General features: G+C 37.3%; 49 protein-coding genes, 5 tRNA genes and 6 rRNA genes (2 of these 60 only partly in view). 38 read left to right on the top strand and 22 right to left on the bottom strand.

Going from position 1 to position 57,671, the window contains the following annotated elements:
• Positions 1 to 584 carry the end of an FAD-dependent oxidoreductase gene (locus LNQ34_RS05970; protein ID WP_229998949.1) on the top strand. The gene continues 757 nt to the left of window position 1, outside the view, so 584 of the gene's 1,341 nt are visible here — the last part of the coding sequence; its start codon lies beyond the left edge, outside the window; the stop codon is at positions 582 to 584.
• 127 nt (positions 585 to 711) lie between these two features.
• Here LNQ34_RS05970 and LNQ34_RS05965 read toward each other — a convergent pair whose 3' ends face one another.
• The gene (locus tag LNQ34_RS05965) at positions 712 to 2,229 is read right to left on the bottom strand and encodes a helicase HerA-like domain-containing protein (protein ID WP_202702550.1); all 1,518 of its coding nucleotides are present in this window, start codon (positions 2,227 to 2,229) and stop codon (positions 712 to 714) included.
• A gap of 379 nt (positions 2,230 to 2,608) precedes the next feature.
• On the opposite strand from LNQ34_RS05965, the gene LNQ34_RS05960 reads away from it, so the two are divergent.
• The 8 genes from LNQ34_RS05960 to LNQ34_RS05925 all read left to right on the top strand — a co-directional run bounded on the left by LNQ34_RS05960 (position 2,609) and on the right by LNQ34_RS05925 (position 9,093).
• Positions 2,609 to 3,433 (top strand): MotA/TolQ/ExbB proton channel family protein, encoded by an 825-nt coding sequence (locus LNQ34_RS05960; protein ID WP_017496148.1) that lies wholly within the window; start codon positions 2,609 to 2,611, stop codon positions 3,431 to 3,433.
• Between the two features lie 52 nt (positions 3,434 to 3,485).
• Positions 3,486 to 4,112, top strand: coding sequence for an ExbD/TolR family protein (locus tag LNQ34_RS05955; RefSeq protein ID WP_017496147.1), 627 nt, complete (start codon positions 3,486 to 3,488; stop codon positions 4,110 to 4,112).
• A gap of 19 nt (positions 4,113 to 4,131) precedes the next feature.
• Positions 4,132 to 4,686, top strand: a complete 555-nt coding sequence (locus LNQ34_RS05950) for an ExbD/TolR family protein (protein WP_070906549.1) — start codon at positions 4,132 to 4,134, stop codon at positions 4,684 to 4,686.
• 38 nt (positions 4,687 to 4,724) lie between these two features.
• The gene (locus LNQ34_RS05945) at positions 4,725 to 5,525 is read left to right on the top strand and encodes an energy transducer TonB (protein WP_202702549.1); all 801 of its coding nucleotides are present in this window, start codon (positions 4,725 to 4,727) and stop codon (positions 5,523 to 5,525) included.
• Positions 5,525 to 5,755 (top strand): hypothetical protein, encoded by a 231-nt coding sequence (locus LNQ34_RS05940; protein ID WP_017496144.1) that lies wholly within the window; start codon positions 5,525 to 5,527, stop codon positions 5,753 to 5,755. Before LNQ34_RS05945 ends, LNQ34_RS05940 begins: the two co-directional genes overlap by 1 nt.
• 2 nt (positions 5,756 to 5,757) lie before the next feature.
• Positions 5,758 to 6,675, top strand: coding sequence for a PstS family phosphate ABC transporter substrate-binding protein (locus LNQ34_RS05935; RefSeq protein WP_229998948.1), 918 nt, complete (start codon positions 5,758 to 5,760; stop codon positions 6,673 to 6,675).
• Positions 6,676 to 6,692: 17 nt separating this feature from the next.
• Positions 6,693 to 8,360, top strand: coding sequence for a tetratricopeptide repeat protein (locus tag LNQ34_RS05930; RefSeq protein WP_202702547.1), 1,668 nt, complete (start codon positions 6,693 to 6,695; stop codon positions 8,358 to 8,360).
• Between the two features lie 100 nt (positions 8,361 to 8,460).
• Positions 8,461 to 9,093 carry a 7-carboxy-7-deazaguanine synthase QueE gene (locus tag LNQ34_RS05925; RefSeq protein WP_202702546.1) on the top strand — a complete coding sequence of 211 codons (633 nt, stop codon included), beginning with the start codon at positions 8,461 to 8,463 and terminating at the stop codon, positions 9,091 to 9,093.
• A gap of 86 nt (positions 9,094 to 9,179) precedes the next feature.
• On the opposite strand, the gene LNQ34_RS05920 is transcribed toward LNQ34_RS05925, so the two are convergent.
• Both LNQ34_RS05920 and LNQ34_RS05915 read right to left on the bottom strand, forming a co-directional pair.
• A complete protein-coding gene (locus LNQ34_RS05920; protein ID WP_202702545.1) occupies positions 9,180 to 9,725 on the bottom strand; it encodes a YfiT family bacillithiol transferase in 546 nt (181 codons plus the stop codon).
• Between the two features lie 11 nt (positions 9,726 to 9,736).
• Positions 9,737 to 10,444 (bottom strand): class I SAM-dependent methyltransferase, encoded by a 708-nt coding sequence (locus LNQ34_RS05915; RefSeq protein WP_229998947.1) that lies wholly within the window; start codon positions 10,442 to 10,444, stop codon positions 9,737 to 9,739.
• 74 nt (positions 10,445 to 10,518) lie between these two features.
• Between LNQ34_RS05915 and LNQ34_RS05910 the strand changes: the two genes are divergently transcribed.
• The 7 genes from LNQ34_RS05910 to rrf (LNQ34_RS05880) all read left to right on the top strand — a co-directional run bounded on the left by LNQ34_RS05910 (position 10,519) and on the right by rrf (LNQ34_RS05880) (position 18,563).
• Positions 10,519 to 11,013, top strand: coding sequence for a YkgJ family cysteine cluster protein (locus LNQ34_RS05910; RefSeq protein WP_202702543.1), 495 nt, complete (start codon positions 10,519 to 10,521; stop codon positions 11,011 to 11,013).
• A 118-nt stretch (positions 11,014 to 11,131) separates the two neighbouring features.
• On the top strand, positions 11,132 to 12,367 hold the full coding sequence (locus LNQ34_RS05905) for an ABC transporter permease (protein ID WP_229998946.1): 1,236 nt from the start codon (positions 11,132 to 11,134) through the stop codon (positions 12,365 to 12,367).
• A gap of 903 nt (positions 12,368 to 13,270) precedes the next feature.
• A 16S ribosomal RNA gene (locus LNQ34_RS05900) occupies positions 13,271 to 14,784 on the top strand.
• 126 nt (positions 14,785 to 14,910) lie between these two features.
• A tRNA-Ile gene (locus LNQ34_RS05895) sits at positions 14,911 to 14,984 on the top strand.
• A 147-nt stretch (positions 14,985 to 15,131) separates the two neighbouring features.
• Positions 15,132 to 15,205: transfer RNA gene (locus LNQ34_RS05890), tRNA-Ala, on the top strand.
• A gap of 188 nt (positions 15,206 to 15,393) precedes the next feature.
• Positions 15,394 to 18,274 (top strand): 23S ribosomal RNA (locus tag LNQ34_RS05885).
• A gap of 179 nt (positions 18,275 to 18,453) precedes the next feature.
• Positions 18,454 to 18,563: ribosomal RNA gene (gene rrf / locus LNQ34_RS05880) — 5S ribosomal RNA — on the top strand.
• Between the two features lie 355 nt (positions 18,564 to 18,918).
• On the opposite strand, the gene LNQ34_RS05875 is transcribed toward rrf (LNQ34_RS05880), so the two are convergent.
• Entirely contained in the window at positions 18,919 to 19,155 is a 237-nt protein-coding gene (locus LNQ34_RS05875) for a hypothetical protein (protein WP_229998945.1), read from the bottom strand.
• 1,068 nt (positions 19,156 to 20,223) lie between these two features.
• Here LNQ34_RS05875 and LNQ34_RS05870 point away from each other — a divergent pair.
• From LNQ34_RS05870 to rrf (LNQ34_RS05850), 5 genes are all read left to right on the top strand, one after another.
• A 16S ribosomal RNA gene (locus LNQ34_RS05870) occupies positions 20,224 to 21,737 on the top strand.
• 126 nt (positions 21,738 to 21,863) lie between these two features.
• Positions 21,864 to 21,937: transfer RNA gene (locus LNQ34_RS05865), tRNA-Ile, on the top strand.
• 147 nt (positions 21,938 to 22,084) lie between these two features.
• Positions 22,085 to 22,158: transfer RNA gene (locus LNQ34_RS05860), tRNA-Ala, on the top strand.
• Positions 22,159 to 22,372: 214 nt separating this feature from the next.
• Positions 22,373 to 25,253: ribosomal RNA gene (locus LNQ34_RS05855) — 23S ribosomal RNA — on the top strand.
• Between the two features lie 198 nt (positions 25,254 to 25,451).
• Positions 25,452 to 25,561 (top strand): 5S ribosomal RNA (rrf, locus tag LNQ34_RS05850).
• Together the 16S, 23S and 5S rRNA genes with 4 tRNA genes alongside form the textbook arrangement of a ribosomal RNA operon.
• Before the next feature lie 884 nt (positions 25,562 to 26,445).
• On the opposite strand, the gene LNQ34_RS05845 is transcribed toward rrf (LNQ34_RS05850), so the two are convergent.
• Positions 26,446 to 26,907 (bottom strand): Lrp/AsnC family transcriptional regulator, encoded by a 462-nt coding sequence (locus LNQ34_RS05845; protein ID WP_202704487.1) that lies wholly within the window; start codon positions 26,905 to 26,907, stop codon positions 26,446 to 26,448.
• 121 nt (positions 26,908 to 27,028) lie between these two features.
• Between LNQ34_RS05845 and LNQ34_RS05840 the strand changes: the two genes are divergently transcribed.
• Positions 27,029 to 28,258, top strand: a complete 1,230-nt coding sequence (locus LNQ34_RS05840; RefSeq protein WP_229998944.1) for an aminotransferase class V-fold PLP-dependent enzyme — start codon at positions 27,029 to 27,031, stop codon at positions 28,256 to 28,258.
• A gap of 250 nt (positions 28,259 to 28,508) precedes the next feature.
• Here the strand turns inward: LNQ34_RS05840 and LNQ34_RS05835 are convergent, their stop codons facing one another.
• The 4 genes from LNQ34_RS05835 to LNQ34_RS05820 form a co-directional block, all read right to left on the bottom strand.
• Positions 28,509 to 29,186, bottom strand: a complete 678-nt coding sequence (locus LNQ34_RS05835; RefSeq protein WP_229998943.1) for a hypothetical protein — start codon at positions 29,184 to 29,186, stop codon at positions 28,509 to 28,511.
• A 39-nt stretch (positions 29,187 to 29,225) separates the two neighbouring features.
• A complete protein-coding gene (locus tag LNQ34_RS05830) occupies positions 29,226 to 30,251 on the bottom strand; it encodes an ATP-binding protein (protein WP_229998942.1) in 1,026 nt (341 codons plus the stop codon).
• 244 nt (positions 30,252 to 30,495) lie between these two features.
• Positions 30,496 to 30,570 (bottom strand) — tRNA-Val (locus LNQ34_RS05825).
• 178 nt (positions 30,571 to 30,748) lie between these two features.
• A complete protein-coding gene (locus tag LNQ34_RS05820) occupies positions 30,749 to 31,975 on the bottom strand; it encodes a bifunctional folylpolyglutamate synthase/dihydrofolate synthase (protein WP_229998941.1) in 1,227 nt (408 codons plus the stop codon).
• 131 nt (positions 31,976 to 32,106) lie between these two features.
• On the opposite strand from LNQ34_RS05820, the gene LNQ34_RS05815 reads away from it, so the two are divergent.
• Together LNQ34_RS05815 and LNQ34_RS05810 are read left to right on the top strand one after the other, a co-directional pair.
• Positions 32,107 to 32,799, top strand: a complete 693-nt coding sequence (locus LNQ34_RS05815) for a MotA/TolQ/ExbB proton channel family protein (protein WP_017498783.1) — start codon at positions 32,107 to 32,109, stop codon at positions 32,797 to 32,799.
• A 3-nt stretch (positions 32,800 to 32,802) separates the two neighbouring features.
• Positions 32,803 to 33,198 carry an ExbD/TolR family protein gene (locus LNQ34_RS05810; protein ID WP_026110223.1) on the top strand — a complete coding sequence of 132 codons (396 nt, stop codon included), beginning with the start codon at positions 32,803 to 32,805 and terminating at the stop codon, positions 33,196 to 33,198.
• A 136-nt stretch (positions 33,199 to 33,334) separates the two neighbouring features.
• Here LNQ34_RS05810 and LNQ34_RS05805 read toward each other — a convergent pair whose 3' ends face one another.
• From LNQ34_RS05805 to LNQ34_RS05795, 3 genes are all read right to left on the bottom strand, one after another.
• A complete protein-coding gene (locus LNQ34_RS05805; RefSeq protein WP_229998940.1) occupies positions 33,335 to 34,231 on the bottom strand; it encodes an energy transducer TonB in 897 nt (298 codons plus the stop codon).
• 238 nt (positions 34,232 to 34,469) lie between these two features.
• Positions 34,470 to 35,696, bottom strand: a complete 1,227-nt coding sequence (locus tag LNQ34_RS05800) for a Glu/Leu/Phe/Val dehydrogenase dimerization domain-containing protein (RefSeq protein WP_229998939.1) — start codon at positions 35,694 to 35,696, stop codon at positions 34,470 to 34,472.
• A 143-nt stretch (positions 35,697 to 35,839) separates the two neighbouring features.
• The gene (locus LNQ34_RS05795) at positions 35,840 to 36,415 is read right to left on the bottom strand and encodes a chalcone isomerase family protein (RefSeq protein WP_202703411.1); all 576 of its coding nucleotides are present in this window, start codon (positions 36,413 to 36,415) and stop codon (positions 35,840 to 35,842) included.
• 492 nt (positions 36,416 to 36,907) lie between these two features.
• Here LNQ34_RS05795 and LNQ34_RS05790 point away from each other — a divergent pair, with 492 nt between their 5' ends.
• The 13 genes from LNQ34_RS05790 to LNQ34_RS05730 all read left to right on the top strand — a co-directional run bounded on the left by LNQ34_RS05790 (position 36,908) and on the right by LNQ34_RS05730 (position 46,013).
• On the top strand, positions 36,908 to 38,050 hold the full coding sequence (locus LNQ34_RS05790) for an acyl-CoA dehydrogenase (RefSeq protein ID WP_026110222.1): 1,143 nt from the start codon (positions 36,908 to 36,910) through the stop codon (positions 38,048 to 38,050).
• Between the two features lie 106 nt (positions 38,051 to 38,156).
• Positions 38,157 to 38,834 carry a Crp/Fnr family transcriptional regulator gene (locus LNQ34_RS05785; protein WP_070907939.1) on the top strand — a complete coding sequence of 226 codons (678 nt, stop codon included), beginning with the start codon at positions 38,157 to 38,159 and terminating at the stop codon, positions 38,832 to 38,834.
• Between the two features lie 93 nt (positions 38,835 to 38,927).
• Positions 38,928 to 39,524, top strand: coding sequence for a peroxiredoxin-like family protein (locus tag LNQ34_RS05780; protein WP_202703409.1), 597 nt, complete (start codon positions 38,928 to 38,930; stop codon positions 39,522 to 39,524).
• 6 nt (positions 39,525 to 39,530) lie between these two features.
• Positions 39,531 to 39,989, top strand: a complete 459-nt coding sequence (locus LNQ34_RS05775; protein WP_229998938.1) for a YHS domain-containing (seleno)protein — start codon at positions 39,531 to 39,533, stop codon at positions 39,987 to 39,989.
• Between the two features lie 4 nt (positions 39,990 to 39,993).
• Positions 39,994 to 40,383, top strand: a complete 390-nt coding sequence (locus LNQ34_RS05770) for a DoxX family membrane protein (RefSeq protein WP_070907936.1) — start codon at positions 39,994 to 39,996, stop codon at positions 40,381 to 40,383.
• A gap of 2 nt (positions 40,384 to 40,385) precedes the next feature.
• On the top strand, positions 40,386 to 40,874 hold the full coding sequence (locus tag LNQ34_RS05765; protein ID WP_202703407.1) for a DinB family protein: 489 nt from the start codon (positions 40,386 to 40,388) through the stop codon (positions 40,872 to 40,874).
• Positions 40,862 to 41,572, top strand: a complete 711-nt coding sequence (locus tag LNQ34_RS05760) for an NRDE family protein (protein WP_229998937.1) — start codon at positions 40,862 to 40,864, stop codon at positions 41,570 to 41,572. The genes LNQ34_RS05765 and LNQ34_RS05760 overlap by 13 nt, the downstream gene beginning before the upstream one ends.
• 10 nt (positions 41,573 to 41,582) lie before the next feature.
• Entirely contained in the window at positions 41,583 to 42,617 is a 1,035-nt protein-coding gene (locus LNQ34_RS05755) for a D-alanine--D-alanine ligase (RefSeq protein ID WP_229998936.1), read from the top strand.
• Positions 42,618 to 42,620: 3 nt separating this feature from the next.
• Entirely contained in the window at positions 42,621 to 43,277 is a 657-nt protein-coding gene (locus tag LNQ34_RS05750; protein ID WP_202703404.1) for a hypothetical protein, read from the top strand.
• A gap of 28 nt (positions 43,278 to 43,305) precedes the next feature.
• Positions 43,306 to 44,283: a M20/M25/M40 family metallo-hydrolase gene (locus tag LNQ34_RS05745; RefSeq protein ID WP_202703403.1), complete on the top strand. Its 978-nt coding sequence runs from the start codon at positions 43,306 to 43,308 to the stop codon at positions 44,281 to 44,283.
• A gap of 36 nt (positions 44,284 to 44,319) precedes the next feature.
• Positions 44,320 to 44,997: an SDR family NAD(P)-dependent oxidoreductase gene (locus LNQ34_RS05740; RefSeq protein WP_229998935.1), complete on the top strand. Its 678-nt coding sequence runs from the start codon at positions 44,320 to 44,322 to the stop codon at positions 44,995 to 44,997.
• Between the two features lie 27 nt (positions 44,998 to 45,024).
• On the top strand, positions 45,025 to 45,381 hold the full coding sequence (locus LNQ34_RS05735) for a four helix bundle protein (protein WP_229998934.1): 357 nt from the start codon (positions 45,025 to 45,027) through the stop codon (positions 45,379 to 45,381).
• Between the two features lie 35 nt (positions 45,382 to 45,416).
• Positions 45,417 to 46,013, top strand: coding sequence for a SprT-like domain-containing protein (locus tag LNQ34_RS05730; protein WP_202703400.1), 597 nt, complete (start codon positions 45,417 to 45,419; stop codon positions 46,011 to 46,013).
• 118 nt (positions 46,014 to 46,131) lie between these two features.
• Here LNQ34_RS05730 and LNQ34_RS05725 read toward each other — a convergent pair whose 3' ends face one another.
• The 6 genes from LNQ34_RS05725 to gcvP form a co-directional block, all read right to left on the bottom strand.
• On the bottom strand, positions 46,132 to 46,893 hold the full coding sequence (locus LNQ34_RS05725; RefSeq protein ID WP_202703399.1) for an ABC transporter ATP-binding protein: 762 nt from the start codon (positions 46,891 to 46,893) through the stop codon (positions 46,132 to 46,134).
• Positions 46,890 to 47,639: an MlaE family ABC transporter permease gene (locus LNQ34_RS05720; protein WP_202703398.1), complete on the bottom strand. Its 750-nt coding sequence runs from the start codon at positions 47,637 to 47,639 to the stop codon at positions 46,890 to 46,892. Before LNQ34_RS05720 ends, LNQ34_RS05725 begins: the two co-directional genes overlap by 4 nt.
• 80 nt (positions 47,640 to 47,719) lie before the next feature.
• The gene (locus LNQ34_RS05715; protein WP_229998933.1) at positions 47,720 to 48,568 is read right to left on the bottom strand and encodes a glycosyltransferase family 2 protein; all 849 of its coding nucleotides are present in this window, start codon (positions 48,566 to 48,568) and stop codon (positions 47,720 to 47,722) included.
• Between the two features lie 88 nt (positions 48,569 to 48,656).
• On the bottom strand, positions 48,657 to 49,184 hold the full coding sequence (locus tag LNQ34_RS05710; RefSeq protein ID WP_202703396.1) for a methyltransferase: 528 nt from the start codon (positions 49,182 to 49,184) through the stop codon (positions 48,657 to 48,659).
• A 211-nt stretch (positions 49,185 to 49,395) separates the two neighbouring features.
• On the bottom strand, positions 49,396 to 50,454 hold the full coding sequence (locus LNQ34_RS05705; RefSeq protein WP_089077652.1) for a 3-oxoacyl-ACP synthase III family protein: 1,059 nt from the start codon (positions 50,452 to 50,454) through the stop codon (positions 49,396 to 49,398).
• 327 nt (positions 50,455 to 50,781) lie between these two features.
• Positions 50,782 to 53,631 carry an aminomethyl-transferring glycine dehydrogenase gene (gcvP, locus tag LNQ34_RS05700; RefSeq protein ID WP_229998932.1) on the bottom strand — a complete coding sequence of 950 codons (2,850 nt, stop codon included), beginning with the start codon at positions 53,629 to 53,631 and terminating at the stop codon, positions 50,782 to 50,784.
• A 135-nt stretch (positions 53,632 to 53,766) separates the two neighbouring features.
• Here gcvP and LNQ34_RS05695 point away from each other — a divergent pair, with 135 nt between their 5' ends.
• Positions 53,767 to 54,579 (top strand): hypothetical protein, encoded by an 813-nt coding sequence (locus LNQ34_RS05695; RefSeq protein ID WP_229998931.1) that lies wholly within the window; start codon positions 53,767 to 53,769, stop codon positions 54,577 to 54,579.
• On the opposite strand, the gene LNQ34_RS05690 is transcribed toward LNQ34_RS05695, so the two are convergent.
• The 4 genes from LNQ34_RS05690 to LNQ34_RS05675 all read right to left on the bottom strand — a co-directional run.
• Positions 54,566 to 55,030: an SRPBCC family protein gene (locus tag LNQ34_RS05690; protein WP_202703393.1), complete on the bottom strand. Its 465-nt coding sequence runs from the start codon at positions 55,028 to 55,030 to the stop codon at positions 54,566 to 54,568. The genes LNQ34_RS05695 and LNQ34_RS05690 overlap by 14 nt on opposite strands.
• 313 nt (positions 55,031 to 55,343) lie before the next feature.
• Positions 55,344 to 56,252, bottom strand: a complete 909-nt coding sequence (locus LNQ34_RS05685; protein WP_229998930.1) for a TIGR01777 family oxidoreductase — start codon at positions 56,250 to 56,252, stop codon at positions 55,344 to 55,346.
• Positions 56,253 to 56,317: 65 nt separating this feature from the next.
• Positions 56,318 to 57,136 carry a thiol-disulfide oxidoreductase DCC family protein gene (locus LNQ34_RS05680; protein WP_229998929.1) on the bottom strand — a complete coding sequence of 273 codons (819 nt, stop codon included), beginning with the start codon at positions 57,134 to 57,136 and terminating at the stop codon, positions 56,318 to 56,320.
• Between the two features lie 27 nt (positions 57,137 to 57,163).
• Positions 57,164 to 57,671, bottom strand: the 3' portion of a protein-coding gene (locus LNQ34_RS05675) for a YqjF family protein (protein ID WP_202703390.1). 230 nt of this gene lie beyond the right edge of the window; 508 of the gene's 738 nt are visible here — the last part of the coding sequence; the start codon falls outside the window, past its right edge — the gene reads right to left on this strand; the stop codon is at positions 57,164 to 57,166.

Genomic DNA, 57,671 nt, shown 5'->3' with positions numbered 1-57,671 from the left:
ACTTCTTTTTGAAGAATTTCCCCGACTCGATCGAAGTAATCCCGAAGCTGGCCGAAGATTTCTTTAAAAATCCAACCAGTACTTTGGTAACCATGAAATGTTTTCCGTGGACATACGAAGATAAAATCGCTTTAATCGGAGATGCTTGTCATGCAATTGTTCCCTTTTACGGACAAGGTATGAATGCGGGTTTTGAAGATATCACCGTTTTAAGTGAAATGATCGCAAAGTATGGAGACGACTGGAAGAAAATCTTCTCGGAGTATCAAATTTCACGTAAACCGAATGCCGATGCTATTGCCGAATTGTCTTATCGAAATTTCATGGAGATGAGTACCAAAACGGCCGATGAAAAATTCTTATTGCAAAAGAAAATCGAAAAAGCATTCTCAGACAAACATCCTGATAAATGGATTCCACTTTACAGTCGTGTAACTTTTAGTGATCGCCCGTATTCCGAAGCCCTGGCAATTGGCGATTTTCAAAATGTAATTATGGAACAAGTTTTACGAATAGAAAATATTGAAAACATCTGGAACAGTCCGGAAGTAGAAAATAAGATTCTGGAATTATTGCAAAAATAGATCGATTACAATAGCAATATCAAAAAACAATATCAAAAAGCAATGTCAAAAGTCAATTTAAAATTAGTATTGACATTGCAATTGATTTTTGATATTGACATTGGCATTGCCATTGATTTTTGATAAGTTATTTCTTGAATATTTTTGATAAAACTCCAAAAACACCTCTTATAAAGGTAGCGCTGGTAACCACTTTTAAAACCGATTTGCCAACTACACTTGCTGTACTTGGTTCAGATTTAGATGATTTTGTCGGTGTTTCTTCTTCCTGTTCTGCAGCTGCCTGAGTGGCGTCTTCAATTTTCTTATTCAGAATTTCATAAGCGCTCTCCCGATCAATTTCTTCAAGGTATTTTTTTACGAGTTTCGATTTAGTATTGATTCCTTCAATTTCATCAGCAGTTAAAACATCCATTCGACTCATAGGCGCACGCATCATAGTCGCTACAAGTGGAGTAGGGACTCCCTTTTCATTTAATGCCGTTACCAAAGCCTCTCCAATTCCTAAACTGGTTAGTAACTCATCTGTCTTATAATAAGGAGAAGTTGGATAATTGTCTGCTGTTTTTTTAATCGCCTGACGGTCATTGGCAGTAAAAGCCCTTAGCGCATGCTGAATTTTCAAACCCAATTGTGCCAATACACCACTCGGGACATCCATTGGATTCTGAGTTACAAAATAAATCCCAACTCCTTTAGAACGTATTAGTTTTACAATCGTTTCAATTTGTTCCAGAAGAGCCTTGCTGGCTTCATTAAAAATCAAATGTGCTTCATCAATAAAAATAACCAGCTCAGGTTGCACAACATCTCCTTTTTCCGGCATTTGCTGATAAATCTCAGCCAATAAACTCAGCATAAAAGTCGAGAACAATTTAGGTTTGTCCTGAATATCCGTCAAACGAATAATGTTTACGTAACCCTTACCGTTTTCATCAATTCGCATTAAATCATCAATTTCAAACGAAAGTTCACCAAAGAACAAGTCACCGCCTTGCTGCTCTAATTCTATGATTTTTCTCAGAATCGTTCCTGTGGTTGCGGTTGAAATTTTACCATAATTGGCAGATATTTCATCTTTGCCTTCCTCGGTAATATAATTGAGGACCTTTTTTATATCCTTTAAATCTAAAAGCGGCATTTTATTATCATCGCAATATTTAAAGATAACGGCAACCACACCTGCCTGGGTATCATTCAGGTCTAATATTCGGGAAAACAATACCGGTCCGAACTCCGAAACAGTAGCTCTTAAGCGAACTCCGTTCTGTTTAGAAAGTGACATTAATTCAACAGGAAAAGAAGCTATATTATAAGGTATGTTTATTTTAGCATGACGTTCCGTTATAAAACCTTCTTCTTTACCCTCTTTAGCAATTCCACTAAAGTCACCTTTAATATCCATCATCAAAACAGGAACTCCCACATTTGAAAGCTGCTCAGAGAAAACCTGTATCGTTTTGGTTTTTCCGGTTCCCGTTGCCCCTGCGATCAGCCCGTGGCGGTTTAATGTTTTTAAAGGGATTTTGACATGAGCTTCTCCAAGTGGTTCTCCGTCCAGAATGGCACTTCCGAGAACAATACTGTCGCCCTTTGTAGAATAGCCATTGTTGATATCCTGAATGAAATTGTCTTTTTTATTCATGTTTTTATTTGTAATTTAGATGATTATAAGAGGTTTGCTAGGTTTATTAACATTTTAGGCTGTTTTTCTTTAGTAGGAAAAAACTTTTTTGGGTTAAAAAAAATATAAAAAACAATTTCGCAACTTTTTAAGAAGATATCAATGGAATGTTTGAATATTTACTAAAACGTTGTAATTTTCCCATTATTAGCCCTTATTTTTGTTTTATCTAAAAAATGATATCGGCAATTTAATGAGATATTTTTTAAATTGACGTTAAATTTCCTTCAATTAAATTAAAAAAAGTTTTTTTATTTAAACTAAACGTATAAATTTGCTCCTCTACAAGTTAAATATAACTAAAAAATAAAATTATTTAAAACTATTAAAATTAAAAAAAATGGCAAACGTTAAAGTTAAAAAAGAAAGCACTTCAAACGGAGGAGGAATGATCACTGGAATCATTATTGTAGCGTGTATTTTAGTTGGGGTGTTTATTTGGAAAGTAATCATGGGAGATGCAGCTAACTTTGAAGGTGGAAATCCAGAAACTGGTCACCCTATCAATACATTAGGACAGGTTTATAAAGGAGGTTTTATCGTACCAGTATTATTAGGTATGTTTTTAATGGTTGTTGTTTTTTCTATTGAAAGATTTATTGTTATCGGTAAAGCTGCTGGTAAAGCTAACTTAGATACATTTATGAAAAATGTACAAGGAAGTATTAAAGAAGGAAACATCGAGGCTGCTATCGCTTCATGTGACAAACAACAAGGTTCAGTTGCAAATGCAATTAAATCTGCTTTGATTAAATATCAAGATGTTAAAAAAGAAGGTTTCAACAGTGAAGAAGCTTCAGAAGTAATCCACAAAGAAATCGAAGAGGCAACTTCATTAGAAATGCCAATGTTAGAAAAAAACATGACTATTATCTCTACTTTAGTATCATTAGGAACTTTAGGAGGATTATTAGGAACAGTATCTGGTATGATTAAAGCGTTTGGTGCGTTAGCTTCTGCTGGAACTCCAGACCAGGCTGCTCTTGCAACAGGTATTTCTGAGGCACTTATCAACACTGCAACAGGTATCTCTACTTCAATCTTAGCGATCGTTTCTTACAACTTCTTTACTGCTAAAATTGATGATTTAACTTACTCTATCGATGAGGCTGGTACTACAATCGTAAATACTTACAGAAGATTCAGAGGAAGTTTGAAACAATAATTAATTTTTGATATTATATAATTAATTATTTATCAAAATAAAATAAAAGAGAATGGCTAAAATAAAAATGAAAAAAAAGTCAACATCGACAGATATGACTGCCATGTGTGATGTTGCGTTCCTTTTGCTTACGTTCTTTATTTTGACCGCTACTGCTAAGGTGCCAGAAGCACTTCCTGTAGACATGCCTTCTTCTACTGTTCAAAGTAAATTACCAGATTCTGATTTGGCAATTATTACGATAGGTAAAGGAGCAGACGGAAAAAGCAAAGTGTTTTTTGATATCAAAGGAAGAGAGATTCGTAAAAGAACTCTTGAAGGAATGGGAGCTAAATTTGGTGTGACTTTCTCAGAAGATGATAAAACTAAATTTGCCTTAATGGATGACTTCGGTGTACCAGTAGCAAATTTGAAACAAATTATCGCTATGAAAGCTGCGGATAGAGTGAAAGCTGATCAACCTGGAATTCCAATTGATTCTTTAGACAATCAATTAAAAGAATGGCTTTTGGTTTCAAGAAGAGCCGCAATTGACCTTGATGATAAAGAATTGCAGATTGCGATCAAAGGTGACGCTAAAGAGCAGTATCCACAAATCAAAAAGATTATGGATATTTTACAAGATCAAAAAATCAATTCCTTTAACTTAGTTACAGGTATGAGAGGAAAAGACTTTTAATTAAAAAAGATACACTAAAATGGCTGAATTAAATACCGGCGACGGTGGTGGCGGAAAAGGTGGTAAAGTAAGAAGTAAAAAGCAAAACTCGAAAGTCGATTTAACGGCGATGGTAGATTTGGCATTCTTATTGATCACATTCTTTATGTTAACCACATCGTTGTCAAAACCTCAATCGATGGATTTGTCTTTACCAGATAAAGATCCAGACGATAAGACACCTCCAGTTAAAGTTGATGAGAATCGTACAATGACTGTTATGATGGGGGAAAACAATAAAATGGTATATTATATGGGATTATTGGCAACACCTAAGGTTGGGCCTAAAGATATTGCATATGGTAAGGATGGTATTCGTAAGGAGTTATTGAAGCAAAAGAAAGAAGTATTAGCTTATTCTGCTGCTTTAGGAAAACCTAAGAATGGAATTATAGTTATCATTAAGCCAACTAAAAAAGCAACTTACCGCAATTTAGTTGATATGTTGGATGAGATGGCTATCACTGGAGTAGATACTTATGCTATCGTTCCTGAGTTTTCACCTGAGGAAACAAAATTGATTGATAAACAATAAGGGTTGTCTTTTTTTGAACCTCCTAATAATCAAGAAAAATGAAATTAGATATAATTAAAAATCAGTGGCTTGATATCGTATTCGAAGGGCGTAATAAGATATATGGTGCATATGAGTTAAGAAAATCGAACGGTAAGACGACTGTAAAGTCTCTTATTATTGGATCGGTTATTTTTAGCTTTGCTGTAGCAGCTCCTCTTATTGCAAGCTTACTTCCAGATTCTAGTGAAGAAGATGTGAATAATGATATCAAGATAGCGACAGTAAAATTACCTCCTAAAAAAGAGGAAGTAAAGCCAAACCAACCGCCACCACCACCACCACCACCAAAAGTGGATCAGGTGAAGTTCGTGAAACCGGTCGTTGCTAAGGCAAATGAAGTTACTGAAGATCCTCCGAAAATTGAGGAACTTAAAGATAAAAAAGTTGGTAACGAAACCATCAAAGGAGATCCGGATGCAGTTTTAACTGTTGATGAGCCAGTTGGTAAAGGACCAGTTACAGAGATCATTGCAGAAGATAACAACGTTTATAATACTGCAGGTATCGAAGTAAAACCAGATTTCCCAGGAGGAATTGAGAAATTCTACAAATTCGTAGGAAACAATTACAAGACTCCGGAAGAAGAAGGTTTAAAAGGTAAAGTTTATGTTACTTTTGTAGTTGAAAAAGACGGTTCATTAACCGACATTAAAGTTTTAAGGGATATCGGTTACGGTACAGGAGCAGAAGCAATTCGTGTTCTTAAAAAGTGTCCAAAATGGACTCCCGGCGAGCAAAATGGTAAAAAAGTTAGGGTACTTTACTCTCTGCCTATTACTATTCAATCTGCAGAATAATGTTAAAAGGTATACTTAATAATATTCAGAAGAAATCGCTCAAAGAGCGATTTCTTCTTGTTTTAGGAATACTGTTCTTTTTAATATATCTTGTACTCGGTTTAATGATCATGTTTTGGGAGAAACTTCCGCTAAATATGGAGCAAAAGTATAGATATGCTTTTGGAGGATTATTGATAGTGTATTCGGCCATTCGTTTTTTGAGATTAATTAATTCAAACGCAGAATAATTATGTTAAAGTATAGTAAGATTGCAGGCTTGGTTGTTTTTGTTTTTTTGTTTGCCATGTGCAACCAAAAAAGTAAAAACGATAAGGAAACAATTTTAAAAGGAGCAATCGACATTACTGTCGATGAAACTGTAAAACCTATTGTGGACGATCAGGTTGCTGTCTTTGAAGGAACTTACTACGATGCAAAGATTACGGTAAAACCTAAGTCAGAAGCTGAGCTTATAAATGATTTGCTCAATCAGAAAGCTGCAGTAGTGGTGACAACAAGAGATTTGACTAAAGAAGAATTGGCTAAATTCGAAAAAAGTAAAATAAAACCCAGAGTTACCCCTTTTGCGACAGATGCAATAGCTTTTATTTCGAACAAAGGCAATAATGATACATTAATAGCGTTGAAAACGGTAATCGATTTTATGCAGGGCAAACCTGATGCAAGAATTAAAGGACTGGTGTTTGATAATCCAAATTCAAGTACCGTACGTTATATGAAAGAATTGGCTAAAGTTAAAGATGTTCCTGTAAAAGGAGTGTTTTCTTTTAAAACGAACGATGAAGTTATTAAATTTGTATCTGAGAATGATGGTATGATTGGGGTAGTTGGTGTAAACTGGCTTTCTCAACCGTCACCAAAAATGGCAGAAGTGCTTAAGAGAATAAATGTGATGAGTGTTAAGGGATTAAACAGTAATCAATATTACAGCCCAACTCAGAATGATCTTGCAGAAGTGAAATACCCTTTGGCACGTGATTTGTTTATCATAAATTGCCAGGGTTATTCTGGCTTAGGAATGGGATTTGCATCCTTTATTGCCGGCGATATTGGACAGAGGATAGTTTTGAAATCAGGGTTGTTACCGGTTAGAACTCCTGGAAGAAAGCTTAAAATAAGGAATCAAATAGTAAAAGATAAAGAATAAATTAATTACAATTAGAGATGAATAAATTTAAAATTTTTAGTCTTGCCTTAGTTGCTTCAGCTACTGTAGTAAAAGCGCAAGATATCAAAGAAGCTAAAAAAGCAATCGATGCTGAGCAATTTCAAAAAGCAAAGTCATTGCTAAAATCAATCATCAAAGCAAAGCCTTCTGATGGAGAAGCTAATTTTGTTTTAGGTAATGTGTATTTAAATCAGGCAATCATTGATTCTGCTAAAATTTATTATGCAAATGGTTTACAGGCATCAGATAAGAAAAACTTAAATTATATTGGATTAGGTCAGTTAGATCTTGATGCGAAGAATGCTGCTGCAGCTCAGGCAAATTTTGCTTTAGCTACAAAAGATATGAAACGTAAAGATGTAGAGGAATTTATTTACATTGGTAGAGCTTACATGAATTCTTCTACACCTGATTATACAAATGCTATAGCTGTTTTGAAGCGTGCGTTGGTAATTGATCCTCAAAATGCAACGGCACTTTTAGCTATTGGTGATGCATACTACGGAGCAAACAATCAAAACGATGCTTACAAGGCATACCGTGATGCGTTTACAGCTGATCCAACACTTTTAAGAGCAAAAATGCAACTAGGAGTTTTATTAAAAGGGGCTAAATCTTATGATGAAGCAATTAAATCTTTTAATGAAGTTATTGCTTTGAGTGCTAATTATGGTCCGGTTTACAGAGAGTTAGCGGAGACTTATTATAAATGGGGAAGAAATAAACCATCTACTTCTAAAGTTAACATGCAAAATGCAATTACAAACTACGAGAAGTACTTAAATCTTACGGATTACTCTTTAGACTCTAAAATGCGTCACGCAGATTTCTTGATCTTGGTTAAAGATTACAAAAGTTTAGAGACTGTTGCAAACAAAATGATTGCTGAGGATAAGGTAAATCCTAGAATTTTCAGATATTTAGGTTATGCTGCTTTTGAGAATGGAAATGTTGATGTAGCAATCAAATCTATTGAAGATTATATCAAAGTGCCTTCTAACAAAGTAATTGGTAGAGATTATTTGTATTTAGGTTTGTCTAAGATTAAAAAAGGAACCGCAGCTGACGGAACTGTTGATCAGACTTCTTTTGATGCTGGTGTAGCTGATATCAAAAAAGCGATCGAACTAGAGCCTTTGGTGGTTGAGGAATTATCTGATTTAGGAAAAGCTTTGTTCGGGAAAAAACAATTTGCTCAGGCTGCTACTGTTTTAGAGCTTGGAACAACGAACAAAGAGTCTAAAAACTACTTAGATGATAATATTTACTACGGTATTTCTCTTTATTATGCTAACGCAAATAAAACAAATGGAGCTGCAGATGCTGTAGCTTTAGGAAAAGCGGATGTTGCTTTTGACAGAATCTTAGAAGCTTCTCCAACTTATAATGAGGCTTACTTGTACAAAGGTAGAATCAACAACTTGTTAGAAAAAGATGATTTAATCATTAAAAACTACGAAGAGTACGTAACAAGAATTACGGCAAAAGGTGCTGAAGAATTGGCTAAGCCGGCTACAGTTAAAAAAGTTGTAGAAGCTTACAATAGTATCGGTGCTAGTTATGCAAATACTGATAAAGCAAAAGCAATTGAGTATTTCAATAAGAGTTTAGCTTTAGATCCTGCAAATGCTTACGCTGCACAATCTGTAAAAGCTTTGAAATAATATAAATTTACAGTCAAATATAAAGCCGGTAGTTTCTTTAAACTATCGGTTTTTTTTGTTCCGTATTTAATTGACTATCTTTGCACTTTAAAATCGAATAATGTTATCAAAAGAAATACAATTAGAAGTAAATAAAGGAGCGATGTTGCCTTTGATGGAAGAATTTTATACCATTCAGGGAGAAGGTTTTCATACCGGGACTGCTGCTTACTTTATACGAATTGGAGGCTGCGATGTGGGTTGTCACTGGTGTGATGTGAAGGAAAGTTGGAATGCTGAGTTACATCCGCCAACTAGTATTGATTTAATTGTAAATAATGCATCAAGTCTGGCTGATACTGTTGTGATTACAGGTGGTGAGCCTTTAACTTGGGATATGAGTTTATTGACTCAACAGTTGAAGGATAAAAACATGAAAGTTCATATCGAGACCTCGGGAGCTTATCCGTTATCGGGTACTTGGGACTGGATTTGTCTTTCGCCTAAAAAAAATAAGCTGCCTACTCAAACGGTGTATGACAACGCACATGAGTTGAAAGTAATTATCTATAACAAACACGATTTTATTTTTGCAGAAGAACAAGCCGAGCTGGTAAATGACAACGCAATTTTGTTCCTTCAGCCAGAATGGAGCAAAAAAGAAGAAATGACGCCTCTGATTGTGGACTATGTGATGAACAACCCAAAATGGAGAGTTTCGCTTCAAACGCATAAATATTTAAATATTCCTTAAGGGGTATAAACAAAAAATCTCTTCAATTGAAGAGATTTTTTGTTTCTGGTAAATAGTATACACTGTGTAAAAAAGAAACATCAGATTTAGATCCAATTTTTAGTGTTCTTTAAATTTGTTATATGGGCCAGATGATGGCTGCTGTGCCAGGCATACATTCCAATGATTTGTTTGATTAGATATTCAGAGTTGTTTTCGGGATGAATAAATGATTTGTTTAAATCTTGTGGACTTAGATTTTTCATGATATAAGCCAGTCTGTAATGTAATCCTTCCAGTAATTGTAAGGTTGGTTGGATGGGCATGGTTAGATTGTCCTGTAATTCCGACCATAGTTTTTCATCATAAGCTTTTATTACAGGATTATTTTCAGTCAAAGCCCATTTTATTCTGATATAACAGTTCATGTGACTTTCGGCGCAATGATGAATTACTTGACGTACAGTCCACCCGTCCGGACGATAAGGAGTGTCTAGTTGTTCGTCGGTTAAATGAATTGTTTCTTTTTTTAATCTTTCAGGAAAAGATGCAATGATGGCGATACTATCAGAAATGTACTCCGAGGTATAATCTGTTGGGGTTTTAAACTTTCCGATTGGATATTTTAGTATTTCTAAATCTGTTTCGTTCATGTTTTGGTGTTTTATAAAGAAAGTTTAGCTAAATAATCGTAGTGGTCGCCTTCCAGGATAAGTTCACATTTTAATCCATTTGCAGTAGCAGCATTTTGAAGAGTATTGTAATCAAGGTATAACCAGTCGAAGGGTTCTTCTTTCTCGCCTTTATAAGAAATGTTGAACACAAGCTCTCCGTAATAATTATTATGAGATGGGATCCATTTTCCGCCATCTTCATCTTCGTCAAACATGTAGATAATGTCTGAGCTGTCGAGTAAAATTTGTCCGCCCGGGTTGAGAAGTGTTTTTAGTTTAGAAAGATACTTGTTGCAATTGTCTAGTTTGCCAAAAATTCCGACTCCATTCATTAGTAAAATGATCGTATCGAATTTTTCCCCTTCAAAATCCAGAATATTTTTGACTATAGCATTTTTGACTCCGCGAAGCTTACAGGTTTCGATTGCATTTTTTGAAATGTCAATTGAAACAAGCTCCAGATTTCTGTCATTTTGTAAAGATAAGCTATGGCTTCCGGCTCCGCAGCCTACGTCCAGAGTTTTTCCGAAGGCTAATTGCAGTGCTTTTTGTTCGAGTTTAGGCATTTCATTGTACGAACGGAATAAATAATCCACGCTCATTTCATCTTCTTCAGAAATCGAAGTTTCAGTGATAATATTCTCAGGTGAATTATGGGTTTGGAAATCGTACATGGCTTTCCCGAAAAGATCTTTCATTGTATTTTAGTTCAAAGTTTAAGGTTACAAGTTTAAAGTTGTTTAATTTTGCAGTTCAACTTTAAATCTTAAACTTGAAGCAAATTTTAAATAACTTAAATAAGTTAGCCAAAGATAAGCATATCGAAAACAAAAAGTATTTCGATAAGCTTAAAAAGAAACAGCCAAAGAATTTGGATTATGTGATGCAGGATTTGCATGACACCGAATTTAAAAAAACAGACTGCTTACAATGCGCGAATTGCTGCAAAACTACGGGCCCTTTGTTTACTTTGGCTGATATCGAAAGGATTTCGAAATCATTCCGACAAAAGCCGCAGCAATTTATCGAACAATATCTCAGAATTGATGAGGACAAAGATTATGTTTTAAAAAGTGTTCCTTGTACTTTTTTGGATAATGAAAATTATTGTATGATTTATGATGTTCGTCCGAAAGCATGCAGAGAATTTCCACATACAGATCGTAAAAAGTTTCATCAGATAGCGGACTTAACATTGAAGAATGTTGCTATTTGTCCTGCAGCATATAATATAGTGGAGGAAATGAAGAAAAAGCTTCCTTTGTAACCTTCTAAACATTTGATAATTGTTCTTAGAAGCAATTCATTTTTGCTTTTTAAAATGTACTTTTGATTCGAATGAACCGGAAACGGATGTAATTAATAATTTCAAGACAACATAAAATTTGAGTTTAGAATATTTCATAGCTAAAAGGCTAATTACTGCAAAAGATTTTAAGAGCAGTATTTCGGCGCCTATTATTAAAATTGCTATTTCGGCCATTGCTATTGGTATGATAATGATGATCGTTTCTGTTGCGACAGGGATTGGTCTTCAGAAAAAAATAAGGGATAAAGTTTCAGCTTTTAACGGGCAGATTATAATTTCAAACTACGATAATAACAATTCTGATGTTACTTTAATTCCTATTTCTAAAAAACAGGAGTTTTATCCTGAATTTAAATCAGTTCCTGAGGTGAGTCATATTCAGGCAATCGCTAGTAAAGCTGGAATTATCAGGACAGAGAATTCTTTTGAAGGTATAATCTTCAAAGGAGTCGGAGCGGATTACGACTGGAAAAATATAGAAGAGTATTTGGTGGAAGGAAGGTTACCTGATTTTTCAGCTGCTTTAAACGAAGATGTTCTGATTTCAAAATTCCTTGCAGATCGGCTTCATCTTAAAGTAGGTGATAATTTTAATACTTTTTTTATCAAAGAAGAACAAGGGAAAATGCCTAATAGCCGCCGATTCAGGATAGCGGGTGTTTTTAGTTCCGGTTTTCAGGATTTTGACGCCACCTATATATTGGGGGATATTAGACATATTCAAAGAATTAATAAATGGAGTCCCAATCAGGTTGGTGCTTTTGAGGTATTCATCAATGACTTTGATGCTATTAAAACAACGGGAGAAAAAATCTACGATCAAACATCGTCTAATCTGGATACCAAAACAATAATAGAGAAGTATAGTTATATATTTGATTGGTTGCAGCTTTTCGATTTTAATATCATAGTAATATTAGGGGTAATGATATTGGTGGCTACCATTAACATGGTTGTGGCGCTATTGGTTTTGATTTTGGAGCGTACTCAGATGATTGGGATTTTAAAAGCACTGGGAGCCAATAACTGGATGGTTCGTAAAGTGTTTTTATATAACGCGTTCTATTTGATTGTGCGGGGATTGTTTTGGGGGAATTTAATTGGTATTGCTTTGTTGTTAATTCAACAGCAGTTTGGAGTGATTCGCTTAAATCCTGAAAATTACTATGTAAATCAGGCTCCGGTCTATTTTAATATTTGGCATATTATTTTATTGAATTTGCTTACGGTCGGGGTTTGTTTTGTAGTGCTATTGATTCCTTCCTATATAATCACAAAGATTTCTCCGGTTAAAGCTATTCGTTTCGAGTAATTGTATTGTTCTGGAGTGTGTATACAACCCGACAGGTTTTCAAAACCTGTCGGGTTTGTTTTTTTACTACCTATATATAAAGAGTGATTCTGTCCAGCTGAGCGAAAATGCAAGAAAAGTAGTTTCTGTCCGGCTGAGCGAATTCGAAGCTTGGTATTTGAGATTCTATACTATATATAAAGAGTGATTTTGTCCAGCTGAGCGAAGTCGAAGCCTTTATCCGTTACTATCGGGGCTAGGGCATGGGTTTTCAAAGGAAAGATCGGTCATAAAACAAAAACTTCGCGCCTTTGCGTCATTGCGAGATTAGTAAAAACCCAGTAAAAATGGGGCTTTGTATCTAAGAGTTTCATTTGAAAGAAGAAAAATCTTTCAAACCTGAAAATGGTTTAATTTGTAAAAGAGGTGTTATCAGACTGTTAAGAGAGAGTTTAAAAAAAGATTAAAAATAAGTTTAGAAAAAGCTTGTGAAAGCGGATAAAGTGACTACTTTTGCACCCGCAACAGCGATAAACGTTCACCGAAATACTGACAAGCAAACGAATTAAGACGAAAAGAAATTTTCAAAAAAAGATTCCAAAAAGCTTGCGAGATTCGAAAACGGGTATTACATTTGCACCCCGCAAAACATGGGAAGTTCATTGAAAGATTGGTTAGGAGGGAAGTTAAAAACGAAAAGAAATTTTCTAAAAAAAACTTCAAAAAACTCTTGCCGATTAGAAATAAGTTTTCTACTTTTGCACCCGCTTTGAGAGACAAGCGAAACAATAAAAAGAACACGTTCGTAGACATATTGAATTGACAGCCGTTTCGATGAAAATCGGAACAAAAGAATAAGAGTAATAGAATCGTAAGATTCGAAAAGAACCGATAGATATTCATCGCAATATAATATAAAAATATACGATGAAGAGTTTGATCCTGGCTCAGGATGAACGCTAGCGGCAGGCTTAACACATGCAAGTCGAGGGGTATATGTCTTCGGATATAGAGACCGGCGCACGGGTGCGTAACGCGTATGCAATCTACCTTTTACAGAGGGATAGCCCAGAGAAATTTGGATTAATACCTCATAGCATAGCAGTCTCGCATGAGATCACTATTAAAGTCACAACGGTAAAAGATGAGCATGCGTCCCATTAGCTAGTTGGTAAGGTAACGGCTTACCAAGGCTACGATGGGTAGGGGTCCTGAGAGGGAGATCCCCCACACTGGTACTGAGACACGGACCAGACTCCTACGGGAGGCAGCAGTGAGGAATATTGGACAATGGGCGCAAGCCTGATCCAGCCATGCCGCGTGCAGGATGACGGTCCTATGGATTGTAAACTGCTTTTGTACGAGAAGAAACACCCCGACGTGTCGGGACTTGACGGTATCGTAAGAATAAGGATCGGCTAACTCCGTGCCAGCAGCCGCGGTAATACGGAGGATCCAAGCGTTATCCGGAATCATTGGGTTTAAAGGGTCCGTAGGCGGTTTAGTAAGTCAGTGGTGAAAGCCCATCGCTCAACGGTGGAACGGCCATTGATACTGCTAAACTTGAATTATTAGGAAGTAACTAGAATATGTAGTGTAGCGGTGAAATGCTTAGAGATTACATGGAATACCAATTGCGAAGGCAGGTTACTACTAATGGATTGACGCTGATGGACGAAAGCGTGGGTAGCGAACAGGATTAGATACCCTGGTAGTCCACGCCGTAAACGATGGATACTAGCTGTTGGAAGCAATTTCAGTGGCTAAGCGAAAGTGATAAGTATCCCACCTGGGGAGTACGTTCGCAAGAATGAAACTCAAAGGAATTGACGGGGGCCCGCACAAGCGGTGGAGCATGTGGTTTAATTCGATGATACGCGAGGAACCTTACCAAGGCTTAAATGTAGTTTGACCGGTTTGGAAACAGATCTTTCGCAAGACAAATTACAAGGTGCTGCATGGTTGTCGTCAGCTCGTGCCGTGAGGTGTCAGGTTAAGTCCTATAACGAGCGCAACCCCTGTTGTTAGTTGCCAGCGAGTGAAGTCGGGAACTCTAACAAGACTGCCAGTGCAAACTGTGAGGAAGGTGGGGATGACGTCAAATCATCACGGCCCTTACGCCTTGGGCTACACACGTGCTACAATGGCCGGTACAGAGAGCAGCCACTGGGTGACCAGGAGCGAATCTATAAAACCGGTCACAGTTCGGATCGGAGTCTGCAACTCGACTCCGTGAAGCTGGAATCGCTAGTAATCGGATATCAGCCATGATCCGGTGAATACGTTCCCGGGCCTTGTACACACCGCCCGTCAAGCCATGGAAGCTGGGGGTGCCTGAAGTCGGTGACCGCAAGGAGCTGCCTAGGGTAAAACTGGTAACTAGGGCTAAGTCGTAACAAGGTAGCCGTACCGGAAGGTGCGGCTGGAACACCTCCTTTCTAGAGCCTTAATGTTAGCCTAGTGCACGTTAAGGAAAAAAGATGATTATTTATGGGTCTCTGAATTGGAGATTGTATTACTCTTGCTGTTAATTTAAAAAAATGAAAAGAATTAAGTAAAAACAGAGTCTCGTAGCTCAGCTGGTTAGAGTACTACACTGATAATGTAGGGGTCGGCAGTTCGAGTCTGCCCGGGACTACTTTTTAAAACAATTGACAATTGATAATTAACAATTGATAATTAATAACTAAAAAGACTGTAAGTTTAATTTAAAAGGAAATTTTAGAGGTTGAGTGACCGTTTTAAGTACTGTTAACTGAGAACTGTTAACTGACAACTAAAAAATGGGGGATTAGCTCAGCTGGCTAGAGCGCCTGCCTTGCACGCAGGAGGTCAACGGTTCGACTCCGTTATTCTCCACTAAGGGCTATAAGCTATAAGCTGTAGGCCGTAAGCTAAAAAGCTTAAAGCGTATTGCTTAAAGCCTAAAGCGAAACAAAGTTCATTGACATATTGAGATAAGAAAATAATAAGAAAGTAGAAAGCGTTTTTTGTTATTCGTAACAAAAGACAAAGAAAAACGGTCTTGTTTTATAGCAAGATTGGTACAATAAGCAAAATAAGGGCGTATGGGGGATGCCTAGGCTCTCAGAGGCGAAGAAGGACGTGATAAGCTGCGAAAAGCTACGGGGACGAGCACACATCGATTGATCCGTAGATATCCGAATGGGGCAACCCACTATGTTGAAGACATAGTACACCGATAGGTGGGCAAACCCGCTGAACTGAAACATCTAAGTAGGCGGAGGAGAAGAAAACAAAAGTGATTCCGTAAGTAGTGGCGAGCGAACGCGGATTAGCCCAAACCAATGATGTTACGGCATTGTTGGGGTTGTAGGACCACGACATTTTATGTACAAGGAACCAGAATCGACTGGAAAGTCGAGCCATAGAGAGTGATAGCCTCGTATGGGTAACAAGTATAATAGATAGTGGTATCCTGAGTAGGGCGGGGCACGTGAAACCCTGTCTGAATTTGGCGGGACCATCCGCTAAGGCTAAATACTCCTGAGAGACCGATAGTGAACCAGTACCGTGAGGGAAAGGTGAAAAGAACCGTGAATAACGGAGTGAAATAGATCCTGAAACCATACGCTTACAAGCGGTCGGAGCCCTTTAGTGGGGTGACGGCGTGCCTTTTGCATAATGAGCCTACGAGTTAACGTTGCTGGCAAGGTTAAGTGATTAAGTCACGGATCCGTAGCGAAAGCGAGTCTGAATAGGGCGCTTTAGTCAGTAGTGTTAGACGCGAAACCGTGTGATCTACCCATGGGCAGGATGAAGCGCTGGTAACACAGTGTGGAGGTCCGAACCGGTTGACGTTGAAAAGTCTTCGGATGACCTGTGGGTAGGGGTGAAAGGCCAATCAAACTCGGAAATAGCTCGTACTCCCCGAAATGCATTTAGGTGCAGCGTTATTTTAGTTATATAGAGGTAGAGCTACTGATTGGATGCGGGGGCTTCACCGCCTACCAATTCCTGACAAACTCCGAATGCTATATAATGATTGATAACAGTGAGGGCTTGGGTGCTAAGGTCCAAGTCCGAGAGGGAAAGAACCCAGACCATCAGCTAAGGTCCCCAAATATATGCTAAGTTGAAAGAACGAGGTTTGTCTGCCCAGACAGCTAGGATGTTGGCTTGGAAGCAGCCATTCATTTAAAGAGTGCGTAACAGCTCACTAGTCGAGCGGACGAGCATGGATAATAATCGGGCATAAGCATATTACCGAAGCTATGGATTTTGTAGTAATACAAAGTGGTAGGGGAGCATTCTAACAGGGTTGAAGGTGTATCGTAAGGTATGCTGGACTGGTTAGAAAAGAAAATGTAGGCATAAGTAACGATAATGCGGGCGAGAAACCCGCACACCGAAAAACTAAGGTTTCCACAGCTATGCTAATCAGCTGTGGGTTAGTCTGGTCCTAAGGCGAACCCGAAAGGGACAGTCGATGGCCAACGGGTTAATATTCCCGTACTACTAATTACTGTGATGGGGTGACGGAGTGATGAAAGCGCCGCGAACTGACGGAATAGTTCGTTGAAGTACCTAGCTATATTCTCTATAGGCAAATCCGTAGAGAATGGTGAAATACGATAGTACTCGGAGTCTTCGGACAAAGAGATAGTGCGCCTAAGGGCTTCCAAGAAAAACCTCTAAACTTCAGGTAATTAGTACCAGTACCGTAAACCGACACAGGTAGTTGAGGAGAGAATCCTAAGGTGCTCGAGAGATTCATGGCTAAGGAATTAGGCAAAATAGACCCGTAACTTCGGGAGAAGGGTCGCCCCGAGTAATCGGGGCCGCAGTGAAGAGGTCCAGGCGACTGTTTATCAAAAACACAGGGCTCTGCAAAATCGTAAGATGAAGTATAGGGCCTGACACCTGCCCGGTGCTGGAAGGTTAAGAGGAGATGTTATCTTCGGAGAAGCATTGAATTGAAGCCCCAGTAAACGGCGGCCGTAACTATAACGGTCCTAAGGTAGCGAAATTCCTTGTCGGGTAAGTTCCGACCTGCACGAATGGTGTAACGATCTGGACACTGTCTCAGCCATGAGCTCGGTGAAATTGTAGTAACGGTGAAGATGCCGTTTACCCGCAGTGGGACGAAAAGACCCTGTGCACCTTTACTATAGCTTAGTATTGACCTTGGATAAATGATGTGTAGGATAGGTTGGAGACTGTGAAGTGGCGTCGCCAGGCGTTGTGGAGTCATTGTTGAAATACAACCCTTTGTTTATCTGAGGCCTAACTCTTCGATGAAGAGGACAGTGCTTGGTGGGTAGTTTGACTGGGGTGGTCGCCTCCAAAAGAGTAACGGAGGCTTCTAAAGGTTCCCTCAGTACGCTTGGTAACCGTGCGTAGAGTGCAATGGCATAAGGGAGCTTGACTGAGAGACATACAGGTCGATCAGGTACGAAAGTAGAGCATAGTGATCCGGTGGTTCCGCATGGAAGGGCCATCGCTCAAAGGATAAAAGGTACGCCGGGGATAACAGGCTGATCTCCCCCAAGAGCTCATATCGACGGGGGGGTTTGGCACCTCGATGTCGGCTCGTCACATCCTGGGGCTGGAGAAGGTCCCAAGGGTTGGGCTGTTCGCCCATTAAAGTGGCACGCGAGCTGGGTTCAGAACGTCGTGAGACAGTTCGGTCTCTATCTACTGTGGGCGTTAGAAATTTGAGTGGATCTGATTCTAGTACGAGAGGACCGAATTGGACAAACCTCTAGTGTATCTGTTGTCCCGCCAGGGGCACCGCAGAGTAGCTACGTTTGGAAGGGATAAGCGCTGAAAGCATATAAGCGCGAAACCCACCACAAGATGAGATTTCTTTTAAGGATCGTGGAAGATGACCACGTTGATAGGCTATAGATGTAAAGGCAGTAATGTCATAGTCGAGTAGTACTAATAATCCGTAAGCTTATGTACGCACTTTTCCTCCCGATGCAAATCGGGAGGAGAGAACTTTCTTAACAAAAAAACTTATTTGTTTCTTTATCTCAGTATGTTAAAATATTGTCCGCACGCGGAAAGTGACTAGTGAAGAGTGACTAGTAAAGAGTCTAAGGACTAATTACTAAGGGCTAATAACTAATTACTAATGACCTTAAGGTGGTTATTGCGGCGGGGCTCACCTCTTCCCATCCCGAACAGAGAAGTTAAGCCCGCCTGCGCAGATGGTACTGCAGTTATGTGGGAGAGTATGTCGTCGCCTTTCTTTTAAGAACCCTATCCAAATCGGATAGGGTTTTTTGTTTTATAACGTTTTTTAAATCCTTGCGTGCTTTGCGTAAATCGTCGCGCTCTTTGTGGTTGAAAATAGTACGCGGATGATACGGATTCGCCAGGCGAAAACGCGGATTGAAACGGATTTTTTATTGGATTCAAATTGCTTTTGCCCTTTCAGGGCGAAAATGACATTATTTTTATTTATTTCATGGCGCTTTGCACCATGCTCTTTGCTTTTGGGCTTTCAGCCCTTTTTTCTTGTGTGCTTTGCGTAAACCTTCGCGCTCTTTGCGGTTAAAAAAATAGCACATGGATGAAACGGATTGGCCAGGCGAAAACGAGGATCAAAACGGATTTTTTTTTTTTTTTTTTTTTTTTTTGATTTGTAGAGGTGAAAATTGCTTTTGCCCTTTCAAGGCGAAAATGACATTATTTTTATTTATTTCATAGTGCTTTGCACCATGCTCTTTGCTTTTGGGGCCTTCAGCCCTTTTTTCTTTGCGTAAACCTTCGCGGACTTTGCGGTTAAAAAATAATAGCACGCGGATGGTACGGGTTCGCCAGGTGAAAACGCGGATCAAAACGGATTTTTTTTGATTTGCAGAAATGAAAATTGCTTTTGCCTTTTCAGGGCGATAGTTGCTGCTTATTTTGGTTCATATGTAGTGCCTCGCATCATGCGCTCTGCTCTTTGGAAGGGTGGAATAAAACTTTTGAATTGCTCGAACTTCATTGGTTTGTAAATTCGAATCTCTGTAGCCTGCTTTTGTTTTTGTTAAATTGTTTCCTGATGGCAATAAGTTGAATTGTGAATGATAAATGTCTTCTAGGTGTAAATGAGTATCGGTTTAGTGTTTTCTCGGTTTTTTAGGTTGAATCTTTATTATGGTTGCTTTTTTTAAAGATCGAGATTGGAGTGGTTTTTAATTTGCTGTGTTTGTTTCGAGATGGTTTTAGTAGTTGTTTGGGGTGTAAAGCTGTTAGGGCAGGTGAGGTTGTCATTGTTTGTGGATTAAAATTTGGCAATAAATAATGAAATATGTTGAGAATGATGTAAAAAAGGAATAATGTTCAAGGGTAATATTGTGATAGATATGTATGAATGAAGAAAAATCCTATGATTCTAAAAGAAATAAGAAGGTGTAAAGGGTGTGTTATCAGACTGTTAAGAAGAATTTTTAAAAAAGATTAAAAATAAGTTTAGAAAAAGCTTGTGAAAGCGGATAAAGTGCCTACTTTTGCACCCGCAACAGCGATAAACGTTCACCGAAATACTGACAAGCAAACGAATTAAGACGAAAAGAAATTTTCAAAAAAAGATTCCAAAAAGCTTGCGAGATTCGAAAACGGGTATTACATTTGCACCCCGCAAAACATGGGAAGTTCATTGAAAGATTGGTTAGGAGGGAAGTTAAAAACGAAAAGAAATTTTCTAAAAAAAACTTCAAAAAACTCTTGCCGATTAGAAATAAGTTTTCTACTTTTGCACCCGCTTTGAGAGACAAGCGAAACAATAAAAAGAACACGTTCGTTGACATATTGAATTGACAGCCGTTTCGATGAAAATCGGAACAAAAGAATAAGAGTAATAGAATCGTAAGATTCGAAAAGAACCGATAGATATTCATCGCAATATAATATAAAAATATACGATGAAGAGTTTGATCCTGGCTCAGGATGAACGCTAGCGGCAGGCTTAACACATGCAAGTCGAGGGGTATATGTCTTCGGATATAGAGACCGGCGCACGGGTGCGTAACGCGTATGCAATCTACCTTTTACAGAGGGATAGCCCAGAGAAATTTGGATTAATACCTCATAGCATAGCAGTCTCGCATGAGATCACTATTAAAGTCACAACGGTAAAAGATGAGCATGCGTCCCATTAGCTAGTTGGTAAGGTAACGGCTTACCAAGGCTACGATGGGTAGGGGTCCTGAGAGGGAGATCCCCCACACTGGTACTGAGACACGGACCAGACTCCTACGGGAGGCAGCAGTGAGGAATATTGGACAATGGGCGCAAGCCTGATCCAGCCATGCCGCGTGCAGGATGACGGTCCTATGGATTGTAAACTGCTTTTGTACGAGAAGAAACACCCCGACGTGTCGGGACTTGACGGTATCGTAAGAATAAGGATCGGCTAACTCCGTGCCAGCAGCCGCGGTAATACGGAGGATCCAAGCGTTATCCGGAATCATTGGGTTTAAAGGGTCCGTAGGCGGTTTAGTAAGTCAGTGGTGAAAGCCCATCGCTCAACGGTGGAACGGCCATTGATACTGCTAAACTTGAATTATTAGGAAGTAACTAGAATATGTAGTGTAGCGGTGAAATGCTTAGAGATTACATGGAATACCAATTGCGAAGGCAGGTTACTACTAATGGATTGACGCTGATGGACGAAAGCGTGGGTAGCGAACAGGATTAGATACCCTGGTAGTCCACGCCGTAAACGATGGATACTAGCTGTTGGAAGCAATTTCAGTGGCTAAGCGAAAGTGATAAGTATCCCACCTGGGGAGTACGTTCGCAAGAATGAAACTCAAAGGAATTGACGGGGGCCCGCACAAGCGGTGGAGCATGTGGTTTAATTCGATGATACGCGAGGAACCTTACCAAGGCTTAAATGTAGTTTGACCGGTTTGGAAACAGATCTTTCGCAAGACAAATTACAAGGTGCTGCATGGTTGTCGTCAGCTCGTGCCGTGAGGTGTCAGGTTAAGTCCTATAACGAGCGCAACCCCTGTTGTTAGTTGCCAGCGAGTGAAGTCGGGAACTCTAACAAGACTGCCAGTGCAAACTGTGAGGAAGGTGGGGATGACGTCAAATCATCACGGCCCTTACGCCTTGGGCTACACACGTGCTACAATGGCCGGTACAGAGAGCAGCCACTGGGTGACCAGGAGCGAATCTATAAAACCGGTCACAGTTCGGATCGGAGTCTGCAACTCGACTCCGTGAAGCTGGAATCGCTAGTAATCGGATATCAGCCATGATCCGGTGAATACGTTCCCGGGCCTTGTACACACCGCCCGTCAAGCCATGGAAGCTGGGGGTGCCTGAAGTCGGTGACCGCAAGGAGCTGCCTAGGGTAAAACTGGTAACTAGGGCTAAGTCGTAACAAGGTAGCCGTACCGGAAGGTGCGGCTGGAACACCTCCTTTCTAGAGCCTTAATGTTAGCCTAGTGCACGTTAAGGAAAAAAGATGATTATTTATGGGTCTCTGAATTGGAGATTGTATTACTCTTGCTGTTAATTTAAAAAAATGAAAAGAATTAAGTAAAAACAGAGTCTCGTAGCTCAGCTGGTTAGAGTACTACACTGATAATGTAGGGGTCGGCAGTTCGAGTCTGCCCGGGACTACTTTTTAAAACAATTGACAATTGATAATTAACAATTGATAATTAATAACTAAAAAGACTGTAAGTTTAATTTAAAAGGAAATTTTAGAGGTTGAGTGACCGTTTTAAGTACTGTTAACTGAGAACTGTTAACTGACAACTAAAAAATGGGGGATTAGCTCAGCTGGCTAGAGCGCCTGCCTTGCACGCAGGAGGTCAACGGTTCGACTCCGTTATTCTCCACTAAGGGCTATAAGCTATAAGCTGTAGGCCGTAAGCTAAAAAGCTTAAAGCGTATTGCTTAAAGCCTAAAGCGAAACAAAGTTCATTGACATATTGAGATAAGAAAATAATAAGAAAGTAGAAAAAACACTTTTAGACGAAAGTCTTAAAGTTGAAAGTCGAAAGTCTTCGGGCTTTATGACTTTAGACTTTATAACTTTAGACTAAAAAAGTACAATAAGCAAAATAAGGGCGTATGGGGGATGCCTAGGCTCTCAGAGGCGAAGAAGGACGTGATAAGCTGCGAAAAGCTACGGGGACGAGCACACATCGATTGATCCGTAGATATCCGAATGGGGCAACCCACTATGTTGAAGACATAGTACACCGATAGGTGGGCAAACCCGCTGAACTGAAACATCTAAGTAGGCGGAGGAGAAGAAAACAAAAGTGATTCCGTAAGTAGTGGCGAGCGAACGCGGATTAGCCCAAACCAATGATGTTACGGCATTGTTGGGGTTGTAGGACCACGACATTTTATGTACAAGGAACCAGAATCGACTGGAAAGTCGAGCCATAGAGAGTGATAGCCTCGTATGGGTAACAAGTATAATAGATAGTGGTATCCTGAGTAGGGCGGGGCACGTGAAACCCTGTCTGAATTTGGCGGGACCATCCGCTAAGGCTAAATACTCCTGAGAGACCGATAGTGAACCAGTACCGTGAGGGAAAGGTGAAAAGAACCGTGAATAACGGAGTGAAATAGATCCTGAAACCATACGCTTACAAGCGGTCGGAGCCCTTTAGTGGGGTGACGGCGTGCCTTTTGCATAATGAGCCTACGAGTTAACGTTGCTGGCAAGGTTAAGTGATTAAGTCACGGATCCGTAGCGAAAGCGAGTCTGAATAGGGCGCTTTAGTCAGTAGTGTTAGACGCGAAACCGTGTGATCTACCCATGGGCAGGATGAAGCGCTGGTAACACAGTGTGGAGGTCCGAACCGGTTGACGTTGAAAAGTCTTCGGATGACCTGTGGGTAGGGGTGAAAGGCCAATCAAACTCGGAAATAGCTCGTACTCCCCGAAATGCATTTAGGTGCAGCGTTATTTTAGTTATATAGAGGTAGAGCTACTGATTGGATGCGGGGGCTTCACCGCCTACCAATTCCTGACAAACTCCGAATGCTATATAATGATTGATAACAGTGAGGGCTTGGGTGCTAAGGTCCAAGTCCGAGAGGGAAAGAACCCAGACCATCAGCTAAGGTCCCCAAATATATGCTAAGTTGAAAGAACGAGGTTTGTCTGCCCAGACAGCTAGGATGTTGGCTTGGAAGCAGCCATTCATTTAAAGAGTGCGTAACAGCTCACTAGTCGAGCGGACGAGCATGGATAATAATCGGGCATAAGCATATTACCGAAGCTATGGATTTTGTAGTAATACAAAGTGGTAGGGGAGCATTCTAACAGGGTTGAAGGTGTATCGTAAGGTATGCTGGACTGGTTAGAAAAGAAAATGTAGGCATAAGTAACGATAATGCGGGCGAGAAACCCGCACACCGAAAAACTAAGGTTTCCACAGCTATGCTAATCAGCTGTGGGTTAGTCTGGTCCTAAGGCGAACCCGAAAGGGACAGTCGATGGCCAACGGGTTAATATTCCCGTACTACTAATTACTGTGATGGGGTGACGGAGTGATGAAAGCGCCGCGAACTGACGGAATAGTTCGTTGAAGTACCTAGCTATATTCTCTATAGGCAAATCCGTAGAGAATGGTGAAATACGATAGTACTCGGAGTCTTCGGACAAAGAGATAGTGCGCCTAAGGGCTTCCAAGAAAAACCTCTAAACTTCAGGTAATTAGTACCAGTACCGTAAACCGACACAGGTAGTTGAGGAGAGAATCCTAAGGTGCTCGAGAGATTCATGGCTAAGGAATTAGGCAAAATAGACCCGTAACTTCGGGAGAAGGGTCGCCCCGAGTAATCGGGGCCGCAGTGAAGAGGTCCAGGCGACTGTTTATCAAAAACACAGGGCTCTGCAAAATCGTAAGATGAAGTATAGGGCCTGACACCTGCCCGGTGCTGGAAGGTTAAGAGGAGATGTTATCTTCGGAGAAGCATTGAATTGAAGCCCCAGTAAACGGCGGCCGTAACTATAACGGTCCTAAGGTAGCGAAATTCCTTGTCGGGTAAGTTCCGACCTGCACGAATGGTGTAACGATCTGGACACTGTCTCAGCCATGAGCTCGGTGAAATTGTAGTAACGGTGAAGATGCCGTTTACCCGCAGTGGGACGAAAAGACCCTGTGCACCTTTACTATAGCTTAGTATTGACCTTGGATAAATGATGTGTAGGATAGGTTGGAGACTGTGAAGTGGCGTCGCCAGGCGTTGTGGAGTCATTGTTGAAATACAACCCTTTGTTTATCTGAGGCCTAACTCTTCGATGAAGAGGACAGTGCTTGGTGGGTAGTTTGACTGGGGTGGTCGCCTCCAAAAGAGTAACGGAGGCTTCTAAAGGTTCCCTCAGTACGCTTGGTAACCGTGCGTAGAGTGCAATGGCATAAGGGAGCTTGACTGAGAGACATACAGGTCGATCAGGTACGAAAGTAGAGCATAGTGATCCGGTGGTTCCGCATGGAAGGGCCATCGCTCAAAGGATAAAAGGTACGCCGGGGATAACAGGCTGATCTCCCCCAAGAGCTCATATCGACGGGGGGGTTTGGCACCTCGATGTCGGCTCGTCACATCCTGGGGCTGGAGAAGGTCCCAAGGGTTGGGCTGTTCGCCCATTAAAGTGGCACGCGAGCTGGGTTCAGAACGTCGTGAGACAGTTCGGTCTCTATCTACTGTGGGCGTTAGAAATTTGAGTGGATCTGATTCTAGTACGAGAGGACCGAATTGGACAAACCTCTAGTGTATCTGTTGTCCCGCCAGGGGCACCGCAGAGTAGCTACGTTTGGAAGGGATAAGCGCTGAAAGCATATAAGCGCGAAACCCACCACAAGATGAGATTTCTTTTAAGGATCGTGGAAGATGACCACGTTGATAGGCTATAGATGTAAAGGCAGTAATGTCATAGTCGAGTAGTACTAATAATCCGTAAGCTTATGTACACCCTTTTCCCTCCGAGCAATCGGAGGGAGGAAACTTTCTCTCTTCGACTCCAGCTCAGAGCTGAGTGAAGTCTTATTTGTTTCTTTATCTCAGTATGTTAAAATATTGTCCGCACGCGGAAAGTGACTAGTGAAGAGTGACTAGTAAAGAGTCTAAGGACTAATTACTAAGGGCTAATAACTAATTACTAATGACCTTAAGGTGGTTATTGCGGCGGGGCTCACCTCTTCCCATCCCGAACAGAGAAGTTAAGCCCGCCTGCGCAGATGGTACTGCAGTTATGTGGGAGAGTATGTCGTCGCCTTTCTTTTAAGAACCCTATCCAAATCGGATAGGGTTTTTTGTTTTATAACGTTTTTTAAATCTTTGCGTGCTTTGTGTAAACCTTCGCGCTCTTTGCGGTTCAAAAAAAATAACACACGGATGATACGGATTCGCTAGGCGAAAACGCGGATTGGAAGGGATTTTTTATTGGATTCAAATTGCTTTTGCCCTTTCAGGGCGAAAATGACATTATTTTTATTTATTTCATGGTGCTTTGCGCCATGCTCTTGCTTTTCGGGCTTTCAGCCCTTTTTTCTTGCGTGCTTTGCGTAAACCTTCGCGCTCTTTGCGGTAAAAAAAAAATAGTACGCGAACAGATACAGATTCGCCAGGCGAAAACGCGGATTGGAACGGATTTTTTTTGATTTGTAGAGATGGAAATTGCTTTTGCCCTTTCAAGGCGATAGTTGCTGTTCATTTTGGTTCAGATATAGTGCCTCGCATCATGCTCTTTGCTTTTGGGGCTTTCAGCCCTTTTTCCTTGTGTGCTTTGCGTAAATCTTCGCGCTCTTTGCGGTTAAAAACTATAGTCCCTTTTTTCTTTAAATATTCTTTTTATCGTTGACTGCGTTAGGGATGGGAGCGATATCCTTTTGCGATGACCGTATATTTAAAAAATCCCTGAAACTTCTATCGCAAAAGATTTAGCGGACAGCCCGACCCAAAGGGGAACGCCATAATAATTAGCTAACACGAAAAAATGAATATGCAACCGTATAGAGAATGCGTAGTTGAGATGTTTTTTAAGTGTTTTTAGTACTTTATTTTTAGTTTTATCTGGAGAGTAAGGTTTCTTGCTTGTTTTAGATGAGAAAAGCGATTTAAATCGCCTGTTTTGAAGTGGTTTTTATGGGAAGTAGTATAGGGTTAAATTGCTACATCGTAGCCAACTTTTACCTTGTCCATTATTACATGAGTGTAGAAATGTTTAACATTAGGATCGTCCATTAGCCATTTTTTGGCAAAAGATTCGTAATGCTGCATGTCTTTTGTGTTTACAATAATGACAAAATCATAGGTACCGGTGACGAAATAACATTGCATCACTTCGTGGCATTTCCGCATAGAGTTCTTAAATTTTTCTAAGGCTTTTGAATTTCCGTCCGCTAGAATAATGTCTACTACGCAAGTAATCGTTAAGCCAATAATGCTTGGTGCTATTATCGATATATCAGCCTCTATTATTTTATTTTCTCTTAATCTTGCTAATCTTCTTTGTACGGCTGAACTGCTTAAATTCACTAAGTCGCCAAGTTCTTGCGCAGTCAATCTATTGTTTTTTTGAATGTATTGTAAAATTTTTTTGTCGTATTCGTCGAGTGCTTGCATTTTTTACCTGATTTTCAAGTAAATTTAGGTTAAATTAGTTATTTGTAGTATTTATTCGCGGAAATAAAGCAGGAAGGTATAAGTAGTTTTGTGTTGTAATATTTAACATAAAAGAAGAATAATGAAAAGAAATGAAAGTGTTTTTTCTGAAGAAGAAATCGAAAAGTTTAGAAGTGAAACAATTGGGTGTGAAAATGTAAACCATCTTAACAATGCTGGTGCAGGTCTAATGCCTGATGTGGTAACTCGATCTATTTTGGAACATGTAAAGTTAGAGTCTGAAATTGGGGGGTATGAGGCTGCAGCTTTGAAGGCAGATGTAATAAAGGAATTTTACGCTCAGGCGGGAAAATTAGTTAATTGTAATCCGTCGAATATTGCTTTTACGGCGAGTGCTACGGATTCTTATACCCGTGCGTTGTCTTCTATTCCTTTTTTGATGGGTGATGTAATTTTGACTGATAATGATGATTTTATTTCGAATCAAATTCAGTTTATTTCATGTCAGAAACGATTTGGAATAAAAATAGTAAGAATAAAGAATGCTGAGGCCGGAGGTGTTGATCTGAAAGATCTCGAGGAAAAATTATTTTCTCTTCAGCCAAGATTACTGGCTATAACGCATATTCCAACCAATTCCGGTTTGGTTCAGCCTGTTAAAAGTATAGGTGAAATATACGATCGTTATGCCAAAGTGCATATTGATAAAACCTGGTATATTTTGGATGCTTGTCAATCAGTAGGGCAATTGAAATTGGATGTTGAGGAATTGAAATGTGATTTTTTAAGTATTACGGTAAGGAAATTTTTGAGAGGTCCGCGTGGCACTGGGTTTTTGTATGTTTCGGACAAGGTTCTTGAGTCTGGACTCGAGCCTTTGTTTATTGATATGAGAGGTGCTGATTGGATTGAAAAAGATGAATATAAACAACAACCGGACGCTAAACGTTTTGAAGATTGGGAATTTGCTTATGCTCTTGTTTTGGGAAGTAAAGCTGCTATTGAATATTGTTTAAGTATTGGAGAGGATAGAATTTGGAGGCAAATACAGTTGTTGTCAAAATATATGAGAGACGAACTGGCTAAAATTTCTAAAGTTAGGGTTTTGGATAAAGGACCTGAACTTGGAGGCCTGGTGACATTTTTTGTCGAGGATTCTCAACCAAAATATATTGTTGATGAGTTACTGAAGAGAAAAATAAATGTGGTTCCGAGTTTTAGAAATTTCGCTGTTATTGATTTTGATGAAAAGGGGGTGAAATGGGCAGTGAGAGCATCTCCTCATTATTATAATACTTTCGATGAAATTGATTTGTTTATCGAGGCAGTTAAGGAAATTGTGTCTGTTTAATATGGTCAATATGTAGTGAAAAATAGCACAAAAAACTCCTTAATTTCTTAAGGAGTTTTTTGTGGAGTGTCAGGGTTCACAGTCGAACACTTAATACCTGTTTTAACATTTTTTTGAAACTTTAAAATGAAGTGCTAACGAACATATTGTGGTTTATCTAGGTTATGAATTTTAACTAGGATGTATCTATCAAAAGAGATATATAAAATAAAAACTCTAATTCAAATATATCAATCTTTCAAAAAAGCGGTTAGTTTACGTTTTTTTGAGCCACAAGTCTTATAATTTCCATTTTATCATTTGCGTTCTTTTGAATCCCAATACTAGCATCATAATCCTCATAACCTTCAATCTCTCGCTCCAAAGATTCAATTAATTCAGATTGATATTCTAAATCTTCATTTTCTTCGAATATTTCATCTGTAAAAATCTCGGGAATTAGTCCATCTATATTTTTGGTAATATCCCAAATTTGATTCTCATTAAACTTTTTCGCATTCCTTTTATAATTTGAATGTAGATCTAAACGATATACCTTAAATTTAGTTTTCTTTATGTGAGATTGCCAGAATTCTTTAGATCCTGGACTTGTATGATACTTATCGGACAATAATTTGTAGTTGAATTCATATATAAGAAGTTCAAATAAATATGTCAAATAACCTTGCTTAGGAAATTTAGAATAGCTCCAAACAATTTCAAAATAATCTGTATCGTGATAAGTGTTAATCTCTCCATGAATGAGACAAACAAGATCTCTTTGATTTTTATCAATTAGTTTGAATGTAAGCTTGTCAGTAGAAACTTTGATTTCTTCATACCTTCTTGAACTTACTTCTGTAGGAATATAAATTTCAAAAATCTTATTTTCATAGAGCCTTTCTAAATAGTCATAATCTAAATCTTCCGAATTTTTAATTATTGGCATGTTGTTTGACTAAAATTTTGACTCTTATAGCTAGCCTTGTTAGATTTTCATTAAAAGATCTATCGCCTTTTGTCTAATGTTTCCATATAATTCAATAAAATTGTCTGGAAAAAAGTAAATGAATAAATCGACCTTTTTTTCATGATTCATAAGAGTCTTAGTATCGCTCTTCATCGTCGCGTAAGTTCCATCAGGTTCTGCTTCTAACTTTTCCAGATAACGTTCAATTGATACAATTGGTTGATTTAAAGCTAACTTGCCTTCAAAGAAATCACTATTTTCTAACATTTCCTTTTTGATAATTTGAACTGTTGGTTTTAAAAGTGAGTATGGATTTATACTTATTTCACTCCAAGAAAATATTGTACTTTGAACTCTATGCGAATAGCTTCCATTTCTTGTATTAGGTCCTTGCAGTTCTTCTGAGCAAAATTTATTCAAATCTTTCAAATCATAAGCCTTAGAAACTACTAATAAATCAGTAAATATTTCCGAAAGTTTTTTTTCCTTTTTAGTTAAGTCTTTAATTGATGCAGAAATTATTTGGTTTAGTGAATTTGAATTATGCTTTGACGGTAATGATTTCAGCCAATCATTGATACGGATAGTATCATATGCTGATGCTTCAGTATTGGAAGATCCATTACGATAATAAACTTTTCCAGTTTCAAGCCCTTTCATTCCAGCAACACTTGGCACGATTGGTAATTCATATTTTTCAATTGGAAAGGCTAAATAGTCAAACAATTTATCTCCATACTTAATTGTAGAATATGAAAAGAGAGGTCTAGGTATAACTTTATCTTTTATCTTTTCTTGAAGGATTGCATCGTCAATTGTTTTGGGAATTCCAATCAAAATTGATTCATCGTTTACATTTTTCTTAACTCCAAAAATTATATATGATGTTTCGGTTCTAACTGTATTTGAAAAACTAATTATGTCCTTCACAAATTTTGCTGTAGCATTTGCCTTGTCTTTTTCAAAGTCATACAAATCTGCCTTAAAATCCAAAATTGAACTTTCATTATTTCCTAAATATATTTCAAATTCTTGTACGGTCATGACAAAATTGGTTATAACTCATATAAACACTATCGTATGATGCTTATCTACTTAATATAGGTGTATGTGCATTGAGTAACGATTGAAAATTTTTACAATAATACACAAAAACAGAATATTAGGATTGGTATTTTTAAATAAATTGAATCTTGTTTTTAATACAATAGGAAATATGTAAGGCGGTTTGTAAAGTATAGCAAAAAAACAACGCCATTGGATTCCAATGGCGTTGTTTGTCTTTGTGTGGGCGATGAGGGGTTCGAACCCCCGACCCCCTCGGTGTAAACGAGGTGCTCTGAACCAGCTGAGCTAATCGCCCTATTTTACTAGGTTGCTATCGTTTGTGATTGCGAGTGCAAATATACGCTAGTTTTTGAGTTCTGCAAAGAAAATCGAATAAAAAATAAAACTTTTTTAAAAAGGTTTTGTATCTCTCTGTTTATGAATTTGTTATTAAATTGTTTTTTTGCAGCTTTTTTTGCTCTTGGGACTTTTGTTTAGGCAAGAGGCAATTCAGCGACTACAAAAGTGCTTCCTCCAACGTAAATGAAATCATTTTTTGAAGCATTTTTTCTGGCTGCGACATAAGCATGTTCTACTGAGTCATAATTTTCCCCTATTAAATGGTGCTTTTTAGCGGCTTCATTTAAAATTTCAGTCTTTAGACCCCTGGACGAATTTGGACTGCAAAAATAGTATTGTGCATTTTTAGGAAAAAGAGGTAAAATAGAATCGAGATCTTTGTCGTTTACAACTCCCAGCACAATATGTAAATTTTCGAAACTTTCTTTTTGGATTTGTTTCATTACAACAGCCAGTCCGTGCTGGTTGTGGGCAGTATCACAGATGATCTTTGGGTTTTCTCCCAATTGCTGCCATCTGCCTTGTAAACCGGTATTTTTTACAACCTGTAATAAACCGTTTTTTAGATTTTCGTCTGAGATTTTAAACTCATTTTGAGAATCTAATATTTGGATGGTTTGCTGTACCGTTTTTTTATTGTGAAACTGATAATCGCCAATTAGATCGGAAGGAAAAACTTCTGTGATTAAATCGGAAGCAAAATAAATAGGAGCTTCATTTTCTTTTGCTTTGGCTAAGAATACGGGTTGAGTTTCAAAGGTGTATTCTCCAATGACAACAGGAACATTTGGTTTTATGATTCCGGCTTTTTCACCCGCAATTGCTGCCGGGGTATTTCCTAAAAACTGAGTATGGTCTAAATCGATGTTGGTAATAACGGATGCTAATGGTGTGATTATGTTGGTCGCATCGAGTCTTCCGCCAAGACCAACTTCGATAATAGCAATGTCAGTTTTCTCTGAAGCGAAGTAATCGAAGGCTAGTCCAACAGACATTTCGAAAAAACTCATATCATTGGCTTCAAAAAAGTTTTTGTGTTTGGCTACGAATTGACAAACAAAATCTTCGGAGATTTCCTGTCCATTAATTTTAATTCGTTCTCTAAAATCTTTAAGGTGCGGAGAGGTATACAATCCTACTTTATATCCGGCTTCCTGTAAAACTGAAGCCAGCATGTGCGAGGTCGATCCTTTACCATTGGTTCCGGCAACGTGGATGCATTTTAACTGATCTTGAGGGTTGCCAAGATGTGCGGCCAGCAACTTAATATTAGTCAAATCTTCTTTGTATGCCGAAGCTCCTTGAAGTTGGTACATTGGAAGCTGATTAAACATCCAGTTTGTGGTTTCCTGATAGTTCATTGAATTGAGTTAAAATAGTTTCGAATTGAAATAATTTTCATTTTTTTTAGTTTTATAAGGGAGTGAAAATTATCTTTATTGCAAATTTCAAATATTTTTTAGAATTAATTATTAAAAACAAGAATTAATATATGTTTAGCTACATTCAATTACAAGCTGATACCATCGCAAATGCCTCAAACGTAGTTATCGAAAAGATTGCACCTGAAAATGAAATTTCAATGTTTGGGTTTATTATGAAAGGGGGAGTTTTCTTAATTCCGATTGCACTATTATTATTTTATACTATTTATATCATTTTTGAACGTTACTTATATATCAAAAAAGCATCAAGAATCGATTCGCGATTGATACAGGATGTGGGAGATAAATTAAATGCCGGAAATATTGAATTAGCCAGGACTATTGTAGAAAGAAGCGATACGGCAGCAGGAAATATTCTGAAAGAAGGTGTGCTGGTTATTGGAAGGCCAATTGCTGAGATTGAATCAAACATGGACCGTGCCGCTGATATTGAAATTGGTGAAATGGAAAGAAATTTGGGGCATCTGGGACTTATTGCCGGAATTGCACCTACGCTTGGTTTTATTGGAACTATTTCGGGTGTAATTAAGATTTTCTACAGTATTTCGGTTACTGAAAATATCAGTATCGGAAATATTTCGGGAGGATTGTATGAGAAAATGATCAGCTCGGGTTCCGGATTAATTGTGGGGATTATTGCCTATAGTGCTTATCATTTACTGAATGGAAAAATTGATGATTTTGCGTTGAAGATTCAGAAACAGATATTAGAATTTGTCAATATAATTCAAAGAGCATAAGGTATGTCTATCAAGAGAAAAAGAAGGTTTCATGCTGAAGTGGCGACATCGTCATTAAGTGATATTATGTTTTTCCTGTTGTTGTTTTTCCTTATTATATCAACACTTGCGAATCCTAATGTGATTAAAATGACATTACCGAAAGCCAAAGCCAATGAAAAAACAAATAAACAATTAATTAGTTTGTCTGTTACCGAAGATAAAAAGTTCTATATCGACAAAGTACCTGTTGAATTTGATGCATTGGAAACCACTCTAATGTCGAAAATTGGAGCCGACAAGCAGCAAACTGTAGTGGTTCGAATTCCGTTTAATCTTCAGGTTCAGGATTTAGTTGATGTGTTGCAAATCGGAGTGAAGAATAATTTAAAGTTTGTAATTGCCACCAGTCCGAAGTAAGACAAACACACAGTTTTGTTCTCTTGGGGCGACGGAAAAAAGAATAAACTACTTGATGAAAATAAAAAAGGCTTTCAGAATTTCCTGAAAGCCTTTTTTATGGAAACAGATTTATGTAAATCTGTATAATTTGTGTTTAATCCAGACTGAAATTGTAAATTATTTTTCCAACCTGTTTTGCAGCTGCTTTGTCGTCTGCTGACCATTTTGTGTTCAATGCCGCTATTTTTGCCTGTTCCAGTAAACAGCTTGCGGTATTAGTTGTTCCTTTTATTCCTGCAGTTGCGCTAATGGTTTTGCCATTTTGGTCTACGGTAACTTCTACCACTACTTTTCCTTCTTCATTGCAGGTATATTTTGGTGCCGGTTTAGACAGTGCTTTGCGTCCGTTTAACGAATATCCAGATCCTCCACCGGAACCGCCGCCACTTCCTGGGCCATAACCGCTTCCGTTACCAATTCCATTGCCGGTTCCGTTGCCACCGCCAGTTCCTCCTCCGGAACCTCCCGTTCCATAATATCCGTTCGAACTTAGACTGCCGTTCGCTTTTCCTTTGTTTCCAGCTGCTTTATCATCACCATCCCCGCCTTTATTGGATCCTTTTAAGATACTTGATAAGGCATCGTTTGTAGAATTGGAAACTTTTGGTTTCTCAGGAATCGGTTTCGCTTCCGGTTTTACAACGGGTGTTGCTTTTTTTGGTTTTTCTTTTGTTGGAATTACAACACTTTCGTCGGTTGTGGTATTTTCCTGAGTTAAAATTGCTTCGTCTGGTGTTGATTTTGCCGGAGTTTGTCGGGCTTCGTTTTTTACATTTATAACTTCGCTTTTATAATTTGCTCCCGAGCCTAAATCGCTGTCTCCAAAATTTACCGTAACACCTCCGCCACCTCCGCCGGAAGCCAAAGCCACATTGTTCTCCGGATTGTAAGGAGGCCAAAAGCGTATGAAAAATAACAACGCAATGAGTACTGCATAAATAACAGTAGTGAGTAGTAAGGATTTCTTTTGATCTGAAGAAATGGAACTCATTTTTATTCTGAATTTTGAAATTGTATTAATTAAAAAACGCTTAAAAGTAGTAAAAATTGTTTAGAATAGAAGAGGAGGGGATTTTGTGACTGAATGTTTTTTGCAGGCAGATTTTGCCGATTTGCACAGATTTTGTAATTAATGGGGAAGCGGAATCAAAAAGGATCAGCTGAATTAGCATGAAACATAAAAAAAGGCCAGATGTTCATCCGGCCCGTTTTGATAAAGTATAAAAAAATTATACTAGTTGTTTCAATGCAATTTCAAAAGCAGTTGCACTGATATTTGTTTTGGATGGATTTAAAGTGTGAGCTTTAACAATCGCATTTTTTATAATTTCTGAAGTATCATTGAAAATATCTTCGTCCGTCATCTGAACTTTTTTCTCCATGAAATAAGCAAAAACTCTTGCCATTCCACAGTTTGAAATAAAATCAGGAATCAAACTTACTTTGCGATCCACTTCTTCCATGATCGAACCGAAGAAAATTTCTTTATCAGCAAAAGGAACATTTGCTCCACATGAAATAACTTCTAATCCATTAGCGATTAAGTTGTCGATTTGCTCCTGAGTTACCAATCTTGAAGCCGCACAAGGGGTGAAGATTTCGGCACCAATTGTCCAGATTTTAGTGTTGATTTCGTCAAATGGGATCATGTTATCGGCAACTAATTTGTTTCCGTCTTTATTTAAAAACAAAGTTCTGATTTCTTCAAATGAAAAACCTTCTTCTTTTATTAATCCTCCATCGCGGTCAATAATTCCGATTACTTTAGCACCCATTTCGGCCAAATAGAAAGCGGCAGCTGAACCGACATTTCCAAATCCCTGTACAATTGTTTTTTTACCTTTGATGTCTCCACCGTAAGTGGCATAGAAATGACGAGCTGCTTCGGCAACACCATAACCGGTAATCATGTCGGCAACCGTATATTTTCGGGTTACATCAGGAGAGAACTTTGGGTTTTCGATTACTTTGATAACACCCTGACGCAATTGTCCGATTCTATTAATTTTATCTGCTTCGGTAGGTTTGAAGTGTCCGTTGAAAACGCCTTCCTGCGGATGCCATACACCACATTCTTCGGTCATTGGAATTACTTCGTGAATTTCATCTACATTTAAATCTCCCCCAGTTCCGTAGTAACTTTTTAATAAAGGTGAAACGGCTTTGTACCAACGTTGTAATACTCCTTTTTTACGTGGATCATTTGGGTCAAAATTTATTCCTGATTTGGCACCTCCAATGGCTGGTCCTGAAACAGAAAATTTAACTTCCATGGTTTTGGCCAACGATAAAACTTCATTCATATCTAAGCCTTTTCTCATTCTTGTTCCTCCACCCGCAGCTCCACCGCGCAGTGAGTTGATAACAGTCCATCCTTCGGCTTCTGTTTCGGAATCTTTCCAGTTAAAAACAATTTCAGGTGCTTTATTTTCAAATTGCTGTAATAAATCTTTCATTTTGTTGAGATATGTTTAGTTTGCGTAAAAGTATAAAATAGAATAATGCGAATAATGTATCTCGTGTCAAAATTTTAGCGAAGAGAAAAAAGAAAGCCGAAAACAATACGTTTTCGGCTTTAGAATTTTATAAATCTAACAAATTAGATTCCTAATAAGTGTTTTTTTAATGTCTCATCAACGGGTTTGTCTGAAAGCCAGATTCCGAATAATGCTTTTTTGAAATCAAATCCAGGAATTTTTCCTTTCAAAACTTCATTTTTGTAAACATTGACTGTTTGATCAAGCGGATTATAAGCAAGAACAAATACATCTTTTTCAGTAATCATGTCACTTAAAAAAGTTTTAAATTCTTCGATTCGGGGACGTAATTGCGTAAGATTGCTTCCCGTAGATTTTTCGAAACCGGCATTCATCGCTTTGGTCAGTTTACTTGAAGAAACCATTGAAGAGGTAATTTCAATTCGGATTGCCATTTCGGTATCGCTGTCAATAATAAATTGTGGATCCTGACTTAGCTGCGATAAATATAAGGCCTGAACATAAACTTCCAACCACATTTTTGATCGGCCTCCAGCACCATTAAGCTGTAAAGTTTTGCCTTGAAATTCAATTTTTCTTGGAACTGTTACGCCATTCACATCAAGCTGAGTCTGGGCTGAAACGGTTGAGAATTGTATACTAAAAAGGAATGTAAGTAGAAGTAAACTTTTTTTCATGTTTTATGGAAATTATAATTATTGAGCAAAAATAATGTTAATTTATCAATTTTATAGCGTTCTTAAATATGTTTTTTTTGACTCAATTTTGCTTTTTTTGTTTGTATAAGATTAGTAATCAAATTAGTAAGAGTTGTTTTACGGGAAACCGTATATTTTAAGAATTGTTTAATCTTTTGAAAAAACTAAACTTTACTAAAATTTTAGAATCGGACTTTTTTGATCGTGTATTTTATTCTTGTTTTTTAGAGTAATGATTGCAAATTTGATGCGTGTTACGCTAAATTTTTAAGATTATAACGAAAACGTTATCGTAATTATTGCCGATCTAGTAAATTTATATGCGCGCATTGTTAAACTCACTTTTAAAATTTATCTTTGGAAGCCTTTTTACAGAAAAGAGCAATTCAAAAAAACAAAACAAAAATAACCGTCATCTTAATTTCGATATTTTAAATCGGGTTAAGCTGAGAAAAATAAAACAGGATAACTATGGATTTTAATCTTACCGAAGAACATTTAATGATTCAACAAGCTGCAAGAGATTTTGCTCAAAACGAATTGCTGCCGGGAGTTATTGAACGTGACGAAAAACAAATTTTTCCGACAGAACAAATAAAAAAAATGGGGCAATTAGGATTCCTGGGAATGATGGTTGATCCTAAATATGGAGGAAGCGGACTGGATGCCATTTCTTATGTAATTGCGATGGAAGAAATTTCAAAAGTAGATGCATCAGCTTCTGTAGTGATGTCTGTAAACAACTCATTAGTTTGTTGGGGACTGCAGGAATTTGGAACTGAAGAACAAAAACAAAAGTATTTACCAGGTTTAGCATCAGGAGAGATTCACGGAGCATTTTGTTTGAGTGAGCCTGAGGCGGGTAGTGATGCTACTTCACAAAAAACAACTGCGGTTGATATGGGAGATCACTATTTGGTAAACGGAACGAAAAACTGGATTACCAACGGAAATACAGCATCTGTTTATTTAGTGATTGCACAAACGGATCCGGAGAAAAGACACAAAGGAATCAACGCTTTGATCATGACGAAAGACATGCCAGGCTTTTCTATTGGGCCAAAAGAACAAAAAATGGGAATCCGTGGTTCTGATACACACTCTTTAATGTTTAGTGATGTAAAAGTTCCTAAAGAAAACAGAATCGGAGAAGACGGTTTCGGATTTAAATTTGCCATGAAAACGCTTGCCGGAGGGCGTATCGGAATTGCTTCTCAGGCTTTAGGAATTGCTTCAGGAGCTTATGAACTGGCTTTAAAATATTCTAAAGAGCGTAAAGCTTTTGGAACTGAAATTTGCAACCACCAGGCCATTGCTTTTAAATTGGCAGATATGGCGGTTAATATTGAAGCAGCACGTCATTTGTGTATGAAAGCAGCTTGGGATAAAGACCAACATAAAAATTATGATGTAAGTGGTGCGATGGCGAAATTGTTTGCATCGCAAGTAGCAATGGATACCGCTGTTGAAGCGGTTCAGATTCATGGAGGTAACGGTTACGTAAAAGAGTACCATGTAGAGCGTTTAATGCGTGATGCAAAAATTACTCAGATTTACGAAGGAACTTCAGAAATTCAGAAAATTGTAATTTCAAGAGCTGTTATTGCAGGATAAATCTCTTCGAAACTTTGATAATCCAAACCCTTTCAGACTCTTCGATGTCTGAAAGGGTTTTTGTTTGGATTTTAATTTCGTTATATTTACAGAAATAAACTTTTTTATGTACGAAGATTTAAAATACTGGTATTTGCGGGACCACAAATTGTTTCGAACTTTGAGTTACTCGCAGATCAAGCAATTGTGTATTATCACAGGTTTTAAAAAAGCGTCAAAAGGAGAGATTATTTACTTTTCTACTTCAGATTTACCCCGTATATTTTTACTCAAAAAAGGGAATATTAAAATCGTATCGATCGATGAAGAAGGTAATGAAACCATAAAAGACATCATTCAGAAAGGAGATTTATTTGGAGAACTGACTTTGGAAACGGATGCCAAGAATGAAGAATATGCAAAAGTACTTTCGGACGATGTTGCGATTTGTAGTTTCCTGATGTCAGATTTTGAAGATTTATTGTTGAGAAATCCAACGCTCGCACTTTCGTATACCAAATTTGTCGGTTTGAAAATGAAACGGATTAAAAACAGTTATGCCAATTTAGTTTCTAAAGATGCCAAAACCAGATTGTATCAGTTTCTTAAAGACTGGGCCGATAAGGAAGGAGTAGCGGAAGGGAATTCGGTAACGATGGAAAACTATTTGACCCAGAATGATATTGCACAAATTATTTGTACTTCAAGACAAACGGCAACCCAATTGTTGAACGAGATGGAAACGAATGAACTGATACATTACAATAGAAAAGAGATTGTTATTGTTGATATTACCAAAATCTAAATTATTTTAGGCTAAGTGTAAATTAGCCGACATTTGCCTTTTTCATACCACCGTAATTTTACATTATCAAATTAAGATGTAAAAGTAAAAATTATGAAAAAAGTATTTTTTATTGCTTTAGTAGCCTTATGTACTGTTGCTACTGCGCAAAGTTCGCTTCCTAAAATGGCGACCGATATTGCTCCTTTATTAATAGGAGAGAAAATTCCAAATACCACATTAAAATCAGTTGAAAATGCAGCAGTAAAAATCTCTGATTTGCTTGAAAAGAAAAAAACGATTTTAGTTTTCTATCGCGGTGGCTGGTGCCCTTATTGTAATATGCACCTGCAGGCGTTAGCTGAAGCAGAGAAACAAATTCTGGATCTTGGATATCAGATTATTGCAATAAGTCCTGATGCTCCGGAGAATTTAAAAATTACAGAAGAAAAAGATAAAGTAAAATATACTTTGCTTTCTGATTCTGAAGGAGAATTTACCAAAGCGATTGGAATTGCTTATGAAGCTCCTGAAAACTATAAATCAGTAATTAACGTACATTCTAAAGGAGTCAATAAAAGTTTCTTACCCGTTCCGTCAGTTTTTGTTGTGAATCCAAATGGTGAGATTGCATTCGAGTACATTGCTCCTGATTTTAAGCATCGCATTTCGACTGAATTACTCGTTTCAGTATTAAAAAACCTAAAATAAAACAAGATGAAAAAGCTGTTATTTTTTGTATTGATTTTGGTTTCGGGTATTTCATTTGCTCAGAATGATGCGAAAAGATTAAGTCAGTACAATCTGGAAAATAAAGTAGCGATTCAGGGCTACGATCCTGTGGCCTATTTTAGTCCGGGAAAAGCGATTAAAGGGAAGAATGAATTATCAGCTTCTTATCAGGGGGTGATTTATAAATTTTCTTCAAACGAAAATAAACAGGAATTTTTTAAAAATCCCTCAAAATATGAACCGCAATACGGAGGCTGGTGTGCCTATGCTCTGGGAAGTTCCGGAGATAAAGTGGAAATAAATCCGGAAACGTTTAAAATTATCGACGGTAAACTCTATTTGTTTTACAATGCCTATTTTAATAATACTTTGAAAAGCTGGAATAAAAATCAGACCAATCTGAAAACGCAGGCCGACGAGAACTGGAAAAAAATAAACAGGTAACAAGATGGAAAAATCAGAAAAAATAATCTGGGCTTTAAGGATTATAGCGGCTGGAATTTTGTTGCAAACCTTGTTTTTTAAATTCAGCGGAGCAGAAGAAAGTATTTATATTTTTTCGACTTTAGGAATTGAACCATACGGAAGAATTGGATCAGGAATAGCCGAATTGGTTGTTGCGATTTTAATTTTAATTCCAAAAACAACATGGATTGGAGCTTTGGGCGGATGTGGAGTGATGGCGGGTGCTATACTATCTCATTTATTTGTTTTGGGAATTTCAGTTCAGAATGATGGAGGCTTACTTTTTTTACTGGCCCTTATCACCTTATTATGTTGTTTAGGATTACTTTATTTCAATAAAAGTAAATTGTTTAATCTTCTAAATTTAAAATAGCCATGTTACTAAAATCAATACGCCACAGTTTAGATGAACTCGATGATCTGTTAGGTCAATTGACAGATGCAGATTATGCAAGACCTTGCCCTGCTCTCCATAATGCAACAATTGGCGAGCATTTACGACACATTCTGGAAATGTTTATAGGTCTGGAAAAGGGTTACAATTCAGGAGTTGTAAATTACGATAACCGCGAGAGAAATATTCGAATGCAAACGGAAACTGCTTATGCAAAAGAACTTATAGCGGGAATAAAAGCAGATTTGAAAAGTGAGAACAAAACCATTTATCTAGAACAGGTAATAGATGGGCTCGCTCTTAGAATTCAAAGCAATTATTACAGAGAATTGTTATACAATCTGGAGCATTGTATTCACCATCAGGCTTTGATCAAAGTGGCCGTTATGCCGTTTAAAGATGTTTTGATTCATGAGAATTTTGGGGTGGCCCGTTCCACTATAGAATACAGAAAACAATGTGTACAGTAAGTTTCGTCAACCATAACGGAGTGGTAATGATTACTTCAAATCGGGATGAAAAAGTAATCCGTCCAGAAGCTATTGCACCCAGAAACTATTGCCAGAACGGTAAAACTATTATGTATCCAAAAGATTCAAAAGCGGGAGGGACGTGGTTTGCCGTAGATAAAAATGGAACTGTGCTGGTACTTTTGAATGGAGGTACAGAGAAGCATAGGATTTCATTTTTGTATAGAAAAAGCAGGGGACTGATTGCTCTCGATATGATTTCGAGTTTGTCGCCCAAGGATTTTTGGGATGAAATTAATCTGGAAGATATCGAACCGTTTACATTGGTTTTGTATCAGAATGAAGAATTGTACGAACTGATTTGGGATGGTCTGGTAAAAATTAAGACATTGTTGGAGAGTTCAAAGAATCACATCTGGTCATCGGTTACTTTGTACCCTCCGGAAATTAGAAAGAAACGCTCCAATTGGTTTTTTGAATTTTTAGAAGGTAAGGATGAAATCTTCTCTACCGATATGTTAGATTTTCATAAAAACACTCGGAATGATGATTCTGAAAACGGATTGGTCATTAATAGAGAAAATGTTTTGAAAACACTTAGCATCACTCAGGTTGTAATCAAGCAGAATAAAGGTACTATGAAGTATTACGATTTAATTAAAACAAAGGAGTTCTCGACTTCTTTTATAAGTATTTAATGTAGTAAAGATGAAACTATTTTTTCATAAAGTAACCAATTGGGAGTACTGGCCTTTTAAAGTGCTGTACGTTCCTATTTATTTCCTTTGGGCCTATTATGCCATCAAAGCAAGATCAGTATTCTTCTTTAATGCGTCTAATCCGAAGATAAAAAACGGCGGGTTTATAATGGAAAGTAAAAAACAAATTTATGATTTGCTTCCCAGAGAATGTTATCCCAATACTATTTTGATCAAAGAGAATACGGGGCTAAATAATATTGTAGAAAAAATAGTCGAAAACAGAATTTATTTTCCTTTAATTGCTAAACCTGATATCGGTTTAAGGGGGTCCGGTGTGAAAAAAATAAGAAATGTTTTTGAGTTGAGTGAATATGCCGGTAAAGCAAATTTTGATTTCTTATTGCAGGATTTGATTCCATTTAAAAATGAAGTTGGTATTTTTTACGTGCGTCATCCACACGAAAAAGAAGGCAAAATTACCGGAATTGTTTCGAAAGAATTTTTAATTGTTACCGGTGATGGAATCTCAACGATTGAAGGGTTAATCTGTAAAACGCCAAGATTTCAATTACAGCTTGATGTTTTAAGAGAGGAATACGGAGATCAGTTGCAACAGGTTTTGAAATATGGTGAAAGAGTAAATTTGGTTCCTTTCGGGAATCATGCTCGTGGCGCAAAATTTTTGGATGGGAGCGATTGGATCACGCCAAAGTTAACCGCAATGATTGATAAAATTGCTAAAGAGGTTCCGGAATTTTACTTTGGGCGTTTTGATATTATGTACAACACTTTCGAAGAATTAGAACGCGGAGAAAAGTTTCAGGTTGTAGAACTTAACGGGGCAGCCAGTGAACCCACGCATATTTACGATCCGAAACATTCTGTTTGGTTTGCCTGGAAAGAACTGGCAAGACACATCACTTATATGTATGAGATCAGTGCTGCGAATCATAAAAAGGGAGTCCCATATCTGAATTACAAAGTTGGAATCCGGGAATACAAACTGCATTTGACTCAGAACAGTAAGATTGTAAATTTTTAAAAAATGAAAAGGTTAAAGAATATTTCAATCGGATTTTTGGTGAGCTTCATCGGATCGATCCCATTAGGATATTTAAATGTAGTGGGTTTGGAGATTTATTCAAAATCAGGACTTTTTAATTTGGTTTTCTTTCTGTTCGGAGTCATTTTTGTAGAAAGTTTTGTCATTTATTTTACTTTGCTTTTTGCCAGAGAATTAATCGGTAATAAAAAATTAATGAAGCTAATTGATTTTTTTGCTATCGGATTTATGTTTGTTCTGGCTTTTGTCTTTTATTATGGGTTTCATCAAACCGACAAGTCAAACGATAAATTAAGGGAGTATTTAGGGTATTCGCCATTTGTTATCGGAATGATTTTAAATTGTTTCAATTTTTTACAACTGCCTTTTTGGACGAGCTGGAATCTGTATTTGCTTAACGGAAAGCATATTGTCGTAGAAAAAAAGTTAAAATATTATTATATTGCAGGAACTTTGATTGGTATTTTTTTTGGGATGTTAAGCCTGATTGTGGTTTTACAGACTATTTTTGAAAAAAGTAATCCATTATCAAGGTACGTGATGCCTGTTTTTATTCCCGTATTTTTTATGGTTTTAGGGACTATTCAGGTATTTAAAGTGTATAAAAAATATTTTAAATCGACTGCTTTAGAGGTTTAGCTCCTGAAGCACAATTAAATCATTCTTTATGAAAAAACTTTATTTTCTACTTCCTTTTGTTTTTCTGGCCTGTAAATCAAATCCCGTTACAGTAAACACTACATCTTCAACAGCTGTTTCAAAACCTATTGAAGTTGTCTATAAAGTAAAAGAATCTGAAGTTTCAGATTTTCTGAAAGAACTGTCTTCCGATGAGATGGAAGGTCGTGAAACAGGTACAAAAGGTATCGAAAAGGCAGCCGCTTTTTTAGAAAATTTTTTAAAAAAGAACCATGTGGGACCTTATTTTACTGCTTATAAAGACACATTGACCAACTTTAAAACACCAGCCTATAATATTGTGGGAGTGATAGAAGGAACCGATCCTGTGCTGAAAAAAGAATTCGTGGTCCTGAGTGCGCATTACGATCACATCGGATTAGAGAAAAAACAACAGGCAGACGTTGTTTTTAACGGAGCGAATGATGATGCGTCCGGAGTTACAGCAGTTGCAGAGATGGCAAAGTATTTTAGCGAAACAAAATCAAACAAACGCAGTATTCTTGTTGTGTTTTTTGCCGGAGAAGAAAAAGGACTGTTAGGTTCTAAAAGCCTCGTGCAAAAACTTAAAAAGCAAAATTTTAATTTATACGCACAATTGAATATCGAAATGATTGGTGTACCTATGAAACGGGATTATTTAGCCTATATTACCGGTTTTGATAAAACCAATATGGCTGTGAAAATAAATGAATACACGGGTAAAAAGACTATTGGTTTTTTACCAAAAGAAGCAGAATACAAGCTGTTTTATAGATCTGATAATTATTCTTTTTATGAGGCCTTCAAAAAGCCATGTCAGTCTATAAGTACTTTCGACTTCGAAAACTTCGACTTTTATCACCATGTTTCAGACGAATTTAAAGTAATGGATATTCCACATATGACTTCTTTTATTCAGGAGTTTCTGCCGGCAGTGACCAAAATTGCAATCACACCTGCAGAAGAAATTACGATGAATAAATAATTCTGTCCTTTTATTCGATTTGCTTATTTTTGCTTTATGAAAAATATTATTGTTACCGGAACCAGTCGTGGAATTGGTTACGAATTGGCATTGCAGTTTGCTAATGCAGGCCATCAGGTTTTGGCAATTTCGAGAAAAACACCTCAGACACTTTTGGAGCACCAAAACATTAGTTGTTTGTCAATAGATCTGTCTGATGAAGCAGCTTTACAAGAAGTAGATCAATTTCTTTCGTCTTCCTGGAAGAGAGTGGATGCAGTGGTTCACAACGCAGGTGCATTGTTGTTAAAGCCTTTTGCTGAAACCACTCAGTCCGATTTTGAGAGTATTTATAAAGTGAACGTTTTTGCGGTTGCCAACTTAACCCGTATTTGTCTTCCTTATCTTCAAAGTGGAAGTCATGTGATCACAATCAGTTCTATGGGCGGTGTAAGAGGAAGTCTGAAATTTGCAGGTTTAGCTACTTATAGTTCCAGTAAAGGAGCTGTAATTACTTTGACCGAATTACTGGCGGAAGAATATAAAGAAAAAGGAATTTCATTTAATGTTTTGGCACTGGGCTCCGTTCAGACCGAAATGCTAAATGAAGCTTTCCCGGGTTATCAGGCGCCAATATCTGCCGAAGGAATGGCAACCTACATTTATGATTTTACGCTCAACGGAAATAAATATTTTAACGGAAAGGTTTTAGAAGTTTCATCCACGAATCCGTAGTTAATTATGAAGTATGAATTTTGAGTTATGAGTGAAAGTATTATTAAAATTAAAAGTTTTGAACTAGCAGTTAGAGGAGTTAATTTTTATAAATACTTAATTTCTGAAAAGAAAGAATTTATAATGAGTAAACAATTTTTACGTTCTGTTACTTCAGTAGGAGCAAATGTTCGTGAAGCTATTAATGCACAAAGCAAAGCTGATTTTATACATAAATTATCAATTTCTCAAAAAGAGTGTGACGAGTCACTGTATTGGTTAGAGCTTTTACGGGCAACTGATTATGTTTCGATTTTAGAGTTTGAATCCATGCACAATCAATGTGAGGAAGTGTTGAAAATTATCAAAAGCATCCTAATTACATCAAAAAAGAATCTGAACTAGAATTAATAACTCATACTTTATAATTCATAATTATTTTGAGCGAAACTTTAGCTAAATATATACCGGAGCATGCTGTAAGGCCTGTTTTTGATTTGATTGTTGCCAATCAGGTTCATCTGAAAATCGTGAATGAGCGTCAGACGCGTCATGGGGATTACAGAAGAGGGCCTAGTGGTAAACATGAAATTACGGTGAATGCAAGTTTGAATAAATATCGTTTTCTGATCACGCTGATTCATGAAATTTCGCATTTAGTGGCGTTCGAAAAGTTTGGCAGAAATATTAAACCTCATGGAAATGAATGGAAGTTTACCTTTCAAAGAATGATGGTTCCTTTTATTCGTCCTGAGATTTTCCCAAGTACTTTATTGCCGTTATTGGCCCGGCATTTTAAGAATCCGTCAGCAAGTAGTGATACGGATACCACCTTGTCTTTGGCGTTAAAACAATACGATTCGGACAACGATAAGAACTATGTTTTTGAAATTCCCTATGGAAGTGTATTCAAGATTAAAAATGGTAAAGTATTCAAGAAATTGGCCGTTAGAACCAAACGTTTTGAATGTATCGAAATTAGCTCAGGAAAAACATACCTGTTCAATCCAAATGCCGAAGTGGAGTTAATGCAATAAAATGCCAATTTTTTTAATTCCAAATCCCAAATTTCTTGGGAAACTCAATAAAAAATTCCAAATTCCGATACTTATAAAGTTGGAATTTGGAATTTATTTTTTTTAGAATTTTAAAATCTTATCCTTTCAAATAGGCTTCGCGTACTTTTTTAAACAGATTGGAAGAATAGACGAATTTCACAATGGCTTCGTTATCTGTTCTGAAGATTTCTTCTTTAGTTCCCTGCCATGCTTTAACTCCTTTTTTTAAGAATACAATATTCTCACCAATTTCCATTACCGAGTTCATATCGTGAGTATTAATAACTGTAGTAATGTTGTACTCTTCTGTAATTTCTTTGATCAGATTATCAATCAGAGTAGAAGTATTGGGGTCCAGACCGGAGTTGGGTTCATCGCAAAATAAGTACTTCGGATTGTTTACAATAGCACGTGCAATTGCAACACGCTTCTGCATTCCTCCCGAAATTTCAGACGGTAATTTTTTATGGGCATCAATTAAGTTTACTCTTTCCAAAACAAAATCAACACGTTCTTTGATTTTAGCTCTGTTGTCGTTAGTAAACATTTTTAACGGGAATGCTACATTTTCTTCAACGGTCATCGAATCAAATAAAGCACTTCCCTGAAAAACCATTCCGATTTCAGTTCTTAATTCTCTTTTTTCATCCGGATCCAGTTCTGAATAAACGCGGCCATCAAATTCAATAGTTCCATTATCAGGAGTATGAATTCCTAACAGGCTTTTTAATAAAACAGTCTTTCCGGATCCACTTTGTCCAATAATTAAGTTCGTTTTTCCAGTTTCAAAAACGGTCGAAACACCTTTCAGAACTTTGCTGTCGCCAAATGATTTTTCTAAATTTTTTACTTCTATCATGATCCTAGTAACAATTGTGTTAGTATATAATTAAAAAGAATGATTGAAACCGAGGTCCAAACAAACGATACCGTACTGGCCTTACCTACTTCTAGTGCTCCGCCTTTCATATAATAACCGTGAAAAGAAGGAATGGTAGCCAACAGCATAGCAAATATTAGAGTTTTAATAAAAGCATAAACGATGTGAAAAGGAATGAATTCTATTTGGGCTCCAATTATAAAGTCATTGCTGCTCGTAAAACCTCCGTAAACACCTGCCAGCCATCCACCAAAAATCCCCAGGAACATACTGATTCCAATCACAAAAGGATATAATAGTAAAGCAATAATTTTAGGGAAAACAAGATAGTTAAGAGAGTTTACTCCCATAACTTCCAAAGCATCGATTTGCTCTGTAACACGCATAGTTCCGATGCTTGAAGTAATAAAGGATCCCATTTTTCCGGCCATAATTACCGAAATAAAAGTAGGAGCAAACTCCAAAATCACAGATTGACGTGTAGCAAAACCAATTAAATATTTTGGGATTAAAGGATTAGTTAAGTTTAAAGCCGTTTGAATCGCAACAACACCTCCAACAAAGAAAGAGATAAAGCAAACGATACCCAGAGAGTCAATAATTAAATCATCAATTTCTTTAAAAATTAATTGTCGCATAACAGGCCATTTGGTCTGTTTATTGAAAATCTCTTTCAGCATTAAAAAATATTTCCCAACCTGGGATAAGTAACGAATTAGCATCATAGTTTTACAAATATTGGCTAAGGTAAAAAGAAGTTATGAGTTTTGGGTTATGAGTTAAGTCTTTTCGGTTGGTTTCCGAATCAAATTAACTTTTCTTTCATTTTTTGAAAGCGGTAATTTCTAATAAATTTAGCTTGTTCCGGAGTAACGAGTAATGGCGTTTTTGCTTTTTTTGCTTTCCAGAATCCACGGATATAATCCAAAAAGAGAAATGGTTTTTTCTTCATCATGGCCAGTTTAGCCGATGCAATTGCGGTAATCCAGAAACCATATCCTAAAGTATAAAATGCTTCGCCTTGTTTGTATCGGGCGGTTTTGTTATAGTTAGCACCCGTTGGTTTCAGATGTTTTACGTGTAAAGTAGTGTCAGTGACAATTTTCCATCCGTAATATTTACAAAGCAGTTCGTCTACAGTGTCCCAGCCCATAGCAGGTTTTAAACCGCCAATTTGCTGAAATGTTTCCTTGCGATAGGCTTTGAGTGCTCCACGAATATGATCTTTATCAGTAAGGTTTTCTAAAACCCAGTCTCCATTTTTTTCAATATAACAAAAACCTCCCGCCATTCCGACTTTTGAGTCAGACTGAAAATGTGCGATAATAGTTTCGAAATAATTGGAAGGAAAAATAAGATCACCGTCTATTTTTACCATAATATCATAGTCGGAATCCAAAGTTTCAAAGCCTTTCTGAAACGCCTGAATCACTTTACTTCCCGGCATATGAATCGCATCGGATGTTTTGTTTACAACAGAAATAAAAGAATTTTCTTTTGCAAAATCCAGTACGATTTCTTCGGTTCGATCTGTTGAATTGTCATTTACCACAACAACTTTTGAGGGTAAAACAGTTTGTGAAACCAAAGACTGTAAGGTCAAGCCAATTAAATCCTGTTCGTTGTGAGCCGGAATGACGATGTAATACTTCATTTTAAGAATTTTAGATTTTAGATTTTAGATTTTAGATTCTGTGAAAGTCATCTAAAAATCAAAAATCAAAAATCGTTAATCAGCAATCTTAGTTCTTAACTTTTTCAGCTACAACTATATAGTATCTAGGTGTGAAATATCTCAATAAAGGTCTGAAACCAAACTTTTTTACCGGATGTGTAAATTTTTGACGATCGGTAATTTTCCAGCCTGTTTTTTCTAAAAGCCAATCCAATTGCCAGTCTTCAAATTCATGATAATGTCTGTCCCACATATCAGTTTTAGAACGATATGCAGATGAAAACCATAAACGCAACGGAATTGATATTAACAATTTATCACATTTTACATTTTGCAGAATGGTATAAGGATTAAGCAAATGCTCGAAAATTTCAAAAGCGGTAAAAACACTATATTCTTCCGTTTGTAAAGCCGTTTGATCGTTGTCCAGATCTTCACCTTTTGTATTTTTTACAGTATAACCATTTTCTTCCATTATCTTAGAGAATGGATTTGGTACACCAAAATCAAAAATAGTCTCTGATGTTTTAACGTGTTTTTGTAAAAATTCTAAAGTAAGTTTGAATCTTTTATTGGGAAACGTTTTTTCGTACATAGTCATTGCGAGGAACGAAACAATTTCTCGTTCTTGATTTTATAATTAGGTCGCAAATATACTAAAAAAAGTCCGCACCATAGGATACGGACTTTTTTAGTTTACAGTATGCAGTCGCAGTTTACAGTCGCAGTTTACAGTCACAGTATTCAGTGACAGTATTCAGTATACTGCAAACTGCGACTGCATACTGTAAACTGCGACTTAAAAACTAATATCTGTACACAAAAGCATTGACATTCATTCCTGCTCCAACAGAGGCAAAAATAACAACATCACCTTTATTTATTTCGTGATTTTCCAGTTTACCCTGAATCAATAAATCATAAAGAGTTGGTACTGTAGCAACACTGGAATTTCCTAAATCATGTATGCACATTGGCATAATGTTTTCGGGAGGTGTTTTTCCGTATAGTTTATAAAAACGGGCAATAATGGCTTCGTCCATTTTTTCATTGGCCTGATGAATCAGAATTTTTTTCACTTCATCAATGGATATTCCACTTTTATCAAGACAGCTTTTCATCGCACATGGTACCTGACTTAAGGCAAATTCGTAAATTTTACGCCCGTACATTTTGATGTATTTAATGTCTGGATCTAAATCAGGGTTGTATGATTTTCCAAAGAATAGGTAGTTGGCTTCATCAGTTGCAAAAGTGGCACTTTCATAAGATAGTAATCCTGCTTCATCATCAGAAGCTTCTAAAATAGAAACACCTGCACCATCTGAATAAATCATTGAATCACGATCGTGATCGTCAACCACTCTTGAAAGTGTCTCAGAACCAATGACCATCACTCTTTTTGCCATGCCTGATTTTATAAAGGCATTCGCCTGCAGGACACCTTCAATCCAGCCCGGACAGCCAAAAATAATATCATAAGCCACACATTTAGGATTTTTAATTCCTAGTTTGTTTTTTACACGCGTGGCTAAACTTGGAAGAATATCAGTTTGATGGGTTCCTGCTTTTACGTCACCAAAATTATGTGCGTAAATGATGTAGTCTAAGGTTTCGCGATCTATTTTAGCATTTTCAAGAGCTTTTTCGGAAGCAAAAAAGGCCAAATCAGATGAGGTATGTTGGTCTTCGGCATAACGACGATTTTCGATACCGGTGATGCCTTTGAATTTTTTTATTACAACTTCGTTAGGGTAACCAAAAGGAGTTCCGTCCTCATTTAAAAAAACATGATCACCAAAGTCAGTATTGCTTACTTCTTGAGTAGGAATGTAACTTCCTATACCTATTATTTTTATTTTCATTATTCCTTTATTGTCCGGTAAATTTAGGGCTAAAGTATAAATAAAATCATGATAACTATCATAAAAAATACTATGCACGCATATAATTGAGGAATAATAATTTTTTGGGAGATATATTGGTTATTTTATAATGAATTATAGATTTTAGCGAGATTTCAAACGTTTGCGATCGGCGGTTTACGAGTGTGATTTTTCTCTTAGAGTAAAAAGTGTTTTTTGATTTGTTATAAATGAAACATAAGTAGGAAAATGTGTTGAAATAAAAAATCCGACAGGTTTTTAAAACCTGTCGGATTTGGATATTATATTAAAAGAAAACCTTAGTTTTTAGTTTTCCATATAAGCTTCAATAGGAGCACAGCTGCAAACTAAATTTCTGTCTCCGTACGCGTCATCTACACGACGAACTGAAGGCCAGAATTTATTGTCGGCAATGTATTCTAATGGGTAAGCTGCTGTTTCTCTCGAATAAGGGAAATCCCAAGTGTCAGCAGTTAACATCGCTAATGTATGAGGTGCATTTTTTAATACATTGTTTTTATCATCAGCTGTTGCAGCTTCAATTTCTTTTCTGATTGAGATAAGCGCATCACAAAAACGATCTAACTCTGCTAAATCTTCAGATTCTGTAGGTTCAATCATTAAAGTTCCGGCAACCGGGAAAGAAACGGTAGGAGCATGGAAACCATAATCCATTAAACGCTTCGCGATATCACCAACTTCAATTCCGTTTTCTTTAAACGAACGGCAATCTAAGATCATTTCGTGAGCTGCTCTTCCGCATTCTCCTGTATAAAGGATTGGGTAGTGCCCTTCGAAACGTGTTTTCATGTAGTTAGCGTTCAAAATAGCATGTTCTGTAGCACTTTTTAATCCTTCACCACCCATCATTGTGATGTAGCCGTAAGAAATTAAACATACTAAAGCTGATCCGTAAGGTGCAGAGGAGATAGCTGTTATCGCTTGTTCACCACCTACTTTAAGGATTGGGTTTGTTGGTAAGAAAGGAACCAGTTTTTCGTTCACACAGATTGGTCCAACTCCAGGTCCACCGCCACCGTGAGGAATAGCGAATGTTTTGTGTAAGTTTAAGTGACAAACGTCAGCACCAATTGTAGCCGGGTTAGTTAAACCAACCTGAGCATTCATATTAGCACCATCCATATATACTAATCCGCCATTGTCGTGGATTAATTTAGTAATTTCAATGATTGAAGATTCGAAAACTCCGTGAGTAGAAGGATAGGTTACCATTAAACAAGATAAATCATCTTTATGTTCGATCGCTTTTTCTCTTAAATCCTCTACGTCAATGTTTCCTTCAGGAGTAGTTTTGGTTACAATGATTTTCATTCCGGCCATAGCTGCAGAAGCAGGATTGGTTCCGTGAGCTGATGAAGGAATCAAACATACATTACGGTGACCATCGTTTCTTGACATGTGGTAAGCACGAATAGCCATTAAACCGGCATATTCTCCTTGCGCTCCTGAGTTAGGCTGTAATGTTGTTCCCGCAAATCCGGTAATTACATTTAACTGCTGCTCTAATTTTTTAAGCATGGTGATGTAACCTTCTGCCTGTTCAACTGGTGCAAAAGGGTGAATGCTGTTCCAGTTAGGCATTGATAAAGGAAGCATTTCTGAAGCTGCGTTTAATTTCATTGTACAAGAACCTAATGAAATCATCGAATGATTCAATGATAAATCTTTACGTTCTAATTTTTTGATGTAACGCATCAACTGACTTTCTGAATGATGATTGTTGAATACATCATGTGTTAAGAAAGGAGATGTTCTTTCTAATGAAGCCGGTAACTGACTTGCCTCAGATAATTCAGAAACGGTAAAAGTTTCTTTTCCTAAAGCTTCAGCAAAAATGGCAATAATTTGGTTGATGTCTGCAATTGAAGTCGTTTCGTTGAATGAAATCGAAATGGATTCGGCATCAGGATAGAAGAAGTTTACTTCGTTTTTCTCCGCAACAGCTTTTACTTTTTGTGCGTCAGCTTTTACTAAAATAGTATCAAAGTAAGCAGTGTTGGTTTGGTAAACGCCTAATTTATTTAAAGCTTCAGCAGCAGTAACCGCCGATGCATGAACTTTGTTTGCAATGTATTGTAACCCTTTTGGTCCGTGGTAAACCGCGTACATTCCGGCCATAACCGCTAATAATACCTGAGCAGTACAAATATTTGAAGTCGCTTTTTCACGTTTAATGTGTTGCTCACGAGTTCCTAACGCCATACGTAACGCACGGTTTCCGTTTACATCGATCGAAACACCAATGATACGGCCCGGCATAGATCGTTTGTATTCTTCTTTAGTGGCAAAGAATGCAGCATGAGGTCCGCCATAGCCCATTGGTACACCAAAACGCTGTGAAGTTCCAACCACTACAGCAGCTCCCATTTCTCCAGGAGAAGTTAAAGCAGCTAATGATAAAATATCAGCAGCGAAGGCAACTTTAATTTCATTTTCTTTTGCTTTAGCAACAAAAGCGCTGTAATCGCTTACCTGACCATATTTTCCCGGGTACTGTAAAATAGCTCCGAAAAATTCATTTGAAAAATCAAATGTTTCATGGTTTCCAACCACTAATTCAATTCCAACCGGAGTTGAACGTGTTTGAAGAATAGATAAAGTTTGTGGTAAAATTTCTTCAGAAACAAAGAATTTGTTTGTATTGTTTTTCTTTTGGTCACGTGTACGAACGTCAAATAATAACGCCATAGCTTCTGCGGCAGCAGTTCCTTCATCTAATAAAGAGGCATTGGCAATTTCCATTCCAGTTAATTCAATAACCGTAGTCTGGAAATTTAAAATAGCTTCAAGACGACCTTGAGCAATTTCAGCCTGATAAGGAGTATAAGCTGTATACCATCCCGGGTTTTCAAAAATGTTTCTTTGAATTGGAGCCGGAACGATTGTTGGATGGTAACCCAAACCAATATATGATTTGAATACTTTATTTTTCTTTCCTAATTCCTGAATATGGTTGGCAAACTCATACTCCGTCATAGCCGGATCTAAGTTTAATGGTGCTTTTAGGCGAATATCATCCGGAAGGGTTTCATAAACAAGTTGTTCGATCGATTCAACTCCGATAGTCTGTAACATGTGTTGAAGATCTGTTTCTCTTGGACCAATGTGTCTTAAAGCAAAAGCATCTGTTTTCATATAGTAGTAAAAGTGTTGTTTTTTAGTCGCGCAAAATTAAGTATTAATAATAATTTAATGCACATTTTTAACTTCATTTTTTGTGAAATTTTCAATTAAAGATATGGTTTCTTAATAATTGATTAGATTTGAATAATGAAAGTGTTAAAGTACATATTAGATTTTTACCTGAATGGCAGTATTCATGTGGCTTTATCATGTTACGCACTCATTCGGATTACTTTTCATGTGTTTCATATTCAGTACGATGAGTCGATGGCATTGTTTGGTTTTTTTGGAACAATTGTGGGGTATAATTTTGTTAAATACGATGTTTTGGTTCGTGTTCAAAAGAGAAAAATTGGAAATCAGTTGAAAATTATTGCTGTTTTGAGTTTTATTTCACTGTTTTTGGTGGGCTATTATTTTTTTCAGTTGACGCGGATTACTCAAATTGTTTCAATTGTGATTTTTTTGATAACGGCACTTTATACCCTTCCGTTTTTTCCGAATCGGAGAAATGCACGAAACTGGGCAGGTGTAAAAATTTATATCGTGGCAGTTTGCTGGGTAGGGGCTACCTTGGTTTTACCTTTAATAAATGCCGAAATTCCTTTTAGCAGTGATTTTTTTATAAAATGCATTCAGCGTTTTGTTTTGGTTTTTGTTCTGGTTTTGGTTTTTGAAATTATCGATTTGGCCAATGACGATCCGCATTTACAAACGGTTCCCCAAACCATAGGGGTAAAACGAACCAAAATTTTAGGACTCTTATTGCTAATTCCTTTTTGGGGTTTAGAAGTTTTTGTTTCTACGTTTTATTATCATGATGCTTTTATCAATCTGATCATGATTTTTATATTGATGTTATTTATTGTATTTGCGAACCCCAATCGCTCCAAATATTATACTTCTTTTTGGGTGGAAAGTGTGCCGATATTTTGGTGGCTGATGATTACGTTCCTTTAATTTTGTTTTCGGTAGTTTCTTTCAAAACTTTATTTCTTTCCAGAAGAAAACGAGTGAGATGTTTTTCTAAAAATAAAATATCAAAAAGTTCACCTAAAATCCCAAATGGAGTTTCATATTGCAGTTTATCTTTCATGATCGTAAATCCGTCTTTTTCTTCAAAAAAATGTTCGTGTTTGAAAGATTTGAACATGCCCTGTTCCATTTCGTCGGCAAAGTAGGTGTAAGGTTTCATTGCTGTAATCCGACTTTTGTGAGTGAGATAAAAACCGAAATGCTTGCCGCGCCAGGTTACTGTTTCATTTAAATGGATTAAGCCAGTTGTCACACCGGCAATAGCTTTTTCTTTTGATGGACTTGCCGATTGCTGGTGAATATCAATATTTCTTGAAGCATCAAATACTGATTTTTGAGAGGCTTTTATTCGGGTTGTAAGGTTTAGGACTGTCATTTTTGGTATTATTTTTTTAGTTTGGGGATACGGGTTACCAATATGTAATCTTTCCGAGATTAATTGATTGGTAAGCCCTTACGGGATATTTTTTCGAGATAAGATATATTAGCATTGTATTGCTTCGAAAGGAGTAGTTTCACGGATTGAAGTGTGACGATTAATTAAAATTAAATACAAGGGGCAATTAATCCCGGAGAGATTACATATTGATAAACTTCGCCCCGCATAACTGTCCCGCAGGGACTATACGAGACTTAGCACAAAGTGATTTTCATAGTTTTTTGGGTTTCAGTACAGTACTTCGATTCTTTTAGGATAAGAGATTCTGAAAAGCCGGATCAATATTTTCAAACTTAAACGCAAAACCTTTTTCTAAAAGTCGTTTCGGAATCACATTTCGACTTTTTAAAACCAGTTCCGTTTCTGTCCGAATGATAAAAGACCCGATTTCTAAAAAGAATTTAGGAAGTGGAATTCCAAAAGGTACACCAACTGTTTTTCGAAGTTTTTGCATAAAGTCAGTATTCGAAATAGGGTTTGGCGAAACGATATTTACTTTTCCGGTCATCTCTTTTTTAATTATAAACTCGATTGCACGTGCAAAATCATCTTCGTGAATCCAGCTGATCCATTGATTTCCTTTTCCTTGTTTTCCTCCAAAACCTATTTTAGCCAAAGTTTTTAGCGGAAGCAGAGCACCGCCGTTTTTTCCCAAAACGATCGATGTTCGTAATGCCGTTTTCAGGGTATTTGGAGTTTCTGTTTTAAAAAAAGCTTTTTCCCACGAGAGAGCCACATTTATAGAGAAGTCATTTCCGATCTCACCCTCGACTTCGTCCATTTGTTTGTCTAAAGAAAAACGGTAAATGGTAGAAGTTGACGAATTGAGCCAATGTTTTGGCGGGTTTTTACAATTTAAAACGGCTTTGTTTAAAATTTTTGTGCTTTCAATTCGGGATAATAATATCTCTTGTTTATTTTTTTTAGTATAGCGGCAATCCACCGATTTTCCTGCCAGATTAATTAGTACCGTAGCATTTTCCAGTTCGCTTTCCCAGCCTGAAAAAGTTTTGGCATTCCAGTTTACATATTTTATTCCATCAATGATTTGTGATTTCCCCCGAGTCAGAATAACAATTTCTTCAAATTTGTCTTTGAAATGATGTAGTAAAACCTGTCCCAGAAATCCTGTTCCGGCTGCGATGATGAGCTTGTTCATTATTGTATTTTTTTGGTACGAATTGCCCGAATGGTAATCCGTGCAATCTGTGACGATTTTTTAAATCAGTTTAAAATGAAGAATAAAGCAATAATTCGATAGAGAATCCAGGTGTAAGATAAGTAAACAGGAAGTTTCAAAATTTTGATTCTTCTGCGATGTTCCAAAAACATAATCAAAACGGTGACTCCGAACCAGCCTAAAATAATAAATTCTGAAAGCGGTGTAAATTTACTCAGAAGCAGGACAGGGCTTAAAATTAAGGAACCCATTAAAGAAACGGTCATTAGATTTCCGGCATAATTCATAATGGTTTGTCTGTCAAATTGGAATAAAAACAAACTTTGGAAAACAATTTGACCCAATGCAATCATGATTTCTCTTGAAATACTGGTTTTCGGTAAACCCGGAATAAGATTAGCATAACCAAAAAGAATAGTGCTTGTTACCGTTAAGGCAAATCCGATAAACAGAAAGCGATATTTATAATTAAAATCCGGAGTACATTGTAATTTGTTCTCTTCGACGACATTTCCCGGGATAATGACTTTTCGATTGTAGGAAACAAAAGAATACATTTTTTTGAGGATAAAGTGAATCGGTTTTAGAGTTGCAATTTTTTCAATAAGCGGAAAAGAAAAACCGACAACTTTAATTAAGCTGTCAATTCCATAAGTTACTGTTTTTGTTTGGTTATTAATCAAAGCGATTTCGTTTGGAGCGCGTTTTAAATCAACAAAATTTTGTTCTTCTTCAGATAATTGACAGTATGATTTTCTTCCGTTTTGATCTAACATGCCGCTTTTTACAAAGCCAGTAGTATACAAACTGCATAAGGGACAATCTTCATCGTAAAGTAGGGTTTGGTTTTCGAGCGTTTTCATAGTTTTTTGGTTTTAAAATGAAACATTTTAGGTATAAGATTCTTCGACAGAGATCAACTCAATTTCTCTTTTGTTCTTGACGGTAATTTTTGAGCCTTTAGCCAGAAAAACCGAAGTTGGGTTTTGAGTTTGAAGAAATTCAAAGTCTTGTCCGTAAGTTTCTCCAAAATCGATGTCAATTTTATAATTGGAAACTTTGTATTGTTTCCATCTCGGATGTGTGACTTCATATTCAAAAGTCTTATGTTCATCAATCTTGGTATAGCCGAAATAATGTTCAGTGATAAATTCAGCTTCAGAATTGAGTTCTATTTCTGTTGTCTTCTTTTTAGTGTCGACTTTAATTGTATTCCATTTTTGGTTATTTTTCCATTGATAGATAAAAGTGTTATTGTTATCATCTTCCAGAATTTTATGTCTCATTTTCTTAGTTTCATAATGTTCCTGATACAAAGTGTTTGCAACCCAAGTGATGGATTTTTTTGGAACAATTTCTTTTAAGAAAACAACACCTCGCCTCCATTCGCCATTTTCA

It is taken from the genome of Flavobacterium lipolyticum, assembly GCF_020905335.1.
Lineage (GTDB): Bacteria > Bacteroidota > Bacteroidia > Flavobacteriales > Flavobacteriaceae > Flavobacterium > Flavobacterium lipolyticum.
Note: the sequence above shows the minus strand (reverse complement) of the source record. Positions and strands in the feature narration are given on the sequence as shown.

What these genes read in the sequence shown, in the direction of transcription:
- LNQ34_RS05965 (WP_202702550.1), bottom strand. Translation starts at nt 2,229, where the DNA reads ATGAATAAAAAAGACAATTTCATTCAGGATATCAACAATGGCTATTCT.
- LNQ34_RS05960 (WP_017496148.1), top strand. Translation starts at nt 2,609, where the DNA reads ATGGCAAACGTTAAAGTTAAAAAAGAAAGCACTTCAAACGGAGGAGGA.
- LNQ34_RS05955 (WP_017496147.1), top strand. Translation starts at nt 3,486, where the DNA reads ATGGCTAAAATAAAAATGAAAAAAAAGTCAACATCGACAGATATGACT.
- LNQ34_RS05950 (WP_070906549.1), top strand. Translation starts at nt 4,132, where the DNA reads ATGGCTGAATTAAATACCGGCGACGGTGGTGGCGGAAAAGGTGGTAAA.
- LNQ34_RS05945 (WP_202702549.1), top strand. Translation starts at nt 4,725, where the DNA reads ATGAAATTAGATATAATTAAAAATCAGTGGCTTGATATCGTATTCGAA.
- LNQ34_RS05940 (WP_017496144.1), top strand. Translation starts at nt 5,525, where the DNA reads ATGTTAAAAGGTATACTTAATAATATTCAGAAGAAATCGCTCAAAGAG.
- LNQ34_RS05935 (WP_229998948.1), top strand. Translation starts at nt 5,758, where the DNA reads ATGTTAAAGTATAGTAAGATTGCAGGCTTGGTTGTTTTTGTTTTTTTG.
- LNQ34_RS05930 (WP_202702547.1), top strand. Translation starts at nt 6,693, where the DNA reads ATGAATAAATTTAAAATTTTTAGTCTTGCCTTAGTTGCTTCAGCTACT.
- LNQ34_RS05925 (WP_202702546.1), top strand. Translation starts at nt 8,461, where the DNA reads ATGTTATCAAAAGAAATACAATTAGAAGTAAATAAAGGAGCGATGTTG.
- LNQ34_RS05920 (WP_202702545.1), bottom strand. Translation starts at nt 9,725, where the DNA reads ATGAACGAAACAGATTTAGAAATACTAAAATATCCAATCGGAAAGTTT.
- LNQ34_RS05915 (WP_229998947.1), bottom strand. Translation starts at nt 10,444, where the DNA reads ATGAAAGATCTTTTCGGGAAAGCCATGTACGATTTCCAAACCCATAAT.
- LNQ34_RS05845 (WP_202704487.1), bottom strand. Translation starts at nt 26,907, where the DNA reads ATGCAAGCACTCGACGAATACGACAAAAAAATTTTACAATACATTCAA.
- LNQ34_RS05840 (WP_229998944.1), top strand. Translation starts at nt 27,029, where the DNA reads ATGAAAAGAAATGAAAGTGTTTTTTCTGAAGAAGAAATCGAAAAGTTT.
- LNQ34_RS05835 (WP_229998943.1), bottom strand. Translation starts at nt 29,186, where the DNA reads ATGCCAATAATTAAAAATTCGGAAGATTTAGATTATGACTATTTAGAA.
- LNQ34_RS05830 (WP_229998942.1), bottom strand. Translation starts at nt 30,251, where the DNA reads ATGACCGTACAAGAATTTGAAATATATTTAGGAAATAATGAAAGTTCA.
- LNQ34_RS05820 (WP_229998941.1), bottom strand. Translation starts at nt 31,975, where the DNA reads ATGAACTATCAGGAAACCACAAACTGGATGTTTAATCAGCTTCCAATG.
- LNQ34_RS05815 (WP_017498783.1), top strand. Translation starts at nt 32,107, where the DNA reads ATGTTTAGCTACATTCAATTACAAGCTGATACCATCGCAAATGCCTCA.
- LNQ34_RS05810 (WP_026110223.1), top strand. Translation starts at nt 32,803, where the DNA reads ATGTCTATCAAGAGAAAAAGAAGGTTTCATGCTGAAGTGGCGACATCG.
- LNQ34_RS05805 (WP_229998940.1), bottom strand. Translation starts at nt 34,231, where the DNA reads ATGAGTTCCATTTCTTCAGATCAAAAGAAATCCTTACTACTCACTACT.
- LNQ34_RS05800 (WP_229998939.1), bottom strand. Translation starts at nt 35,696, where the DNA reads ATGAAAGATTTATTACAGCAATTTGAAAATAAAGCACCTGAAATTGTT.
- LNQ34_RS05795 (WP_202703411.1), bottom strand. Translation starts at nt 36,415, where the DNA reads ATGAAAAAAAGTTTACTTCTACTTACATTCCTTTTTAGTATACAATTC.
- LNQ34_RS05790 (WP_026110222.1), top strand. Translation starts at nt 36,908, where the DNA reads ATGGATTTTAATCTTACCGAAGAACATTTAATGATTCAACAAGCTGCA.
- LNQ34_RS05785 (WP_070907939.1), top strand. Translation starts at nt 38,157, where the DNA reads ATGTACGAAGATTTAAAATACTGGTATTTGCGGGACCACAAATTGTTT.
- LNQ34_RS05780 (WP_202703409.1), top strand. Translation starts at nt 38,928, where the DNA reads ATGAAAAAAGTATTTTTTATTGCTTTAGTAGCCTTATGTACTGTTGCT.
- LNQ34_RS05775 (WP_229998938.1), top strand. Translation starts at nt 39,531, where the DNA reads ATGAAAAAGCTGTTATTTTTTGTATTGATTTTGGTTTCGGGTATTTCA.
- LNQ34_RS05770 (WP_070907936.1), top strand. Translation starts at nt 39,994, where the DNA reads ATGGAAAAATCAGAAAAAATAATCTGGGCTTTAAGGATTATAGCGGCT.
- LNQ34_RS05765 (WP_202703407.1), top strand. Translation starts at nt 40,386, where the DNA reads ATGTTACTAAAATCAATACGCCACAGTTTAGATGAACTCGATGATCTG.
- LNQ34_RS05760 (WP_229998937.1), top strand. Translation starts at nt 40,862, where the DNA reads ATGTGTACAGTAAGTTTCGTCAACCATAACGGAGTGGTAATGATTACT.
- LNQ34_RS05755 (WP_229998936.1), top strand. Translation starts at nt 41,583, where the DNA reads ATGAAACTATTTTTTCATAAAGTAACCAATTGGGAGTACTGGCCTTTT.
- LNQ34_RS05750 (WP_202703404.1), top strand. Translation starts at nt 42,621, where the DNA reads ATGAAAAGGTTAAAGAATATTTCAATCGGATTTTTGGTGAGCTTCATC.
- LNQ34_RS05745 (WP_202703403.1), top strand. Translation starts at nt 43,306, where the DNA reads ATGAAAAAACTTTATTTTCTACTTCCTTTTGTTTTTCTGGCCTGTAAA.
- LNQ34_RS05740 (WP_229998935.1), top strand. Translation starts at nt 44,320, where the DNA reads ATGAAAAATATTATTGTTACCGGAACCAGTCGTGGAATTGGTTACGAA.
- LNQ34_RS05735 (WP_229998934.1), top strand. Translation starts at nt 45,025, where the DNA reads ATGAGTGAAAGTATTATTAAAATTAAAAGTTTTGAACTAGCAGTTAGA.
- LNQ34_RS05725 (WP_202703399.1), bottom strand. Translation starts at nt 46,893, where the DNA reads ATGATAGAAGTAAAAAATTTAGAAAAATCATTTGGCGACAGCAAAGTT.
- LNQ34_RS05720 (WP_202703398.1), bottom strand. Translation starts at nt 47,639, where the DNA reads ATGATGCTAATTCGTTACTTATCCCAGGTTGGGAAATATTTTTTAATG.
- LNQ34_RS05715 (WP_229998933.1), bottom strand. Translation starts at nt 48,568, where the DNA reads ATGAAGTATTACATCGTCATTCCGGCTCACAACGAACAGGATTTAATT.
- LNQ34_RS05710 (WP_202703396.1), bottom strand. Translation starts at nt 49,184, where the DNA reads ATGTACGAAAAAACGTTTCCCAATAAAAGATTCAAACTTACTTTAGAA.
- LNQ34_RS05705 (WP_089077652.1), bottom strand. Translation starts at nt 50,454, where the DNA reads ATGAAAATAAAAATAATAGGTATAGGAAGTTACATTCCTACTCAAGAA.
- gcvP (WP_229998932.1), bottom strand. Translation starts at nt 53,631, where the DNA reads ATGAAAACAGATGCTTTTGCTTTAAGACACATTGGTCCAAGAGAAACA.
- LNQ34_RS05695 (WP_229998931.1), top strand. Translation starts at nt 53,767, where the DNA reads ATGAAAGTGTTAAAGTACATATTAGATTTTTACCTGAATGGCAGTATT.
- LNQ34_RS05690 (WP_202703393.1), bottom strand. Translation starts at nt 55,030, where the DNA reads ATGACAGTCCTAAACCTTACAACCCGAATAAAAGCCTCTCAAAAATCA.
- LNQ34_RS05685 (WP_229998930.1), bottom strand. Translation starts at nt 56,252, where the DNA reads ATGAACAAGCTCATCATCGCAGCCGGAACAGGATTTCTGGGACAGGTT.
- LNQ34_RS05680 (WP_229998929.1), bottom strand. Translation starts at nt 57,136, where the DNA reads ATGAAAACGCTCGAAAACCAAACCCTACTTTACGATGAAGATTGTCCC.